This is a genomic window from Paraburkholderia sp. CI2, from assembly GCF_014201055.1.
GTDB lineage: Bacteria > Pseudomonadota > Gammaproteobacteria > Burkholderiales > Burkholderiaceae > Paraburkholderia > Paraburkholderia tuberum.
The window spans coordinates 112225-169895 of sequence record NZ_JACHDL010000015.1 but is presented as its reverse complement, the minus strand read 5'-3'; the positions used below and the strand labels follow the sequence as shown (position 1 = coordinate 169895).

At 62.5% G+C, this 57671-nt stretch carries 52 protein-coding genes and 2 pseudogenes (2 of these 54 only partly in view); 34 read left to right on the top strand and 20 right to left on the bottom strand.

Annotation, left to right across the window (positions count from 1 at the left end):
- The 3 genes from HDG32_RS21245 to HDG32_RS21235 form a co-directional block, all read left to right on the top strand.
- Positions 1–1615, top strand: the 3' portion of a protein-coding gene (locus HDG32_RS21245; protein ID WP_184070463.1) for an MGH1-like glycoside hydrolase domain-containing protein. Its footprint begins 1196 nt before the window's first position; 1615 of the gene's 2811 nt are visible here — the last part of the coding sequence; its start codon lies beyond the left edge, outside the window; it ends in the stop codon at positions 1613–1615.
- A gap of 110 nt (positions 1616–1725) precedes the next feature.
- A complete protein-coding gene (gene zwf, locus HDG32_RS21240) occupies positions 1726–3345 on the top strand; it encodes a glucose-6-phosphate dehydrogenase (RefSeq protein ID WP_184070461.1) in 1620 nt (539 codons plus the stop codon).
- A gap of 63 nt (positions 3346–3408) precedes the next feature.
- Positions 3409–4233: an ROK family protein gene (locus tag HDG32_RS21235; protein ID WP_184057872.1), complete on the top strand. Its 825-nt coding sequence runs from the start codon at positions 3409–3411 to the stop codon at positions 4231–4233.
- Positions 4234–4370: 137 nt separating this feature from the next.
- Here HDG32_RS21235 and HDG32_RS21230 read toward each other — a convergent pair whose 3' ends face one another.
- Positions 4371–4832: a type VI secretion system amidase immunity protein Tai4 gene (locus HDG32_RS21230; protein WP_409340047.1), complete on the bottom strand. Its 462-nt coding sequence runs from the start codon at positions 4830–4832 to the stop codon at positions 4371–4373.
- A 289-nt stretch (positions 4833–5121) separates the two neighbouring features.
- A complete protein-coding gene (locus HDG32_RS21225) occupies positions 5122–5691 on the bottom strand; it encodes a hypothetical protein (RefSeq protein ID WP_184070459.1) in 570 nt (189 codons plus the stop codon).
- A gap of 78 nt (positions 5692–5769) precedes the next feature.
- Here HDG32_RS21225 and HDG32_RS21220 point away from each other — a divergent pair, with 78 nt between their 5' ends.
- Positions 5770–6336 carry a YbhB/YbcL family Raf kinase inhibitor-like protein gene (locus HDG32_RS21220; protein ID WP_184070457.1) on the top strand — a complete coding sequence of 189 codons (567 nt, stop codon included), beginning with the start codon at positions 5770–5772 and terminating at the stop codon, positions 6334–6336.
- A gap of 47 nt (positions 6337–6383) precedes the next feature.
- On the opposite strand, the gene HDG32_RS21215 is transcribed toward HDG32_RS21220, so the two are convergent.
- On the bottom strand, positions 6384–7379 hold the full coding sequence (locus tag HDG32_RS21215) for an aldo/keto reductase (protein ID WP_184070455.1): 996 nt from the start codon (positions 7377–7379) through the stop codon (positions 6384–6386).
- Between the two features lie 277 nt (positions 7380–7656).
- Here HDG32_RS21215 and HDG32_RS21210 point away from each other — a divergent pair, with 277 nt between their 5' ends.
- The 5 genes from HDG32_RS21210 (at position 7657) to HDG32_RS21190 (ending at position 12471) form a co-directional block, all read left to right on the top strand.
- Positions 7657–9837, top strand: a complete 2181-nt coding sequence (locus tag HDG32_RS21210; RefSeq protein WP_184070453.1) for a TonB-dependent siderophore receptor — start codon at positions 7657–7659, stop codon at positions 9835–9837.
- Between the two features lie 80 nt (positions 9838–9917).
- Positions 9918–10601: a Fe2+-dependent dioxygenase gene (locus tag HDG32_RS21205; protein ID WP_184070451.1), complete on the top strand. Its 684-nt coding sequence runs from the start codon at positions 9918–9920 to the stop codon at positions 10599–10601.
- On the top strand, positions 10598–11320 hold the full coding sequence (locus HDG32_RS21200; RefSeq protein ID WP_184070449.1) for a PepSY-associated TM helix domain-containing protein: 723 nt from the start codon (positions 10598–10600) through the stop codon (positions 11318–11320). Before HDG32_RS21205 ends, HDG32_RS21200 begins: the two co-directional genes overlap by 4 nt.
- Positions 11321–11430: 110 nt before the next feature.
- The gene (locus HDG32_RS21195; protein ID WP_184070447.1) at positions 11431–12120 is read left to right on the top strand and encodes a nitroreductase; all 690 of its coding nucleotides are present in this window, start codon (positions 11431–11433) and stop codon (positions 12118–12120) included.
- A 36-nt stretch (positions 12121–12156) separates the two neighbouring features.
- Positions 12157–12471, top strand: coding sequence for a high-potential iron-sulfur protein (locus tag HDG32_RS21190; RefSeq protein WP_090807936.1), 315 nt, complete (start codon positions 12157–12159; stop codon positions 12469–12471).
- 28 nt (positions 12472–12499) lie between these two features.
- Here the strand turns inward: HDG32_RS21190 and HDG32_RS21185 are convergent, their stop codons facing one another.
- Both HDG32_RS21185 and HDG32_RS21180 read right to left on the bottom strand, forming a co-directional pair.
- Complete coding sequence (locus HDG32_RS21185; protein ID WP_184005224.1) at positions 12500–12850, bottom strand: DOPA 4,5-dioxygenase family protein; 351 nt, start codon at positions 12848–12850, stop codon at positions 12500–12502.
- 30 nt (positions 12851–12880) lie between these two features.
- Positions 12881–13384, bottom strand: coding sequence for a GNAT family N-acetyltransferase (locus HDG32_RS21180; protein WP_184070446.1), 504 nt, complete (start codon positions 13382–13384; stop codon positions 12881–12883).
- 292 nt (positions 13385–13676) lie between these two features.
- Here HDG32_RS21180 and HDG32_RS21175 point away from each other — a divergent pair, with 292 nt between their 5' ends.
- The 6 genes from HDG32_RS21175 (at position 13677) to HDG32_RS21155 (ending at position 18296) form a co-directional block, all read left to right on the top strand.
- Complete coding sequence (locus HDG32_RS21175; RefSeq protein ID WP_090807933.1) at positions 13677–13949, top strand: DUF1488 domain-containing protein; 273 nt, start codon at positions 13677–13679, stop codon at positions 13947–13949.
- 885 nt (positions 13950–14834) lie between these two features.
- Positions 14835–15308 (top strand): hypothetical protein, encoded by a 474-nt coding sequence (locus tag HDG32_RS21170; RefSeq protein ID WP_184070444.1) that lies wholly within the window; start codon positions 14835–14837, stop codon positions 15306–15308.
- Positions 15305–15430 carry a hypothetical protein gene (locus HDG32_RS36575; protein ID WP_260336546.1) on the top strand — a complete coding sequence of 42 codons (126 nt, stop codon included), beginning with the start codon at positions 15305–15307 and terminating at the stop codon, positions 15428–15430. Before HDG32_RS21170 ends, HDG32_RS36575 begins: the two co-directional genes overlap by 4 nt.
- Positions 15431–15709: 279 nt before the next feature.
- Positions 15710–16063 (top strand): YciI family protein, encoded by a 354-nt coding sequence (locus tag HDG32_RS21165; RefSeq protein ID WP_090807928.1) that lies wholly within the window; start codon positions 15710–15712, stop codon positions 16061–16063.
- A gap of 467 nt (positions 16064–16530) precedes the next feature.
- Entirely contained in the window at positions 16531–16944 is a 414-nt protein-coding gene (locus HDG32_RS21160; protein WP_018423912.1) for a YciI family protein, read from the top strand.
- 77 nt (positions 16945–17021) lie between these two features.
- Positions 17022–18296: an RNA polymerase sigma factor gene (locus tag HDG32_RS21155; RefSeq protein WP_184070442.1), complete on the top strand. Its 1275-nt coding sequence runs from the start codon at positions 17022–17024 to the stop codon at positions 18294–18296.
- Positions 18297–18363: 67 nt separating this feature from the next.
- On the opposite strand, the gene HDG32_RS21150 is transcribed toward HDG32_RS21155, so the two are convergent.
- The 7 genes from HDG32_RS21150 to HDG32_RS21120 all read right to left on the bottom strand — a co-directional run bounded on the left by HDG32_RS21150 (position 18364) and on the right by HDG32_RS21120 (position 27763).
- Positions 18364–18981, bottom strand: coding sequence for a LysE family translocator (locus tag HDG32_RS21150; protein WP_184070440.1), 618 nt, complete (start codon positions 18979–18981; stop codon positions 18364–18366).
- A gap of 52 nt (positions 18982–19033) precedes the next feature.
- Positions 19034–19621, bottom strand: coding sequence for a DUF4337 domain-containing protein (locus tag HDG32_RS21145; RefSeq protein WP_184030515.1), 588 nt, complete (start codon positions 19619–19621; stop codon positions 19034–19036).
- A gap of 124 nt (positions 19622–19745) precedes the next feature.
- Positions 19746–20714 (bottom strand): zinc-binding alcohol dehydrogenase family protein, encoded by a 969-nt coding sequence (locus HDG32_RS21140; protein WP_184070439.1) that lies wholly within the window; start codon positions 20712–20714, stop codon positions 19746–19748.
- A gap of 140 nt (positions 20715–20854) precedes the next feature.
- Positions 20855–23923, bottom strand: coding sequence for an efflux RND transporter permease subunit (locus tag HDG32_RS21135; protein WP_184070436.1), 3069 nt, complete (start codon positions 23921–23923; stop codon positions 20855–20857).
- A 16-nt stretch (positions 23924–23939) separates the two neighbouring features.
- Positions 23940–25091 carry an efflux RND transporter periplasmic adaptor subunit gene (locus HDG32_RS21130; protein ID WP_184070434.1) on the bottom strand — a complete coding sequence of 384 codons (1152 nt, stop codon included), beginning with the start codon at positions 25089–25091 and terminating at the stop codon, positions 23940–23942.
- Between the two features lie 53 nt (positions 25092–25144).
- A complete protein-coding gene (locus HDG32_RS21125; protein WP_184070432.1) occupies positions 25145–26716 on the bottom strand; it encodes an efflux transporter outer membrane subunit in 1572 nt (523 codons plus the stop codon).
- A 312-nt stretch (positions 26717–27028) separates the two neighbouring features.
- Complete coding sequence (locus HDG32_RS21120; protein ID WP_184070430.1) at positions 27029–27763, bottom strand: GNAT family N-acetyltransferase; 735 nt, start codon at positions 27761–27763, stop codon at positions 27029–27031.
- Positions 27764–27889: 126 nt separating this feature from the next.
- Between HDG32_RS21120 and HDG32_RS21115 the strand changes: the two genes are divergently transcribed.
- From HDG32_RS21115 to HDG32_RS21105, 3 genes are all read left to right on the top strand, one after another.
- The gene (locus HDG32_RS21115) at positions 27890–29500 is read left to right on the top strand and encodes a PLP-dependent aminotransferase family protein (RefSeq protein ID WP_184070429.1); all 1611 of its coding nucleotides are present in this window, start codon (positions 27890–27892) and stop codon (positions 29498–29500) included.
- A gap of 195 nt (positions 29501–29695) precedes the next feature.
- Positions 29696–30028: a hypothetical protein gene (locus HDG32_RS21110; RefSeq protein WP_184070427.1), complete on the top strand. Its 333-nt coding sequence runs from the start codon at positions 29696–29698 to the stop codon at positions 30026–30028.
- 184 nt (positions 30029–30212) lie between these two features.
- Complete coding sequence (locus HDG32_RS21105) at positions 30213–30794, top strand: flavin reductase family protein (RefSeq protein ID WP_018423901.1); 582 nt, start codon at positions 30213–30215, stop codon at positions 30792–30794.
- 6 nt (positions 30795–30800) lie between these two features.
- On the opposite strand, the gene HDG32_RS21100 is transcribed toward HDG32_RS21105, so the two are convergent.
- From HDG32_RS21100 to HDG32_RS21090, 3 genes are all read right to left on the bottom strand, one after another.
- Positions 30801–31298 (bottom strand): GNAT family N-acetyltransferase, encoded by a 498-nt coding sequence (locus tag HDG32_RS21100; RefSeq protein ID WP_184070425.1) that lies wholly within the window; start codon positions 31296–31298, stop codon positions 30801–30803.
- Positions 31299–31436: 138 nt separating this feature from the next.
- Entirely contained in the window at positions 31437–32909 is a 1473-nt protein-coding gene (locus HDG32_RS21095; protein WP_260336545.1) for a PQQ-binding-like beta-propeller repeat protein, read from the bottom strand.
- 508 nt (positions 32910–33417) lie between these two features.
- Positions 33418–33801, bottom strand: coding sequence for a hypothetical protein (locus HDG32_RS21090; RefSeq protein ID WP_184070421.1), 384 nt, complete (start codon positions 33799–33801; stop codon positions 33418–33420).
- A gap of 172 nt (positions 33802–33973) precedes the next feature.
- Between HDG32_RS21090 and HDG32_RS21085 the strand changes: the two are divergent.
- Together HDG32_RS21085 and HDG32_RS21080 are read left to right on the top strand one after the other, a co-directional pair.
- Positions 33974–34630, top strand: a pseudogene (locus HDG32_RS21085) (GyrI-like domain-containing protein); the annotation flags it as partial.
- A gap of 313 nt (positions 34631–34943) precedes the next feature.
- Entirely contained in the window at positions 34944–36308 is a 1365-nt protein-coding gene (locus tag HDG32_RS21080) for an MFS transporter (protein WP_184030420.1), read from the top strand.
- Between the two features lie 61 nt (positions 36309–36369).
- Here HDG32_RS21080 and HDG32_RS21075 read toward each other — a convergent pair whose 3' ends face one another.
- Together HDG32_RS21075 and HDG32_RS21070 are read right to left on the bottom strand one after the other, a co-directional pair.
- A complete protein-coding gene (locus HDG32_RS21075) occupies positions 36370–37203 on the bottom strand; it encodes an AraC family transcriptional regulator (RefSeq protein WP_184070419.1) in 834 nt (277 codons plus the stop codon).
- Between the two features lie 45 nt (positions 37204–37248).
- On the bottom strand, positions 37249–38742 hold the full coding sequence (locus HDG32_RS21070) for a DHA2 family efflux MFS transporter permease subunit (RefSeq protein WP_184030402.1): 1494 nt from the start codon (positions 38740–38742) through the stop codon (positions 37249–37251).
- Between the two features lie 601 nt (positions 38743–39343).
- On the opposite strand from HDG32_RS21070, the gene HDG32_RS21065 reads away from it, so the two are divergent.
- From HDG32_RS21065 to HDG32_RS21050, 4 genes and pseudogenes are all read left to right on the top strand, one after another.
- Positions 39344–40357 carry a DUF6402 family protein gene (locus HDG32_RS21065; protein WP_184070417.1) on the top strand — a complete coding sequence of 338 codons (1014 nt, stop codon included), beginning with the start codon at positions 39344–39346 and terminating at the stop codon, positions 40355–40357.
- On the top strand, positions 40354–40839 hold the full coding sequence (locus HDG32_RS21060) for a hypothetical protein (RefSeq protein ID WP_184070511.1): 486 nt from the start codon (positions 40354–40356) through the stop codon (positions 40837–40839). Before HDG32_RS21065 ends, HDG32_RS21060 begins: the two co-directional genes overlap by 4 nt.
- Positions 40840–41527: 688 nt before the next feature.
- The gene (locus tag HDG32_RS37065; protein ID WP_311540143.1) at positions 41528–43063 is read left to right on the top strand and encodes a methyl-accepting chemotaxis protein; all 1536 of its coding nucleotides are present in this window, start codon (positions 41528–41530) and stop codon (positions 43061–43063) included.
- 37 nt (positions 43064–43100) lie between these two features.
- Positions 43101–43875, top strand: a pseudogene (locus tag HDG32_RS21050) (IS5 family transposase); the annotation flags it as partial.
- A 460-nt stretch (positions 43876–44335) separates the two neighbouring features.
- Here HDG32_RS21050 and HDG32_RS21045 read toward each other — a convergent pair.
- A complete protein-coding gene (locus HDG32_RS21045) occupies positions 44336–44485 on the bottom strand; it encodes a hypothetical protein (RefSeq protein ID WP_184070509.1) in 150 nt (49 codons plus the stop codon).
- An 811-nt stretch (positions 44486–45296) separates the two neighbouring features.
- Between HDG32_RS21045 and HDG32_RS21040 the strand changes: the two genes are divergently transcribed.
- Both HDG32_RS21040 and HDG32_RS21035 read left to right on the top strand, forming a co-directional pair.
- Complete coding sequence (locus HDG32_RS21040) at positions 45297–46220, top strand: sterol desaturase family protein (protein ID WP_184070503.1); 924 nt, start codon at positions 45297–45299, stop codon at positions 46218–46220.
- Between the two features lie 999 nt (positions 46221–47219).
- Positions 47220–47513, top strand: a complete 294-nt coding sequence (locus HDG32_RS21035) for a hypothetical protein (protein ID WP_184070413.1) — start codon at positions 47220–47222, stop codon at positions 47511–47513.
- Positions 47514–48354: 841 nt separating this feature from the next.
- Here the strand turns inward: HDG32_RS21035 and HDG32_RS21030 are convergent.
- Complete coding sequence (locus HDG32_RS21030) at positions 48355–49314, bottom strand: GlxA family transcriptional regulator (RefSeq protein WP_184070500.1); 960 nt, start codon at positions 49312–49314, stop codon at positions 48355–48357.
- A gap of 109 nt (positions 49315–49423) precedes the next feature.
- On the opposite strand from HDG32_RS21030, the gene HDG32_RS21025 reads away from it, so the two are divergent.
- From HDG32_RS21025 to HDG32_RS21015, 3 genes are all read left to right on the top strand, one after another.
- Positions 49424–49729, top strand: coding sequence for a putative quinol monooxygenase (locus HDG32_RS21025; RefSeq protein ID WP_184070411.1), 306 nt, complete (start codon positions 49424–49426; stop codon positions 49727–49729).
- A gap of 89 nt (positions 49730–49818) precedes the next feature.
- Positions 49819–50577 carry an alpha/beta fold hydrolase gene (locus HDG32_RS21020; protein WP_184070408.1) on the top strand — a complete coding sequence of 253 codons (759 nt, stop codon included), beginning with the start codon at positions 49819–49821 and terminating at the stop codon, positions 50575–50577.
- Between the two features lie 171 nt (positions 50578–50748).
- Positions 50749–52473, top strand: coding sequence for a cytochrome c biogenesis protein DipZ (locus HDG32_RS21015; RefSeq protein WP_184070406.1), 1725 nt, complete (start codon positions 50749–50751; stop codon positions 52471–52473).
- A 294-nt stretch (positions 52474–52767) separates the two neighbouring features.
- Here the strand turns inward: HDG32_RS21015 and HDG32_RS21010 are convergent, their stop codons facing one another.
- Positions 52768–53415 carry a hypothetical protein gene (locus HDG32_RS21010; RefSeq protein ID WP_184070404.1) on the bottom strand — a complete coding sequence of 216 codons (648 nt, stop codon included), beginning with the start codon at positions 53413–53415 and terminating at the stop codon, positions 52768–52770.
- 1003 nt (positions 53416–54418) lie between these two features.
- On the opposite strand from HDG32_RS21010, the gene HDG32_RS21005 reads away from it, so the two are divergent.
- The 5 genes from HDG32_RS21005 to HDG32_RS20985 form a co-directional block, all read left to right on the top strand.
- A complete protein-coding gene (locus tag HDG32_RS21005) occupies positions 54419–55384 on the top strand; it encodes a helix-turn-helix domain-containing protein (RefSeq protein WP_221307816.1) in 966 nt (321 codons plus the stop codon).
- A gap of 188 nt (positions 55385–55572) precedes the next feature.
- Positions 55573–56109: a carboxymuconolactone decarboxylase family protein gene (locus HDG32_RS21000; protein ID WP_184070400.1), complete on the top strand. Its 537-nt coding sequence runs from the start codon at positions 55573–55575 to the stop codon at positions 56107–56109.
- A 49-nt stretch (positions 56110–56158) separates the two neighbouring features.
- Positions 56159–56983, top strand: coding sequence for an oxaloacetate decarboxylase (locus tag HDG32_RS20995; RefSeq protein ID WP_184070398.1), 825 nt, complete (start codon positions 56159–56161; stop codon positions 56981–56983).
- A 42-nt stretch (positions 56984–57025) separates the two neighbouring features.
- Positions 57026–57418, top strand: coding sequence for a RidA family protein (locus HDG32_RS20990; RefSeq protein ID WP_184070396.1), 393 nt, complete (start codon positions 57026–57028; stop codon positions 57416–57418).
- A 115-nt stretch (positions 57419–57533) separates the two neighbouring features.
- Positions 57534–57671: the 5' portion of a hypothetical protein gene (locus HDG32_RS20985; RefSeq protein ID WP_184070394.1), read on the top strand. The gene runs 45 nt beyond the window's last position; the window shows 138 of its 183 coding nt (coding positions 1–138); its start codon is at positions 57534–57536; its stop codon lies beyond the right edge, outside the window.

The window sequence follows — 57671 nt, the reverse complement described above, 5'->3', positions numbered from 1 at the left end:
GCAACCGAGCCCGCCCGCCGCGCGCAAGCACGGCCGCAACACCGACTGGCGGCATCTGTGCAACGCGGACATCGTGTCGATGCCGGACAAGTGGGAGTACCCGTGGTACGCGTCGTGGGACCTCGCGTTTCATGCGGCCGCGTTCGCGCTGATCGATCCGGCGTTCGCCAAGAAGCAGTTGCTGCTGCTCGTGAAGGACCGCTATCAGCACCCGAACGGCCAGTTGCCCGCTTACGAATGGGCATTGAGCGACGCGAACCCGCCGGTCCATGCATGGGCCGCGTGGCGCGTGTACGAGATCGACCGCGCGCTGACCGGCAAGGCGGACCGCGATTTTCTGGAGCTCGTGTTTCACAAGCTGCTGCTGAATTTCTCGTGGTGGGTGAATCGCAAGGACGCCGACGGCCACAATATTTTTCAGGGCGGTTTTCTCGGGCTCGACAACGTCGGCATCTTCGACCGCTCGTCGCCGCTGCCCACCGGCGGCCACATCGACCAGGCCGACGGCACCGCGTGGATGGCCGCGTATGCGCTCGACCTGATGCGTATCGCGCTCGAGCTCGCCTACGCGAACCACGTGTTCGTCGATATCGGTGTGAAGTTCTTTGAGCACTTCCTGTATATCGCGGAGGCGGTCAGTTGCGACGACGGCTGCGACACGGGCCTGTGGGACAGCGAGGACGAATTCTTCTACGACAAGCTGCGCCTGCCCGACGGCAGCAACTTGCCGATGCGCGTTCGCTCGATCGTCGGACTGATACCGCTGTTCGCCGTGCACGTGCTCGAGGAGCGTCTGCACGGCGGCTTGCCGGGCTTGCGCGAGCGCCTCGTGTGGTTTCTCGAGCATCGGCCCGATCTCGCGAAGCTGGTGTCGCGCTGGAACGAGCCCGGCAAGGGCAACGCGCTTTTGCTGTCGCTGCTGCGCGGGCATCGGATGAAGGCGTTGTTACGGCGCGCGCTCGACGAAAGTGAATTTCTTTCCGATCACGGCGTGCGGGCGTTGTCGCGTTGCCATCGCGATCATCCGTTCGTGTACCAGCACAACGGCAACAGCTTCTGCGTGAAGTATCTGCCGGCCGAATCCGATACCCGCGTGTTCGGCGGCAATTCGAACTGGCGCGGGCCGGTGTGGATGCCGGTCAACTATCTGCTGATCGAATCGCTGTACGAGTTTCATCGCTATTACGGCGATGATTTCCGCGTCGAGTATCCGACCGGGTCGGGCCAGAAGTTCTCGTTGAGCGAAATCGCCGACGAACTCGCGCGCCGCGCGACCACGCTGTTCCTGAAGGACAAAAACGGCGAGCGGCCGGTGATGGGTGCGTATCCGCTGCTGCAGGCGGACCCGCGTTCGCAGGATCTGATCCTGTTCCATGAGTATTTTCATGGCGATAACGGTCGTGGCGTCGGGGCTTCGCATCAGACCGGCTGGACCGGGCTCGTCGCGTTGCTGTTGCAGCCGCGCGCGATGGCGGCATCGGGCAACGTGCCGCTGGCGGGGGAACCGGCGCCGGCGCCCGCGCCGATTCCGGTGCCGACGGCTTCTGCGTCCGCGGTAACGCCGGCGGTGGCGAAAGAACCGGTACCGTCGCTCCCGGCCACGACGACGAAGTAAGCACGCCGCGCGCTCACGCACGAATGCGATTGAACTGTGCGGCAGCGCCCGTGGTCTTTCATGTATCGCCGCGTTCGTTCTACCGGCTTACCGAGGTCCAAGTGAATCCCATGTCGACCACACCGAACCCTTCCGCTTCTCCCGATCAACCCAACGCAACGCCCGCCCTGAGCTGCAAGCTCAGCGCGAACCGATACGACGCCCTGTCGTCGCCGGCCGGCAAGAAGCCCGCGCCGCCGTGCACGCTCGTGATCTTCGGCGCGGGCGGCGATCTGACCAAACGTCTGTTGATGCCGGCGCTCTACAACCTCGCGGTCGATGGCCTGCTCGACGACAGCATGAAGATCATTGGCGTCAATCACGGCGAGCGCGAAACGCGCGAATGGTGCGACGAACTGCATACCTCGCTGCAGAAGTTCGCCGCCGACAAGGCCAGCACCTTTCACGCCGGCAAGCTCGACGACAACGCATGGAACTGGGTCGCGCAGCGCCTCGAATACATGGCGGGCGAGTTCGAATCCGACGATACGTTCGCGAAGCTGAAGCAGAAGCTCGATCAGTCGAAAGGCGGTAATGCGATCTTCTACCTCGCGGTCGGCGCGCGTTTTTTCAAACCGATCACCGACCGGCTCGGCAAAGCCGGCCTGCTGAAGGAAGGCGACGGCGCGAACGGCGGCTTTCGGCGTCTCGTGATCGAGAAGCCGTTCGGCACCGATCTCGCATCGGCGCGCGATCTGAACGCGCACATCCTGTCGTATGCGCGGGAGTCGCAGGTGTACCGCATCGATCATTTTCTCGGCAAGGACACCGTGCAGAGCATCCTCGCGGTGCGCTTCGCGAATGCGATGTTCGAGCCGATCTGGCGGCGCGAGTACATCGACTGCGTGCAGATCACGGCGGCGGAAACGATCGGCGTCGAGGGGCGCGGCAGGTTCTACGAGCAGACCGGCGCGTTTCGCGACATGGTGCCCAACCACCTGTTCCAGCTGCTCGGCATCGTCGCGATGGAGCCGCCGAATTCGTTCGACGCCGAAGCCGTGCGAAACAGGAAGGCCGAGCTATTCGACGCAATCCAGCCGCTGACGTCCGCCGACGTCGTCTTCGGCCAGTACGAAAAAGGGCCAGCCGGCGTGGGCTATCGCGAGGAGCCCGACGTCGCGCCCGGCAGCACGACGGAAACCTACGCGGCGGCGCGCGTGTTCGTCGAGAACTGGCGCTGGGCCGGCGTGCCGTTCTATCTGCGTACCGGCAAGCGGCTCGCGGTGCGCCGCACCGAGGTTTCGGTGCAGCTGAAGCCGGTGCCGTTCCGCCTGTTCCGCGATACGCCGGTCGACGCATTGACGCCGAACGTGCTGACCATTCGCATCGATCCCGAGCACGGCTCGAGCTTCGATTTCAACGTGAAGGTGCCGGGGCCGGTGATGCAGGTCGGTCCGGTACAGTCGTCGTTCAACTATGGCGACTTCTTTGCGGAAAGCGCGAACGTGGGCTACGAGACGCTGCTGTACGACTGCATGTTTGGCGACGCGACGTTGTTTCAGCGCGCCGACAGCATCGAGACGAGCTGGTGCGCGGTCGACGACGTGCTGCATCCGAGGAGTGGCGGCGCGGTTGCCGTGCGCGGCTATGCGGCCGGCAGCGACGGGCCGGCCGAAGCCGACGCGCTGCTCGCGCGCGACGGCCACGCGTGGCGCCCGTTGCAGCAGAAAGCGCCCGGTGGCAAGTCGTAGCGGCACCTTTGAACCAACCCGCAGACACGCATCACAACCGCCTCAACACAATCGGGAGACATCGTGGCAACACGCAACAAGAACGCAGTGAAACGGAATGCGCCGACAAGCGGCAGCGAGCACATCCTCGCGATCGACGTCGGCGGCACCGGCCTGAAGGCCGCGATCATCGACGCCGACGGGCAGATGAAAACCGAGCGCGTGCGCGTTGCGACGCCGCATCCGTGCACGCCGGATCAGCTGGTGGACGCGCTCGCGCAACTCGTGGCTCCGCTCATCGAGCAGGTGCGGCCCGTCCGTATCTCGATCGGGTTTCCGGGTGTCGTGCGCAACAACCGCATTCTGACCGCGCCGCACTTCGGCATCGAAGGATGGCACGACATTGCGCTCGCGGATTCGCTCGCGCAGCGCCTGGGCGGACTGCCGGTGCGGATGATCAACGACGCCGAAATGCAAGGCTTCGCGGCGATCGAAGGCCACGGCCTCGAGTTCGTGCTGACGCTCGGCACGGGCGCCGGCACCGCGATGTTTCGCGATGGCGAACTGATGCCGCATCTGGAGCTCGCGCATCATCCGGTCAGCAAGAAGGGCGTGGCGTACGACGAATACATCGGCGAGGCCGCGCGCGAGCAGATCGGCAACAAGCGTTGGAGCCGGCGTGTCGAGAAGGTGATCGGCATTCTCGAGTCACTGGTCAATTACGACAAGCTGTGGATCGGCGGCGGCAACGCGGCGCGCATCAAGTTTTCTCTGCCGGCGAACGTGGCGACCGTATCGAACGACGCGGGGATCGAGGGCGGCGCGAAATTGTGGCATCCGCTTTCGGTGCGCGAGACGCGACAGTATCCGGAGGCGACGCAGAAGACGGGGCGGTTCAAGCCGAAGTGAGGGAGTGGATTGCCGCTGCAATCACGTACCCAGCGCCGCGGCTCCACGTCCAAGGGTTCATATCAACCCATCAACGATTGCCAAGGCGATCCGTGCCCGAGCACTGGTCAGCGCTTCGACGCTGGACGTGCTCATAACTACTTCGGCTTTGCTGGCAACGGATTATCTTGCCGGTAAGTGCGCCTGGGGTTAATGACCAAACGCTTGACCTGTGCGTCCAATTCCTTACTGTGATACAGGTCCAGACACTTCAGGAAATCGAAACGGACACCTTCAGTTTTCGATTCAACCAGCGGGTTTTGATAATTTCGCGCCAAATAATTGTCCACCAAGGTTTTGATCGCGTCTGGAGCCTTCTCCAAGTCAAAGTAAGTCCAGTCTCGCAATGCACTGACGCTGCTTCCCGCATCCATGGCAGCATCTTTGTCGTTCTTGTAGGCGGTCGCTATGCAAGCAGCGAAAACCATGTCTTTGTAATTCTGTGCATAAGTACGTGCTCCAGCTTGTGGAGTCGCACGTTGATCGCCTTTCGCATAGCAAGCTGACATACCGAAGATGAGGGCAGAGGCAGTTAGGATGCCAACCCCAACCTTCTTCACGGCAAACTCGAGAAGTTCGCGCGGTCAGTGCGATACTTCGCCTCAGGTTCGTTGAAATAGCAGTGGTCGTAACAGTAGTTTTCGCGCAATTCAGTTGTCCATTCTGATCAAGTAAAGTTTGACACACCTCTCGCCGTAGATGCCCATCCGTCAACGTTCAAGTGGTTCACACGCAAGCGAGTGAACCGAGTCTTGTGTCGAAACCTACTGTCGTTGCATATCTGTGGCTGCCGCAAACTCGGAGGCAGTGCACGGGGTGACGGTCTCGTTCACTGCTTCCGCGGTTTGTCTAACGCCCGACGTTTGTCGTACTCGCGCGCAAGGTAAATGTTTTGCCGTCGAACGCGTAGTAGTAGGTTCCGTGCTCGGCGCTTTCATTGCGGCTTCCATGAGCGATCAGCAGGCAACTGTCTGCGCGATAGGAAAGCGGCTCCGTGATGTCCAGCGGCCAATCGGAAACCGTGAACGGCAGCGAAGTGACGCGGCCCGAGTTCGTATCGATTGCCGCCGCCATCACGCATCCAGCACCGCATCCCCACGTAGCGAGAACGTAGTGGCCCGCGAAGTTGATCGGCTCCTTTGCGGCTTCACGAAGAATGCTGCGGTAATGACGTGCCGTCGCGTCCGTGAATATCATGCGTGGCATCGCAGCGTGCCTGGACTCGACAGTGGCGGGACAATCCTCAAACCTGGGAACCGATTCCGCAAGGGCCAAACCGGATATTGCGCCGAACATCAATGTGGCAATAAGCCAGGACGAAAGACGCATCGTTTTAATACCAGTGGTGTTGTTGCCAGAATCCTCTGGCCATATTGTTTGATTCGCGCAGCCCCGTGCGCAATATGCCGCCTCTTCCATCTCAAAACAACATTCTCGTTATAGTTGCTCTCTGAACTGCAAAGCTCTCAACGGCACGTCCAACCCCGGCGACTCCCAATGACTCGCATCCACCTGAACCTCGCGCGGCGCCTGCTCTCCGTCGGCGCGTGCGCGCTGCTCGCTTACGCGAGCGCGCATGCGTATGCGGCACAGGCCTTCGCGGTGTCGTCGCCGGGACTGGCCGATGGCGGCACGCTGAACGCAAGCCACGCGGCGAGCGCGAACAATTGCGGCGGCGGCAACGTGTCGCCGGCGCTGCAATGGCATAACGCGCCGGCCGGCACGAAAAGTTTCGCGGTGACGATCTTCGACCCCGACGGCGCGAAAGGCCTCGGCATCGTGCACTGGATCGTCTATGGCATCGCGCCTACCACGACCGGACTCGCCGAAGGCGAAGCCGCGCCGGCGGGCAGCGTCGCCGGCACGAATCGCACCGGCGGCCCGGGCTATTACGGCCCGTGTCCGCCCGTCGGCGAGGTACCGCATCACTACGTGGCGCAGGTCTATGCGCTCGATCTGCCGCCCGACGCATTGCCGGCCGGCTTGACGCGCGACGCGTTCCACGCCGCGATCAAGGATCACGTGCTCGCCGCGACGAGCACCGTGCTGCGCTACGGACGATGAAGACGCGCGGCCGAACGCCGGGCCGCGCCTGATCTGCCGGCGTGCGCCTAGCGCGCCGCGTCCCCCCAGCGATACTGCACGCTCGCTTCATCGAGCTGGGTCTTGATCGCGGCGTCGAGCGTGAGCCCGGCCGCCGCGAGCGTATCGCTCAACTGCTCCGCGCGGCTCGCACCAATGATCGCCGACGTAATCAGCGGATTCGCGAGCACCCACGCAAGCGACACCTTCGCCAGCGCTTCGCCGGTCGGCGCGACGATCGCCTTCAGCCTTTCGATCGTGTCGAACTCGCGCTCATGCCAGTAGCGCTCCTGATACATCGCGCCAGCCTTGCCGACGCTTTCGGTGAAGCGCCCTTCGGCGGGCGTCGCGTCGAGCCGGTGCTTGCCGCTCAGCAGTCCGCCCGCGAGCGGGTTATACGGCATCACGGCCAGCTGCTCCTCGGCGGCCAGCGGCAGCAGCTCGCGCTCGATCTGGCGAAACAGCAGGTTGTAGCGCGGCTGGACCGACACGAAGCGCGCGACGCGGAGCACGTCCGCGCGCCCCAGTGCGCGCGCGAGCCGGTAGGCGAGAAAGTTCGACACGCCGATATAGCGCGCCTTGCCCGAGCGCACGATCGCATCGAGCGCTTCGAGCGTTTCGTCGAGCGGGGTCTTCGCGTCGTCGGAATGGAGCTGGTACAGGTCGACGTAGTCGGTGCCGAGGCGCTGCAAGGACGCGTCGATCGCATCGAGCAGGTGCTTGCGCGACGCGCCCTGGTCCCACGCGGCGGGCCCCATCTTGCCGACCGCCTTGGTCGCAACGATGAAGCGCTCGCGTTTGCCCTTCAGCCAGCGTCCGACGATTTCCTCGGTGCGTCCGGCCAGATTTTCGTCGCCGCCGAGCGGATAGACGTTCGCGGTATCGATGAAATTGACACCGGCGTCCGCGGCCGTGTCGAGGATGCGGTGCGATGCGGCTTCTTCGGTTTGCAGCCCGAAGGTCATGGTGCCGAGACACAGGCGAGAAACGGTCAGGCCGGTGCGGCCGAATTGGCGATATTGCATAAAGTCGACTCCAGAGGGAAGCAAAGCGCTGCCGAAGCGATGAAACTACATCGTTGTAAAAAGGATAAACCGAGTCGCGATTCGGTGTGCCTGACGCACGCCGGGATTGCTGACTTCCAGTAGATATGAAATGATATCGATTCTCATTTAAACCTAGCCAGCCATCCCGTCATCTCCATCTCACACTACGGAGAGCGGCAGCCAGCCATTTGCGGCTTTGTCATGAATTCGACGTCAGTGATGCGAATCTGACAAACGCATTTCTGACGGGATTTCCATGCTCAATCACACGCCGCTCGCGACAGCGCTAGCGCTCGCTTTTGCCATTCCTTTGGCGACCCCGGCGCTCGCGCAAAGCGCGCCGCAGAACGCACAAACCAGCGCACGGAACGACACACCCGCCGCCGCGCAGACGCTGCCGACCATCGGCGTGCAGGCTCAGGCCGTTCAGCAGGACTTCCAGGCCGACCGGGCGACCGTCGGCGCCAAGACGCCGACCGCGCTTCGCGACATTCCGCAGACCGTCACCGTGATCAATCGCGACCTGCTCGCCTCGCAGGGCGCGACGTCGTTTACGGACGCGCTGCGAAACGCGCCCGGCGTGACGATCGGCGCGGCCGAAGGCGGCCAGATCGGCAACAACATCAATCTGCGCGGCTTTACCGCGCAGAACGACATCTATCTGGACGGCTTTCGGGACCGCAACCAGTACTACCGCGATACGTTCGACCTCGAGTCGCTCGAGGTGCTGTACGGTCCGTCGTCGATGCTGTTCGGCCGCGGCTCGACCGGCGGCGTGATCAACCAGGTCAGCAAGAAGGCGAACCTGACGGACTCGGCGGAAGTCTCCGGCATGATCGGCACCGACGACCGCTACCGCTCCACCGTCGACGTGAATCACAAGCTCACCGACACCTCGGCGATCCGCCTCAATGCATTCGGCCAGAGCCTCGGCTCGACGCGCGACGTGATGAAGAACAAGGACTTCGGCGTCGCGCCGGAACTGCGCTTCGGCATCGGCACGCCGACCGAGATCACGCTATCCGCGCTGATCCAGCACAACCACGACATGCCCGACTACGGCATCCAGGCGCTGAACGGCCGCCCGTCGCCGGTACCGAAGAACACGTTCTACGGTTTGACCAGCGACCGCACGATCCAGGACGTGCAGATCTTTACCGCGGCGATCAAGCACAAGTTCTCCGAGGACCTGACGCTGACGAACCAGACGCAGATCTCGCACTCCGTGACCGACGCGCGCGAAACCGCGCCGCAAGCGGTGCTGACCGGACCGCTGTCGTCCAGCACAGCGTTGACCAACGGCAACTTCACGACGCTGTCGCCGTCGCAACTGTTCATCAAGCTGCAGAGTCATGACCGCGTGATCCAGAATCATGCGATCTACAACGACACGATGCTCGAATACAAATTCGACACCGGACCGATCAGGCACGACCTGATCGCCGGTGTCGAAGTGGGCCACGACAGCTATACGAACCAGGCGTACACGCGCAACAACCTGCCGATCGTGCCGATGCTCAATCCGCCGATCATGGGCACGCCGTCGAACGTGACGACGACGGTCGGCAACTACGCCGATTCGAGCGCGAACGAAATCGCCGCTTACCTGAACGACACGATTACACTGACGCCGCACTGGAAGCTGATCGGCGGTGTGCGCTGGGATCGTTTCTCGGCGGGAATCCGCAATACGATCAGCGCGCCGGCTTATGCGAGCCAGACCAACTACTTCACGAGCGTGCGCGCGGGCGTCATCTATCAGCCGACCGACTGGCAGTCGTACTACGTGTCGTACGGCACGTCGTTCAACCCGTCGCTCGAAAACCTGACGGTCACGAACCTCACTCAGAACCTCGCGCCGGAATCGACGAAGTCGTATGAAATCGGCGGCAAGTGGGATCTGTTCGGCGGCAACATATCGGTGACCTCGGCGATCTTCCGCGAGGAAAAGGACAACGCGCGCACGCAGGTGTCACCGACCGAGTACCAGCTGGCCGGCAACGTTCGCGTCGACGGCTTCCAGGCGGGCGTGACGGGACACATCACCGACAAGTGGCAGATTTTCGGCGGCTACACGTACATGGACGCGACGATCCTGAAAGCGGCCGACGGCACGCAGGGCCACACGCCGGCCAACACGCCGCGCAACACGCTGACGTTCTGGACCACGTACGCGATCACGCCGCATTGGGAAATCGGCGGCGGTCCGATCTACATGTCGCCACGTTATGCGTCGAATACGAACTACGTGAAAGTGCCGGGCTACACGCGTTGGGACGCGACCGCGGCCTATCACGCGAAGAAGTACGACGTGCGCCTGAACCTGCTGAACCTGACCAACAAGTACTACTACGACGCGTTGATTCCGTCGGACGGCGGACGTTCGGTGCCGGGCATCGGCCGCACGCTGCTCGCGACGTTCAACTACCGCTTTTGATACGCGCTTTTGATACGCACTGAGCGCATGCGCACGGCTTGCCGCTTCTGCAAACGGCAAGCCGACGCGAAGGACACACTATGTTGCTGCACATTCAGAAGGTACTGGACGCCGGGCAGTTGCGCTTCATGCGCGAGCGGCTCGATCGAGCCGGCGACGCGTGGGTCGATGGCCGCGCGACCGCGGGCTATCAGGGCGCGCCGGTCAAGCGCAATCAGCAGATTGCCGAGCACTCGACGCTCGCGCGCGAACTCGGCGATGTGATTCTCGCGGCGATCGAACGCAATCCGCTGTTCATCAGCGCGGTGCTGCCCAACCAGGTCTATCCGCCGCTCTTCAACCGCTACGAGGGCGGCATGCAGTTCGGCAGCCACGTCGATGGCGCGGTGCGCGTGCTGCCGAACGGCGTGAAGCTGCGCACCGACGTGTCGGTGACGCTGTTTCTCAGCGCGCCCGACGAATACGACGGCGGCGAACTCGTGATCGAGGACACCTACGGCGTGCAGCAGGTGAAACTGCCGGCCGGCGACATGATCGTCTATCCGGCGACGAGTCTGCACCAGGTGACGCCGGTCACGCGCGGCGCGCGGGTGGCGAGCTTCTTCTGGGTGCAGAGCCTCGTGCGCAGCGACACGCATCGCGCGCTGCTGTTCGACATGGACACCGCGATTCAACGGCTCAATGCCACCCATGCCGACGAAGCTGCGCGACGCAGCCTCGTCGGTTGTTATCACAATCTGCTGCGCACCTGGAGTGAAACGTGAGCGTCTCGGACACCCTCGACATTCAACCGCCCGCGGCCGGCGAACATGACGCGCAGGAGCCGCGTCGGCTCGATGACCATGAACTGAAATCGCGCCAGCAGCGCTCGCGTCGCGCGACCTTCATCAAGTGGCTGCGCAAGGTGCATGGGTGGGTTGGACTGTGGGGCGCCGCGCTCGGTCTGCTGTTCGGCACGACGGGCTTCTTTCTGAATCATCGCGGCGGCCCGCTGCGCGTCTCGACCGGCGAGCCGCAGGTCTCGGTGATGCAGGTGCCGCTGCCGCAACCGGCGCCGCAAACGCCGCGTGAGCTCGCGAAGTGGCTCAAGCAGGAGCTGAAGATCGCCGGCAATCCGGGGCGCGTGCAGAAGGAGACCGAGCATCCGGTGGCGTGGGGCGATCGCAGCGTCGTGCAGCCCGAGCACTGGCAACTGAATTTCGCGTCGCCGAAGGAAAACACGTCGGCCGAATACTGGGTCGGTAACCACACCGTGACGATCAAGCGCAGCGCGAACACCTTTCTCGCGATGCTGACGAACCTGCACAAGGGTGTGGGCTTGAGCGTCGGTTGGGTGCTGCTGATCGATACGCTCGCGGGCAGCCTGATCCTGCTGTCGTTGACGGGCGTGCTGTTGTGGACCGAGTTGAACAAGCGCAAGACGGTGGGGCTCGCGCTCGTGGTCGGATCGATTGCGGCGGCGGTGGTGTTGGGGACGATGTAAGGGCGCAGCGCAACGCTTCGGGCGACGCCTGCGCGCTGGCGGGCAGGCTTTGAGCGGTCCGCGCTAGAATCGTCGCAGACCTACTCCGCAGGCTCTGCCGCCATCCGCCGATGACCTCTTCCGCGAACCCCGTCGACACCGCGCTGACCACGCGGCGCTCGGTGCGCGCCTTTCTGCCGACACCGGTGCAGCGCGCCGACATCGAAGCGATTCTCGAAGCCGCCAGCCACGCACCGTCGGGCACCAACACGCAGCCGTGGAAGGTGTACGTGCTGACGGGCGAATCGCTCGCGCGTCTGTCGCGCGATCTGCTCGCGGCCTACGACGATCCGCAGCGCGACGAGCTGTACCAGGAGGAGTACGCGTACTATCCGCGCCAGTGGCAGTCGCCGTTCATCGACCGGCGTCGCAAGATCGGCTGGGACATGTATAGCCTGCTCGGCATCGAGAAGGGCGACAAGGCGCGCATGCACGAACAGCACTCGCGCAACTTCCGTTTCTTCGACGCACCCGTCGGCCTGCTGTTCACGATCGATCGCAGCCTCGAGCGCGGCAGTTGGCTCGACTACGGCATGTTCCTGCAGGCGATCATGACAGCCGCGCGCGGCCGCGGACTCGACACCTGTCCACAGGCCGCGTTCATGCAGTTTCATCGACTGATTGCCGGACATCTCGGCTTGCCCGAAAACGAGCAACTTGTGTGCGGCATGTCGCTCGGTTTCGGCGACCCCAACGCGCCGGTCAATACGCTGCGCCCCGAGCGCGAACCGGTCGAGCGCTTCGCGCGCTTTCTCGATTGAACGCATCCCTCAGTCCCCACCCAGAGGCAAACGACAATGAAAACATCGCGGCGCCATTTCCTGTTGGTCAGCGCGGGCGTCGGCTCGTCGCTCGCGCTGTCTCGGGTCGCGTTCGCCGCGACCGTTCCCAATGCGCTCAGCGAGAGCGATCCGCAGGCGCAGGCGGTCGGCTATACCGAAGATGCGTCGAAGGTCGACAAAGCCAGATTTCCGAACTTCGCGGCCGGGCAATCGTGCGCGAACTGCTCGCTGTTCCAGGGCAAGGCATCGGACGCATACGGCGGCTGCACGCTATTCGGCACTAAACAGGTCGCGTCGCGCGGCTGGTGCAGCGCGTACACGAATATGTGAGCACGCCGCCGTAGCGTTCGCAGCGCTGCTATAGCAGTGCCTTCAGCACGAGTTCGTGCGAGTGCCCGATCCACACGGCGGCGTCGCGATGATCGCGCAGCGCGTCGCCGGTGTTCGGATGCAGAAAGACATCGAGCGCGCCGTGATTGAGCGTGAGCCAGCCGACCACGTCGGCGAACTGCGTGTGCGCGAAGGCGAGCTGATACGACCACATCGGATGCGGCCCGACCGGCCGTTCGTGGAAGCGCCCGATCTGCAGTTTGTCGCCCCAATGCGCGTCGATCTGCTCGCGAAACGCCCAGGCGGCATCGCGGCTCGCCGGGTCGAAGTAGATGTGCGCGTGCCAGCTTTGTATCGCTGAAGCATCGCGAAAAGTCATATCAGAGTTCATTGCCAGGCTCGTTCCGTATCAGTCTTTATCCGACATTCGTTCTGCTTCGCTTTCCGCCGGCGCGCGCGCTGCAAGTCGCATGTGAAACTGTGTCTGATCCTCGCCGACGATCTCGAAGCCAAGACGATCGTACAGCCGTTTGGCGGGATTGCCCTTGAGCACCTGCAAGCTGACCGGCAACGCTTCGGCCGCGGCGGCGCGCAGGATCGTGCGCAGCGCTTGCTCGCCGATGCCGCGACCCTGCAGCGCGGGCGCGATCTGCAACTGCACGACGAACCATTCGTCGTCGTTGCGATGCGCCTTCAACAAGCCCGCGGGCGCGCCGTCGATACAGACCACCTGCGCCGCGTTGTAGCGATGCAACAGGCGCGCGCGATGGACGTCGTCGTCGGTCGGCTCGCCGGCGCGCGCCAGGTGTTCGGTCATCGTCGTCTTGCGCAGTTCGAGCAGGAAGGCTTCGTCGTCGGGTTGCGCGGGGCGCAAGGTCAACCCGGATCGTTGGTCGGGCAGTTGGGCGGACATGTCGGGAAGGTGGTGGCGCGCGATGATCGTGCGAAGCGCGAGTAAGAATTGTCGTCGATTGTCGCGCCGGCTGCGCTTTTTTACCACGCGGCTATGTTGCAGTCTTCTCACTTTGCGATGCAGGGCGAACGCTCGATGCGGCGAGGCGCCGCCTGCTGCGTTGTGTGGCATGCGCTTTGCTCAAGGTTGATTCGCTTTTCGCGGGCACGGTCGTCGACCCATCGCGGCCGCGCTTATCCGGGGACGTTCGCGTTATGCGGCGAACGTCGTAATCAACGTTGCGAGGTGGGCTATGACGATGATCGAGGTGGTACCCAGCGTCTCGGCAGATGGACGCGCGGTGATTTTCCAGCTTTCGTCGCAGGGACGAGACCTTGAATGCGCGGTCACGCGCGAGGCGCTCGAGCAGCACTTCTGGCTGCAACGCGGCGCGGGTGAGGCGCGCGTTCTGAAGACGTTCGCGGATGGGCGCAAACGTATTACGGCGATCGCCGAACGAAAAATGCTTGCGCGTCCCGGTGAGAAGGTCTTGCTGACGATCGACGATTTCTCCACACGCGGTTGACGTGCGTGGCGTGGCGCGCGTCATCGCTCGAAGCTGCACACGCGATGACGCCGGCGCGACAGCACCGGCTCCGCTCGGCCTGAATGCGGCCGGCTTCGCACTTCGCGTTTTTTCTCTCAGGCTTTCGCAGCACCGTTTCGGTGCAATCGCTGATTTCACATCGAGCGCTCCGTGGGGCCGCTGTTACATCGATTCGCCAAATTAACCCACCAAAGCGCTTCGGTTCGCTGAATTGCTTTCGCGCGTGCGCGCATACACTCTTTTCCATGGAGCGAGGAATCACCGACCTCCATCGATGCGATCTTCCCCTCGTGTCGGATTTGAACCGTACCATTGAGAGTAGTCTGCAGTTCGCAGTTCGCAGTGCGTATCTGGCAGTTTGCAGTCTGCAGTTGACGCAATACAAGCGCGCAATGCCTCGAGCACGAGCGCGAAGCAACAGGGGTAGCGGCCAGAAGTAGCAGATAGCGAGGACCGGCCCACATGCAGTCGCAATTGAAGTGGTAGTTTGAATCGGCAGTTTGAAGCTTCCTGTCGAGCGGTAGAAATTGCCGGTGCAGTACACGTAAGCAATAGCTTTGCAGGTTAGGTGGTTATAGGTTGGCAGGCATCCACGCGCCTGCTCGGCCGTTCCATCCTGTCAGCCCTGTTCCTCGCGGAACAGGGCTTTTTTTCGTCGCAACGAAGCGGGATTTTTGTTTCTGGCGGCTTCGAACCGATATGCGGACATTGCGTTCTTCGATACGTTCGAAGAACGGGCGCGTCGCATGGCGTGCGCATGGGGTGAACTGTTGGGCGCGAAATACGTCGGACGTTTGAGCGCGGCGTTTGCCGCCGTCGCGTGCCGAAGTCCGGGCGCGCTGCCGAAAGAAGGAGGTTGAATCGATGTCCAGCAAGTCGCGAGTTCACAAGCCCGGCCGCACGGCCATGTCCCCGTTGTTGCGTTCTCTGACCCAGAGCCGCACCGCGCACGCGCCGGTCACGCAGACCACGCTGTTGCAGGCCTACGCCGCGCTCGATGCATTCCGCCGCGGCCACGGCGCGCGCATTCTGCACACGACGCTGAGCCGGCATTTGCTGGTGTCGCAGGAACTTGTGCATGCCGGACGGGGCGCCGCCGCACGCGCCGACATCGAAAGCGCGCATGCGGCGATGGTGCGGCTCGATGTGCGCGAGCGCCAGACTGGCCGCTGGTCGCTCGAAGACGACGACTACGCAAGTCTGTGCGCGGCGCTAGCGATTTTCGACGGACAGTTGTCGGCGGCGTCGCTGAGCGAGCTGGCGAGCGCGGAAGCGAAAATGATCGAAGGTTTGATGCGTTCCGCGCGACTGCGGGCGCTGGCGGAAGCGGCGGTTTGAGCGGCACGCATCTGGCGGCGCGCATTTCGAAAGCGTCGCGGGTCACCGGCGCTGCGCTCAACGCGCTATCGGCGAGCCCGAGCGAGTGGCTGCCCGCTGCGCTGCGTTCGTCGAACGGCTGATACGACCGTTTCAGCGCGGACGTAAATGGATTCCGGACACATTGAAAGCGGCTTCGACGTGTCGCGCGAGGCCGGCCGGTGCGCGTGGCGCGGCTCGTTACGAGTGTCCGTAGAAGTCCCGCCGGGCGCGTTTGCCGCTGCGATTCCCGCTTGCTAGACTGGCTGCGCCTGCTTGCCGCCTACCTGCTTGCGTACCTCCTGCATACCGCCGAGGCGAGGCGTCGCTGGCGTCGTTGCGATGCCGACTCGCGCATACAACCGAGCCCTATCGGAGACATGATGTCCTACATGCTGCTGATCGTCGAACCCACGGACCAACGCGAGGAGCGCGCCGAAGCCGCGGGCCGCGACCTCTACGACCAGATGGTGCGTTTCTCCGAGAACCTGAAAGCGCGCGGCAAGCTGCTCGCGGTCGAGTCACTGACTTCGCAGAAGGACGCCGTGCGCGTGCAGGTCCGCCATGGCCAATCGAAGCTCGTCGACGGGCCGTTCGCCGAGGCGAAGGAGATGATCGGCGGCTTCTTTCTGTTGAACTGCGACAGCCGTGAAGAGGCCGTGGCGATCGCGCAAACCTGCCCGGCGGCGTCGTGGTGCACGGTCGAGGTGCGCAAGCTCGGACCGTGCTTCATCTAGGGCCTGTTCACGCTAATAACGGGCTTGCGAACGTGCCTTTCCGCGCGTAGTGCAAGGAGAGAGGAGCGCCGTTTGGCCGAGCCAAACAAGCGACGACCGACGCCGCAATACGGGCGGAAAGGCACGTTCCCCTGTTTTAAAAAAACCTTCAAGGGGCTGGCCGCCAGAAGGGCCGATCGCCGCGTCATGCTCCTTGCGAATACGTCGAGTATTCGCTGCGTCGCAATCCTTGCGCTCGGCCCTTCTGGCGGCCAGCGCAAGCCCGTTATTAGCGTGAACAGGCCCTAGGCACGCGTGACTCCTACTTCACCAGCTTCGGTGTTTTCCCTGGGATGTCGGGACCGCCGCGCGTGTCGATCGGACCGTGCATCGCGCGTCGTGTGAGTAAGGGGCGAGCCGGCGTGGCCCCGCCAGGCGATTCACAAGAATCCACTCACGACGAACCACTAACAACAAGGAGCAACGACATGCGATTCATGATCATCGTCAAAGCCACGGCCGCGAGCGAAGCCGGCGAGATGCCCGAACCGTCGCTGATCGCCGCCATGGGCGCCTACCACGAAGAACTCGCGAAGGCCGGCGTGCTGCTCGACGCGACGGGCCTGCAGCCGAGCTCGAAAGGCTGGCGCGTGCGCTATAGCGGCGGCAAACGGAGCATCGTGGACGGGCCGTTCGTGGAGACCAAGGAGCTGATCGCGGGCTACACGTTGATCCAGGTGCGCTCGCGCGACGAGGCGATGGAATGGGCGCGGCGTTTTCCGGCGCCGTTCGGTGAGCACGCCGATGGCGAAATCGAAGTGCGGCAGCTGTTCGAACTCGACGACTTCGAGCCGGGGCCGGAAGTCGAGCGCTTTCACAAGCTCGAAGAAGATCGCCGCTGATTTGATGGACTACGTCTGGGAGCCCGCGTACATGGTCCTGAACGCGCAACCGCCGGCAGCAGGTGAAGGCTGACGCCGTGACGATACAGGCCACCCATCGTGCGATCGACGCTGTCTGGCGGATCGAATCCGCGAAGGTCATCGCTCACGTCGCGCGGATCGTGCGTGACGTGGGACTCGCCGAGGAACTCGCGCAGGACGCGCTGGTGGCCGCGCTCGAGCATTGGCCGGACGCGGGCGTGCCCGACAACCCCGGAGCGTGGCTGATGACCGCCGCGAAGAACCGCGCGCTCGATCGCCTGCGCCAGGAAGCGCTGCATGCGCGCAAGCGCGAGGAGCTCGGCCACGATCTCGACGCGATCGAAGCGCACGTGGTGCCCGATTTCGTCGATGCGCTCGACGCCGCGCGCGCCGACGACATCGGCGACGATCTGCTGCGGCTCATCTTCACCGCGTGCCATCCGCTGCTGTCAACCGATGCGCGCGTCGCGCTGACGCTGCGCCTGCTCGGCGGCCTCACCACCGACGAAATCGCGCGCGCGTTTCTCGTGCCGGAGCGAACCATCGCGCAGCGGATCGTGCGCGCCAAACGCACGCTGTCGGCGGCGCGCGTGCCGTTCGAGGTGCCGCAGGCGGACGCGCGCGCGGCGCGGCTCGCGTCGGTGCTGCAGGTGATCTACCTGATTTTCAACGAAGGTTATTCGGCCACGGCCGGCGACGACTGGATGCGCCCGACGCTATGCGAGGAGGCGTTGCGGCTTGGGCGCGTGTTGAGCGGACTCGCAGCCGACGAGAGCGAGGTCCACGGTCTCGTCGCGCTGATGGAGATTCAGGCGTCGCGTACGCACGCGCGCACCGACGCCCAGGGGCGTCCGGTACTGCTGCTCGATCAGGATCGCAGCCGCTGGGACCCGCTGCTGATTCGCCGCGGCTTCGCGGCGCTGGACAACGCGCATGCGCTCGGCGGCGAGAGCGGGCCGTATGCGTTGCAGGCGGCGCTCGCCGCGTGCCATGCGCGAGCGCGCCGCGCCGAGGACACCGACTGGGCGCAGATCGTCGCGCTCTACGATGCGCTGGCGCAGGTCGCGCCGTCGCCGGTAGTGGAGTTGAATCGCGCGGTCGCGGTGGGGATGGCGTTCGGGCCGGCGGCCGGACTCGAGATCGTCGATGCGCTCGCCGCCGGTTCGGCGCTCGCGAATTATCACTGGCTGCCGAGCGTGCGCGGCGATCTGCTGGTCAAGCTTGGACGCGTCGATGAAGCCCGCGTGGAGTTCGAGCGCGCCGCGGCGATGACGCGCAATACGCGCGAGCGCGAGTTGTTGCTGGAGCGTGCGCGCGGGCTCGCGGATTGAGGCTGGCACATTCGTGCTGGCACATTGGTGCTGGCACATTGGTGCTCACGCACACGTCAGTGCCGCCTCAACGAATCAGCTGCCGCACCCCCAACGCAACGATCAAGCCGCCGCACACACGATCCACCCACATCTTGCCGCGCCGATAAGCCGACGCGATGCGCTGATGCGACAGCGCCAGCGCGACGAACCCATACCAACTGCTCGCGACGACGAACACCATGCCGAGCATCGCGGTGAACGTGCCGGTACTCACATGCGCTGGCGCCGCCGACGAAAACACCGCGGCAAAAAACGCCATCGACTTCGGATTCGCGATGTTGGTCGCGAAGCCCTGCGCGAACGCCTGCCTGAAGCCGCCCGCCGGTGCCTTGACGAGCACCGCTTGCCGCGCCGCCGAGGCATTGAAGATCAGCCGCCCGCCGAACCACAGCAGGTAACACGCGCCCACGATCCTGACCACGAGCGCGAGCCACGGGAACGCGGCGAACACGATGCCGACGCCAAGAATCGCGCAGCTGGCCCAGAACAGATTGACGAGCACGATGCCGGCGACCATCGCGAGCGCTTCGATGCGCGTCGCCGAAGCCGCCTTGTGCGCGACCGCGACGAAGTTCGGGCCCGGACTCACCACGCCCGCGACATACACGGAAAACACGCCGACCACGGCGGACCCATCGATCACGACCCACTCCCGATTGCAAAGCTCTGGGTGAAAGGTAACGCGAGCATCCCGCTCATAGCCCGAAAAACGCCGCGCCCGCGGTCAAGACGCCCACTCCCGCGACGAGGTACGACAGATTGCGCAGCCAGTTCTTGCGCGTGAGCAGCGTGATCGCGCACAGCGCAATCGCGACCTGAATCAGCAGCGTCGCCTGAGCCCAGCGATGATGGCCGTGCAACAGCGTTTCGCTGCGCGTATCGGCGGCGACGACCTGTTTTTCGATCGCTTCTGCGTTCGCGCGGATCGGCTCCTTCTGCTGCTTGTATTTCTCGACGTCGGCGACGAACTTCGCGTGCGCGTCGCTATTGGGCGCCGACAGCGCCGCGCCGAGTTCCGCGAGGTTTTCCTTTTCGCCCTTCGCCTGGTAGTAGCTCCACTGGTTCGACGCTTCGGTCTTCTTGATCGCGGCTTCGTTCTTGAAGAACAGCGCGAGGTTTTCGGCGTTGCCGCTCTGGTACGCGCACAGCGCGCCGATCGTCGCGAGGATCGCGGTCATCACGGCCATGCGGCTCGCGAACGGATCGGCGTCGTGATGCGCGGCGTGGCCGGCGTGTTCGACGGCATGGTCGTGCGGACCGTGCACTTCATATTCTTCAGACATCAGATTCTCCGAGGCAATGCTTTTGTCGTTCTCGCCGGACGGGGCGGGCGCCCGGCGGCCTCAATCTTAGCGTGTCGCCGACGCCCGGAGGCCGCAGCTTCAATGCACTGTGTCAGAGGGACGGTTATTGCATGCGAATCACGACGCGCCCGCGCGTGCCGGCGGCGACCGCCTCGTAGGCTTCGCGCGCGCGGGCGAGCGGGAATTCCTGCGCGATCGCCGGGCCGCTCAGCTTGCCGTTGTCGAAGCCCTCGACGAGCGCCGTCATCAGCGGCGCCGATTCCGCGACGCCGAGCTTCGCGCTGTCGACGCCGAGCAATTGCGTCTCGTTGTGATAGAAGTCGATCAGGTCGAACTCGACGCGGCGCTTGCCGGTCCCGCTGATTTCGAGCACGCGGCCGCGCCGCTTCGCGAGACTCAGCGCGGTCTCGAACGCGACACCGCCTACCGTGTCGTACACGACTTCCGCGCCCGCGCCGCCGGTCAGCTCGCGCACGCGTGCGGCCGCGTGTTCGTCGAACGCCACGTAGGCGTCGATCAGGCGGCCCGCGGGCGTGGCGGGATCGAGCGGCCGGCGGTCGACGGCGATCACGCGCGCGCCGCGTGCTTTCGCGATCTGCACGACCGCGCCACCGACACCGCCGCTCGCGCCAAGCACGGCAATGGTCTCGCCGGCCTGCAGCTTTGCGTATTCGACGGTGCCGAGCCACGCGACCACGAAGTTCACGCCGATCGCCGCCGCCTCGACGTGGCTCAACGCCACGGGCTTGCGCGACAGCGCCGCGACCGGAATGCTGAGGTACTCGGCGTGCGTGCCGTTGCGCGTGAAGCCGATGTCGCCGCCGGTCCCCCACACCTCGGCGTCGAGCCACGCGGCCGGGCCGTCCACCACCACGCCGCTGAAGTCGCGCCCCGGCGTGCGCGGCAGCACCGTGTGTTCGAAATGGCCGGACACGTTCTTCACGTCGCTCGGATTGACCGAGGCCGCCATGACCCGCACGACCGCATGCTCCGCGTCGGCCTGCGGCGTCGGCAGATCGACGTATTCGAGCACTTCGGGGTTGCCAAAAGATTTGAACTGGATCGCTTTCATCGTGCGTGGCTCCGGTTGGTCTTGCGCCGCGTTGCGCAGCGAATGCACCGTAGTCTAAGTGATGCGAGTAAAGGCATCAGGACGACGGCTTTCAGATTTCGGACAACAACCCGCGCGCCGGGTACGCGATCACCCAGGCTCTAACCCGCCTGACCCGCCTCGTCGGCCTTCGGCGCCTGAGCATGCCGCTGGTGTTCGGCGGCCAGAAACATGTACATCGCCGGCACGACGAACAACGTGAACAGCGTGCCGATCGACATCCCGGTGAAGATCACGAGCCCCATCGCGTTGCGGCCCGCCGCACCCGCGCCCGACGCGATCACGAGCGGCACCACACCGAGCACCATCGCCGCGGTCGTCATCAGGATCGGGCGCAGCCGCACGCCCGCCGCTTCCTCGACCGCTTCGCGCTTCGCGCGACCTGCGCGCTGCAGTTCGTTGGCGAACTGCACGATCAGAATGCCGTGCTTGCTGACGAGCCCCATCAGCGTGACGAGGCCGACCTGCGTGTAGATGTTCAGCGTCGTCAGGCCGATGTTGATGAAGATCAGCGCGCCGAACAGCGCCATCGGCACAGAGATCAGGATGACGATCGGATCGCGGAAACTTTCAAATTGCGCCGCGAGCGCGAGGAACACGATGATCGTCGCGAGCAGCAGCGTGATGACGAAGCCGCCCGACTCCTGCACGAACTGGCGCGACTCTCCCGAGTAATCGGCTGAATAGCCGGCCGGCGCGACCTGCGCGGTCGCCTTGCGCAGAAAGTCGAGCACCTGGCCTTGCGACACGCCCGGCACGATCACGCCGGAGATCGTCGCCGAGTTCAACTGCTGGAAGTGGTTGATCGATTCGGGCACGACGCTGTGCCGCAGATGCGCGATCGTCGACGCCGGAATCACGTTGCCGTCCGGGGTGCGCAGATAGTAGTCGAGCACTTGCGACGGATTGAGCCGGTCGATCTGCAACACCTGCGGAATCACCTTGTACGAGCGTCCCGCAATCGAGAAGTAGTTGACGTAGCCGCCGCCCAGCGCCGACCCGAGCGCCTGTCCGACGTCGCTCTGCGACAGCCCGAGCGAGGCCACCTTGTCGCGATCGACGACGAGCGTCACTTCCGGCTTGTCGATTTTCAGGTCGTTATCGACGAAGAAGAACATGCCGCTCGCGCGCGCTTTTTCCAGCACTGCTTGCGACACCTCGTTGAGGTTTTCGAACGGCTCGGTCGTGCTGATCACGAACTGCACCGGCAAGCCCTGCGCGCCCGGCAGCGGCGGAAACTGGAACGCCGCGACGCGCGCGCCCGCGATCTGATTCCACTTCTGCTGCAACTCCTGCTGCAGCACGGTCGCGTTCTTGCCGCGCTGATCCCAGGTCTTGAACAGCACGCCGCCGATGCCCCGGTTGACAGTCGGGGAGCCCGTGAGCTGGAACATCTGCGAATATTCGGGCAGTGTCTTCGAAGCATCGAACACCTGGTCCGCGTAGGTCTGCATCTGCTGGATCGTCGCGTTGGGCGGCCCGATGATCTGCGAGAGCACGATGCCCTGGTCTTCCTGCGGCGCGAGTTCCGACTTCGAGGTCATGAACAGATACACCGTGCCGCACAGCAGTAGCGCGCCCATGATCACGAACACGGGCCAGGTGTCGAGCGTCGCATGCAACAGGCGGCCGTAGCCGCGATGCACGCGCTCGAACTGGCGGTCGACGAAACGCGCGAAACGGCCCGACTCCTGCGCGGCGCGGAAGAAGCGCGAGCACATCATCGGCGACAACGTGAGCGCGATTACGCCCGACACCGTCACCGCGCCCGCGAGCGTGAACGCGAACTCGGTGAAGAGCGCGCCCGTCAGCCCGCCCTGGAAGCCGATCGGCGCGTACACGGCGATCAGCACGACGGTCATCGCGACGATCGGGCCGCCCAGTTCGCGAGCGGCGATCAGCGCGGCGTCGAACGGTGTCCTGCCTTCGTGCTTCATGTGCCGATCGACGTTCTCGACGACGATGATCGCGTCGTCCACGACGAGCCCGATCGCGAGCACGAGTGCGAGCAGCGTGAGCAGATTGATCGAATAGCCGAGCACCTGCATCACGAAGAACGTGCCGATCAGCGACAGCGGCATCGCGATCAACGGCACGATCACCGCGCGCAAGCTGCCGAGAAACAGGAAGATCACGACGGTCACGATCACGAGCGCTTCGACGAGCGTTTTGATCACTTCCCTGATCGCGGTGTTGACGAAGTCGGTCGCGTCATAAACGATGTCGCCCGTCATGCCGGTCGGAAACTGCTTCTGCAGATCGGGAAACACGGTTTTCACGCGCTTGGCTACGTCGAGAATGTTCGCGTCCGGCGCGACCTTGATGCCGATGAACACCGAACGCTTGCCGCTGAACGCGACGTTGAAGTCGTAGCTGTCGGCGCCGAGCACGACGTTCGCGACATCCTCGAGGCGCACGATCGAGCCGTTCTTCTGCTTGACGACGAGCTGCTTGAAGTCGTCGACGGTATGCAGGTCCGTGCCCGCTTCCAGGTCGACGCTGACCATTTGCCCCTTCGTCGTGCCGAGCGTGGCGAGATAGTTGTTGTTGCCGAGCGCGGTGTACACGTCACTCGCGCTCACGCCGTGCGCGGCGAGCCGCGCCGAGTCGAGCCACGCGCGCATCGCGAACTGCCGCCCGCCCAGCACTTCGGCGGTCTGCACGCCCTGGATCGAATCGAGCTTGGGCTTGACCACGCGCAGCAGGTAATCGGTGACGTTGTTGCTTGGCAGCACGCTGCTGTAGAAGCCCATGTACATCGCGTCGGTGGTCTGCCCGGTCTGCACCGTCAGCACCGGCTGCTGCGCCTGCGGCGGCAACTGGTTGCGCACCGAGCCGATCTGCGTGTTGATCTCGGTCAGCGCGCGGTTCGCATCGTAGTTCAGACGCAGCGTCGCGATGATCGTCGACACGCCCGTGATACTCGTCGACGACATGTAGTCGATGCCCTGCGCCTGCGCGATCGCCGCTTCGAGCGGCTGCGTGATGAAGCCGGCGATGGTGTCCGAGTTCGCGCCATAGTAGGCCGTCGTGATCGTGACGACCGCGTTCTCGGTCTGCGGATACTGGCTGACCTTCAGCACCGCGAGCGCGCGCAACCCGAGCACGAGGATCAGCAGGCTCACGACCGAAGCGAGTACCGGCCGGCGAATGAAGATGTCCGTGAACATGGTCGGGCGGCCTCGCTTATTGTTCCTGCGGCGTCGGATTCGGACTGTCCGACGGCTGCACGCGGTTGTCGATGATCAGCGGCGTGCCGTTCTTGAGCTTGATCTGGCCGCTCGTCACGACCTGCGTGCCGTCGTCGATGCCCTTCAGAATCGCCACCTGGTCGCCGCGCGTCGGCCCCGGCGTTACGAACACCTGCTGCGCGACGGGCAGCGTCTTGCCCTGCGCGTTGGGCTGCGTGCCGGGCTTCACGATGAACACGGTCGCGCCGTACGGGTTGTAGGTGATCGCCGTTTGCGGCAGGGTCAGGTAGCGCTGTTCGGCGCCCGAGTCGATCTTCACGTTCGCGTACATGCCGGGCAGCAGCTTGCGCTCGCGATTGTCGACGCTCGCCTCGATCTGCACGTTGCGCGTCGCGCTGTCGACTTTCGGGCTCACCGACTGGATCTTGCCGGTGAAGGTTTTCCCGCTGTACGCGTTGGTGTCGACGCTGACGGTCGCGCCGATCGCGAGCTGGCCGAGCTGTTGTTGCGGTACCGAGAAGTCGGCGTAGATCGGATCGATGGCTTGCAGCGTGACGATCGCGTCGCCGGGATTCAGGTATTGCCCCGGATTGATCGTCGTGATGCCGAGGCGCCCCGCGAACGGCGCACGAATCGTCTTCTTGTCGACGAGCGCCTGCTGTTGCGCGACCTGCGCCTTCTTGCCCTTGAGGTCGGCCGCATCGGCGTCGAGCTGCGCCTTCGCGATCGCCTTGATGTCGTACTGCGCGCGGTCGCGCTCGTAGACCGTCTGCGCGAGTTGGGCCGCGGCCTGCAACGATTGCAGCAGCGCGACGTCGCTGTCGGCGTTGAGTCGCACGAGGATCTGTCCGGCTTTCGCTTCCTGCCCCGACACGAACGCGACCTCGCGCACGAGGCCGGCGACTTCGGTCGTCACGTCTACGCCGCGCACCGCGCGCAGGCTGCCGACCGCCGCGAGCTGCGGCTGCCACGACTGATAGTGGACCACCACCGCCGAGACCGTGGCGGGCGGCGCGGTGTTGGCCGCCATGAACTTCGCGAACATGTGCGCGCGGAGCAGGTTGAAGCCGACCAGCGCGGCGAGCAGCAGGCCGACGCTGATCAACATGATCACCATCCGCTTTGTCATCGGTTTTCTTTCGGCCATCGTGATGTCCTTGCTCGGCTTGGGGCGAGGGCTGGGGTTGCGTCAGGGCACGGTCAATGTGGCGTTGCGGCGGTTGCCGTCGTTGCCGATGGCGACGACGTGTTCGACGCGCTCGCCGCCGCGGCGGCCGGCGCGGCCGCGGACTCGGGCGCGCCGGCATTCCACCAGCCGCCGCCGAGCGCCTGGAACAGCGCCGCCGTGTCGGCGTAACGCGCGGCCTGCGCCTGCGCGAGACTCACGACCGTTTGCTGATACTGGCGTTGCGCGTCGAGCAGCGCGAGGTAGCTGACACCGCCGACGCGATACTGTCCGCGCGTCAATTCGAGCGAATCGCTCGCGGCGCGCGACGCGTCGGTCTGCGCCTTGAGGCCGGTTGCGTCGTGTTCGAGCGCGCGCAGCGTGTCCGCAACGTTCTGGAACGCGAGCAGCACCGTCTCGCGGTATTGCGCGCCGGCCTGCTCGTAGGCGGCCTCGGCCGCGCGCTTCTGCGCGCTCAGCTGGCCGCCGTGAAAGACCGGTTGCAGCAAGCCCGCGCCGATGCTCCAGAGCGTGCTGCCGGCCCTGAGCACCTGCGCGGGCGTCAACGCTTCGGCGCCGTAGCTCGCCGACAGCGTGATCTGCGGATACATCGCCGCGGTCGCGACGCCGACCTGCGCGCTCGCCTGATGCAGCGTGGCGTCGGCGGCAAGGATGTCGGGGCGCTGGTGCACCAGCGACGACGGCAGGCTCACGGGCAGCGTGTCGGGCAGCGAGAACATGTCGAGCGTGAAGCCGGGCACCGAGGTATCGCTCGGCAGCTTGCCGGCGAGTACCGCAAGCTGATGGCGCGCCTGATCGAGCTGCTGTTGCAGCGGCGGCAGCGTCGCGCGGGTCTGCGCGAGCAGCGTTTCCTGCGCGAGCACGGCCGTGCGGCTCACGCCGCCGAGTGAGAATTGCTGGTCGAGCACGTTCAGCTGCTGCTCTTCCTCGGTAGCGATCCGCTCGGTCGCGTCGATCTGCGCGCGCACCGACGCTTCCTTGACCGCCGCGGTCACGATGTTGGCCGATATCGTGAGATAGGCGGCCTGCAGCTGGAAGCGCTGATAGTCGATCTGCGCATGCAGCGCTTCGAGTTCGCGCCGCGCGCCGCCGAACACGTCCAGCTTGTACGAGACGTTGACCGACGCGTTGTAGAGATTGAATTCCTCGACGAGGCCGGGCTCGCCGAACGCGATGCCGTTGATCTTTTCGCGCGTGGCGCTCAGTTGCGCGTCGACGCTCGGCAGCAAGGTGCCGCCGGCTTGCGCGATGTAATTCTCGCGAGCCTGTCGCAACGCCGCCTGCGCGGCGGCCATGTTCGGACTGTTGGCGATCGCCTCGCGGATCAGTGCGTCGAGCGGCTCGCAATGAAACAGCGTCCACCATGCGGCGGGAATGTCCTGGGCCGGCGCGAAACGCTGCGGCAGGCCTGCGGGGCCGGGCGCGGAGGCGGTCTGGTCGGGCAGCGGCGTGGTGGTGAAGGTGTCGGTGGCCGGCGCGGGCGGCGCGTGGTAGTCGGGGCCGACCATGCAGCCGGCCAGCGCGACGCAGCTGCACAGCGCAACGTAGAGGCGCCGCCAGACAATACGCTGACTCACGTCGATCATCGATCTACCTTGTATCGCCAGTGGCGGGTGGACCGGACGAAGATGTTCAGGTCACCCGAACGTTCCTGGAGTTGTCTTGCCGACGCTGGAATTTACCATGCACGGCGCGAACCGCGCTTGGCCTCGCGTTCGCTGGCCGACGAGGGTGGATACGAGATCGCGTAGGAGGGCGGTGATGGCAGGCGGTGCTACCGCTGTCTGCCACGCCCGGAGCGGCATTCACGACAATTTCACGGATTCGGGCACGCGGTTGGCTCGGCATCGCGCTTGGCGAACTGGTCGAGCTGTTGCCTGGTTATCGATCGTCTGGTTTTACCGGGCCTCGTCCGCCTCTAGGCGCTGCGCGATCAGATCGGCGAGCCGCTCGACCTGCTGCCCTTGCGCATCGAAATTGCCCGCGTCGAGCCACCGCTCATAGCAAGAGCGCAATGCCGGCCACTCGCTGTCGATGATCGAAAACCACGCCGTGTCGCGATTGCGCTCGCGATAGACGATCGCCTGCCGGAAGATCCCCTCGAACGTAAATCCATAGCGCAACGCGGCCTTGCGCGACGGCTCGTTGAGCGAATCGCATTTCCATTCGAAGCGCCGATAACCGAGCTTGTCGAACACTTCGCCTAGCAGCAGGTACATCGCATCGGTCGCGATGCGCGTGCGCTTGAGCCGCGGCGAATACGTGACGTGGCCGACTTCGATCACGCCGTTGGCCGGATCGATCCGCATCAGCGAGAGCGTGCCGACCGGCTTGCCCGTCGCCAGGTCGATGACCGCGTAGTGCAGCGGATCTTTCGATGCCGCCATCTGCGTCAGACGCTCACGATAGGCCGCGAGACTGTCGAACGGGCCGACCGCCAGATAGGTCCAGTCGCGGCCGTCGGTGGCCGAGCCGTACGCATCGAAGAGGTCGGCCGCGTGGCGCTCGACGTCGACCGCTTCGAGCCGGCAATAGCGGCCGCCGAGCGGCTCGCGGCCCGGCGGCTGCGCGCCGTGCCAGCCGGGCAGGGGCGCGCCGATTGGCTGGCCGTAGGCGTTACGTGTGGGTTCCATGTCTGTTTTCCTGTCGATGAATGGGCGATGCCGGAGGATGCCGATGCGTGTCGATGCAGGAACGATACGGCAAACGTGGTATGTTCAAAAGATCCACGACGTGCTTATTCGATAGGTCCAGCCACCATGATCGAGATCATCGGACCGCTCGTCCATGCGGACGACGCGTTCGCCGCGTTCGCCGCGAGCGGCGCCAGCGGCGCCAGCGGGGCCAAGCGGCCCGCGCCGCTGCAAAAGCAGCTGATCGAACGTCTGCAGCAGGCGATTCTCGCCGGTCGTCTGCCGGCCGGGTCGCTGCTGCCGTCGTCGCGGCTGCTCGCCGCCGAGATGGGCGTGTCGCGCAACACGGCCGTGATCGCTTACGAGCATCTCGCCGCGGTCGGCTACGTAATCGCCGATCGCCAGGGCACGCGCGTGAGCCCGCTGTCGAGCCCCGCCGCGCGCGGCGAGCGGGCGGCGGCGTCGGCCGCGCCGGAGGTCGTATACGCGGCGCGCCTCGAGCAGTTCGCGGCGTCGCACAATCACGCCGACAACGCGTACGCGCTGACCCCCGGCACGCCCGCGCTGGACCGTTTCCCGCTTGCCACGTGGCGGCGCGCGCTCGAACGTGCGATGGAGCGTGCATTACCACGCGCGCTCGGCTACGGCATGCCGGCCGGCGAGCCCGCGCTGCGCGACGCGATCGCCGCGCATCTGCGGATGGCGCGCGGCGTGCGCTGCGATGGCTCGCAGGTCGTGATCACCGAGGGCGCGCAGGAGGCGCTGAACCTGTGCGTGCGACTGCTGACCAATCCCGGCGATATCGCATGGATCGAGGACCCCGGCTATCGCGGCGCGAAGGCCGCTTTCAACGCGGGCGACTTGCGCACGCTGCCGATTCCCGTCGACGCCGAAGGCATGTCCGTGCCGGCCGACGCGTGGCACACGCATCCGCCGAAACTGATCTACACGTCTCCCGCGCATCAGTATCCGACCGGCGCGGTGCTGTCGGTGGCGCGGCGGCTTGCGCTGATTGCCGAGGCGCGGCGCTGCGGCGCGTGGCTGATCGAGGACGATTACGACGGCGAGGTGCGTCACACCGGCGAGCCGATCGCGAGCATGCAGGGCCTCGTCGACGCGGCGCCCGTGCTGTACGTCGGCTCGTTCAGCAAGACGATGTTTCCGGCGCTGCGCATCGGCTTCGTCGTGCTGCCTCGCGCGATCGCGGCGCACGCCGCTGTTGCGCTGCAAGAGATGCTGCGCGGCGGGCATCGGCTGGAGCAGCTGGCGCTCGCGCATTTCATCGAAAGCGGCGAATTCGGGCGGCATCTCGGGCGGATGCGGCGGCTGTACCGCGAGCGGCAGCAGGCGCTGCGCGACGCGCTGGCCGAGCATTTTCCGGCGGCGACGATTCTTGGCGGCGATTGCGGCATGCATCTGACGCTGCGGCTGCCGGCGTCGCTCGACGATCGCGCGCTCACTGCGCGGGCGCAGGCGCTGGGGTTGAGTCCGCGCGCGCTGTCGGGGTTTTCGATCGGGGCGTCGGAGCAGACGAACGGGCTCGTGATCGGGTATGGCAATACGGAGGCGGAGCGCTTGGGGCCCGCGGTGAAAGCGCTGGCGGAGGTAGTGCGGGAGATGCAGGGCGAGGCGCGACCGGCTGCGAAGCACGCGACAAAACAGGGCGGAAAACCCGTCGTCCGGCCCCGCAAAAAAACCGCCCCGCCACGCCGCACGCCCGCCACTCCGGGCATGTAAGTTTTACGTTTGTCCGCCTGGCCCATGTCGCGCTATCGTGTCGTATGCGCGGCGACTTCGCAGTTCCGATGTGCTGGTTTGCCCGCATGTGCCGCGGTTGCCCGTCCCGTCGCGCGGCGGGTGCGGCGCCGGCGATGGGCACGAACAATGCGTTCAGTGTGGTTATCGATGACGATCTATCCGACCGGAGACGACATGAAGGAAATCGAACCGACCCCGTGGTTTGACCTTGCCATCCATACGCCCGTACGCGAAGGCTGGTACGAAGTGCAGTTGGCGAGCGGGGACACGGCGTTTGCGAAATTTGGCGACGGCGTGTGGACCGAAAAGCCGTTGCTCGTATTCACGCACTGGCGCGGCCTGTCCGCCGATCCCTCGAAAGCCGCGGACGGCGCGGCCGAGTCGGTCGGCGCCGAAGCCACCGCGGCGCAAGGCGTGCGCGCCGCCTGGAACGCGTTCTTCCCGGGACTCGGCGACGAGCAGCACAAGCCGCTCAATGCGGTGCCGAACGGCAAGGTGCCGCATTGAGGGTCCCTTGAAATTCGCTTGAAGTCCGGTCGGGCGACGGCTTGTGGGCCGCCGCCCGGCAGTTCGATTCGGCCGCCATCCGCGCGTGGTTCGAATCGCTCTCGTATCGCTCGGGCCTGCGCCGCGTCGCATTTCTTCCGCCCCGCTACAATCAGCGTCATCCTTTCGACGCCATCACGATGCCATGAACGCCACCCGAGAAACCGTGGAATTGTCGCGCGCGACTCAACTGCTCAATCACGGACCCGTCACGCTGATCACGAGCGCACACGATGGTCGTTCGAACGTGATGGCCGCGTCATGGGCGATGCCGCTCGACTTCAATCCGCCGAAGGTGGTGGTGGTCGTGGATAGCCGCACACTGACGCGTCGCCTGATCGAAGCGAGCGGCGTGTTCGGGCTGCAGTTGCCGAGCCGCGGTTTCGCCGCGCAAACGCTCGCGGTCGGCACGCACGCGGGCGTCGAACTCGACAAGTTCTCCGCGTTCGATCTCGAGACCTTCCGCGCGCAAAAAATCGACGTGCCGATGCTGGCCGGCTGCATCACCTGGATGGAATGCAAGGTGATTCCGGACGACAGCCAACGGCACGATCTGATCATCGGCGAGGTGGTCGCCGCGTATGCGGATAGCCGCGTGTATTCGCGCAACCGCTGGCATTTCGGCGACGATCCCGACCTGCGCACATGCCATTACGTGGCCGGCGGTACCTTCTTCGCGACGGGCGATGCATTCGAGGTGGCGCCCGTCGCGGCCTCCGCGCAGTGACCGGGCTTAGGTGCTCCGTTCGGTTTCGCCTTCGGCGAATGCTTTGAGCGCGTCGCCGGCGAGACGATAACGTACCCATTCGCTTTGCGGATTCGCGCCGATCGACTTGTAGAAGCCGATGGCCGGCTCGTTCCAGTCGAGCACGCTCCATTCGAATCGACCGCAGCCCGTTTCGCAGGCGATTTGCGCGAGATGGCGCAGCATCTGTTTGCCCGCGCCGCTGCCACGCGATGCGGGCGATACGTACAGGTCTTCCAGATAAAGCCCCTGCTTGCCGAGCCACGTCGAATACGAAAAGAAGTACACGCAAAAACCGACTGGCTCGCCGTTCATTTCGCAGATCAGCGCTTTCGCGGGCGCGCCCTCGGAAAACAGGCTCTTCTCGATGTCTTCGGCGCCGGCGACGACTTCGTGCTCGGCTTTTTCGTAGATCGCGAGTTCGGTGATGAAGCGCAGGATCAGGGGGGCGTCGGAAGCGGTGGCGGGGCGAATGTGGATCGTCAAGGTCTAGTGCTCGGTGAGTTCGGTGATGACTGCCGGCCGGCGGGCGGTACGCGCCAAATGCGCCGGCTTCGGAACAGACTCACATCGTAGCAAAGAGCCAAAGGCCCCGCCGCGAACGGACCGGGCCTTGGGCGTTTCCTACAGACCGAAGGCGAACAATTTCAGCGGCCCCGGTCCACTCGTCGAGCCAGAGCCCCAGAACACCACGCCGTCCGCAATGGCCGGCCCGGCATTGCATGCACCCCCGCTATTGAATGACCACAGGACTTTTCCGTTGGAAGAATCGAGCGCGTACATCGTGCCATTCGTGTAGTCGAGATTGCATCCGAAGACCACGCCATTGGCGACACTGACGGCTGCCTCCGCGCGGCTTGCGAGCGGGTCCGGCGTGGTCCACTTCACTGCGCCGGAATTCGCATTGAGCGACGCCCAACCGCCAGACGTGGTGGTGCCACCGCCGTTCGCCAATTGCCATACGCCTGGTGTCGTTCCCGCTCCGGTCATTCCGCTATTCGATACCGCAACATAAATGAACTGGCCATCGTTGGCCGATCCCCACTGAAGACCGCCTGTGAGTCCACCAGGGGCGACCTGCGTGGACCAACGCAGAGCGCCCGTGTCTTCATCGAAGGCCCAGAACATCCCGCTCTTCTGCCCCGCGCCGACCAGTCTGCCAGCATTGCCGTTGCCACCGAAGAGCATCGGTCCTTGCGCGAAGTCCCAGTCCGGACCTTTCGGATTGGGACAGTTGGCGTTCGGCGGAAGGGTGAAGACGCCTGGGACGTTGAGGCCGCAGCCGACATTCCACGTGTCGTACGGCAGACCACGCGCGGACCATTTGACTGCGCCCGTGGTCATGTCCAGCGCAAGGATCGAATCGAAGTGATCGTTCGGATCGATGCACGAGGTCGGCGTGCCGCCACTGTTCATGCAGTCGAGTACGGCCTGAGGCACTGCCCAGTTGTTGCCGGAACCCATGAACACCGTATTGCGATCGACGTCGACGGCGCCCGTGCTACCCCAGACGGAGCCGCCGAAATAACCCTTCGGTATCGTGTATGTCTGCCATTTGATTGCGCCGGTCGCGACATCGAGTGCGACGACGCTGCCGCGGAAACTCCACTGCCAGGCAGGCGGAGGGACATAGGCGGCCATCAGTTCTTCGTTCGATGTGGTTCCTACGAAAGCCGTGCCGTTCGCGATGACGGCAGACTGCGTGACCATTGAATAAGTGGTTGAATCGACTTGCGTGTGCCAAAGCCGCAGGCCAGTGTTCTTGTCGACGGCAAAGACCTGGGCCGGTTGCGGACTCGACAGTTTGCCGCTTTGATTGCCGAGTATCAGTACGTTTCCGGAGATGGCGGGCGTTGCGCGCGCGTAGTCGTTGGGGATGTTCGTATAGGACGATACAAGGTTCTTCCAGATCAGCTTGCCGGTCTTCCTGTCGACCTTGTACAGATAGCCCGCGGAATCCGGGAAATAGGCATAGCGGTCATCGAGGGCAGGGGTCGCCGTCACGTTTCCGCTTGTGTCGGCTGCCCAGAGTTTGTGAAGGGAACCTGCTGTCTTCGGACTAATCGCCGATTCATTCGCCTGATTTCGGGAGTTCATCAAGCCGTTACCCGAAGTCGTCCAATCGGTCGCATAGGCAATGCTGCTCGTTGTTAAACCAAATAGCAGCGCCCACGCTGAACACAACGTATCAGTTCTCATGTCGTCTCCTCCGGAATTATTTGGAAAAGCTGCGTTTGCGTTTTTGCGAAGCAGGAATACGGATAGTTAGAAGACCAGGTAAACAATTTCTAGCGGTGGGGTGGGGCAATCGAAAATATAGTGAACGTCCGATCGCGGCGCATTGGCGGAATGTGCGAAATCGCACAGAGCACGTCATGTCAGGCACAGTGCTTCATCGCTGCTTTCTACATTGCGAAGTTATTTCGAGGAATTCATGCTATTTGCATGAAACGAGTTCACGCTATGGTTGTGAATCGAAGTAATAACGCGCGATTCGACGAGGAGAGAATCTTATTTCCGGTCTTTAAGCCCGACCGCAATTCGCGTAGTCACCAATGAAAGCGCATTCGGACAGGAAGAGAGACCGAAACGGCACTGCCGCGCTTCAACCCTCCGGCAACACTGACTTACCGCGCCGCTTTTTCGGCTTAGGCTCGACACCCACTCGCGGGTCCCGCTCCAGCACGAGTGCCGTCAACTGCTCGACAGTGTCTTCAAACGCAGGATCCTCCTGCGGCACGTAAAGCCATTTCCCAAGCACCGGGTGAGGCTGCAACGCAGGCATATCGGTAATCAGAGCAGCATGGCGTTCCCGCGACGTACAGACGAGCAGCCCATTCCACGGCTTATCGCGATCGGCGGCAACCAGGCACAACAGCCCATCGATGTACGCAGCGTCGCTACCAAACATGCGCCGACGCATATACGTCGGATCGCGTTCAAACGCGTCGAAGATCCACAGGAGCGAATTGCTGATCGAAGAGGGCATCGGCGGACAATCTCAGGAAGCGCGGGTGAACGAAGATAAGTTTACGTAAATTCTCCAGGCTCGGCAGCAAGCCAATTGAAGATCGAGCAAGTCCGGCTAGGTAGGATGTGTCCAACCTCGGCGACCATATCGACACTCGTACGATCCAGACCATGTTAGCTCACACAGACGCCGCCTCGCGTCGCAGGCGTCGTGCCCGGTTCTCGATGCCGCGCTCGACGCCGGTTTCGACAGTCCCGAAGCCTTCAGCCGTGCGTTCAAGCGTGCGTTCGGCATGGCGCCGAGCGCGTTTCGACGACATCCAACATGGCAATTCTGGAGTGCGAGTTTTGTTGTTCCCTATGTTTCGAGGAAACTGACCATGCAAGTGAAAATCGTCGATTTTGCGGAGACCCGCGTTGCCGCGCTCGAACATTGTGGTTCGCCCGGACTCGTCAACGAGAGTGCGCGCAAGTTCATCGATTGGCGTATCCAAAGCGGACAATCACCGGTGGCGTCGAGCCGGACCTTCGGCGTCGCGCACGGCAATCCAGACACGGTGCCAGCGGATGAATTCCGTTTCGATATCTGCGGAGAGATCGACGAGCCGGTCGCGCCGAATCTCTATGGCGTGCGCGAGCTCGTGATGCAGGGTGGACGGTGCGCGGTGGTGCGGCACGCAGGATCGACCGACCACATCGGCGAGACGATCTACCCGGTCTATCGCGACTGGTTGCCTTCGAGTGGGGAAGAGTTGCGGGACCATCCGCTGTTTTTCCACTACCTGAGCGTCTATCCTGAGACGCCGCTGGATCAGTGGCAGACGGATATCTACATTCCGTTGGTGTGATTGGGATGGGTGTGATGAGCATGCGAGATGCCTGCTAGTGCGGAGCAAGTTGCTCCATCGGTATCAATTGCATTGAGCGAGCATTGCCGATTCCTAATTCGGCAAAAAATGCAATTTCGAAATGTCTCTCTGAATAAAGCCCCGGTCTCTGCGAATAGTGGTTCGGAGCCGGTTTTTCTCGACCCGGCCGCCCAGCCATAACAGTAGCCGCAAAGCCGGTTTTCGCTGCACGTACCTCGCGTCCTCACTGGAACCACGCAATACCTCAAATGTCAAAAAATGATGTCACCCGTCCATTTTGGGGAGATATCAAATGGCTGCCACGCAATCAGGGGCGGTGCCCCTCTCGGATGAGGAGGCTCGGCGCCAGTTGCGCCGCGCTGTCATCGCCAGCACGATTGGTACCACAATCGAATGGTATGACTTCTTCCTGTACAGCATTGTCACGGGTCTTGTATTCGCGAAACTGTTCTTTCCTGAATCGGACCCGCTCGTCGGCACACTGCAAGCTTTTCTGATTTACGCTGTCGGCTTTATCGCGCGGCCGGTGGGCGCGGCGATTTTCGGCCACTATGGCGATCGCATCGGACGTAAAGCCACGTTAATCGTGACGCTGTTGCTGATGGGACTCGCGACGTTTGCCGTGGGCTTTGTTCCAACCTACGCGACGATCGGTATCTGGGGGGCAATCCTGCTCACGGCGCTGCGCTTCATTCAAGGTGTGGGCGTTGGAGGCGAGTGGGGCGGTTCGGTGTTGATGTCGATGGAGTGGGCACGTACCAACAAGCATCGCGGTTTCATCGCGTCCTGGCCGCAGTTCGGCGTACCGGCGGGATTGTTCGTCGCGAATCTGGTGGTGCTCGCCGTCAGCCAGATCTCCGGCAGCGCATTTCTCACCTGGGGCTGGCGGGTGCCGTTTTTCCTCAGTATCGTGCTGGTCGCGATCGGCCTTTATATCCGCTTGAGTATCCTCGAGACGCCTATCTTCGCGAAGCTGCTCGCTGAGCGCAGGATCGAAAAGGCGCCGATGCGTGAAGTATTGCGCCGGCAGCCGAAAGACATTCTTCTGTCGGCTCTTGCGCGTATGGCGGAACAGGCGCCGTTCTATATTTTTACGGCCTTTATATTCACCTATGGTGTGATGAGTCTGGGCGTCACACGCGATCTGCTGCTCACGGCAGTGCTGGCCGCTTCGGTGCTGGAATTCTTCACGATTCCGCTGTTTGGTCACGTGTCTGATCTGATCGGACGTCGACGCATGTATGTGATCGGTGCCGCTGCTGTCGGGCTATTCGGCTTCCTCTACTTTTTCATGGTCGGAACCCATAACCCGATATGGATCTTCGCGGCCATCGTTCTTTCGCTGGTGCCGCATGCGATGATGTATGGTCCCCAAGCCGCGTTGATCGCCGAATCGTTCACGGGGCGCTTGCGCTACAGCGGTGCGTCGATGGGCTATCAGTTGGCTTCCGTCATCGCTGGCGGTCCGGCACCGTTGATTGCGACGGCGCTTTATGCTTACTTCCATTCGGGATTTGCGGTGGCGTGGTATGTCTTCGCGTGCGCGGTGATTAGCGTGGCCGCCGCCATGCGATTGGGCGATTACACGAATAAGGACATTTCGCGGGAATACGACGACGTGCATGCATTGCATGACAGCAGACATGCCACTCCGTGAACGATCAGGCGGATGGCCGGTCACAACGGCCATCCGCAACGGCCATCCGCCGAATCGACCATCAACTTTTCAGCGGCAACCAGACTTCGACTCCACCCATCCCCGTCACCGGGTCGAACTGCTCGCCATACCGTTCGAAATGCGGTGCATCGGCAGGCACGTGCCCTGACGCGGGCAACCACTGATTCCAGATCGTATTCATCGTGCGACGAATGCCTGAGATGTGTTCGCGATGAGCGAACACCGCATACCGTTGCGCGGCGATGCGCACACGACTCAACTCTGGCGGCAATGCGGAAAAATCGCTGACTTCGACGCCGCACATGTAGTCGAAGTTACCCAGTTCATCGGCGTTATAGCCAACGCCATAAGCCACCTTGCCGACCTGTCCCGGCACCCTGCCGTACCAGGCGCCAAAGCGCTGCCATTGGGATGGGATCGCCTTGCTGCTTTCGCACGTATAGCGCTCGCTCAGTCCAGCGACGAGAAACGCTCGCGCGTCTTCGAAGCGCGGCGGGTCCAGATGGGTGAGAAGGGTTTCGTCCATTTTGATCGGCTCCACGATGGTCAGGTTGTCGAGATGACCCCGCGCGCGCAGCGCGTCGGGCGTGAGCCCGAACTGTTCGCGAAACGCGCGCGTGAATGCTTCGTGAGAGCCGTAGCCGGCGTCGAGAGCGACCGCGAGGATGTCGGGCGCACCATCGGCCAGACGTCGTGCGGCCTCGCCCAAACGCCGTGCGCGAACGTAGCGCATCACCGGCATCCCGGTGGCCGCTTCGAACGCGCGCGCGAGGTGAAAGCGCGATACGCAGCCACCGCGGGCGATGTCGTCGAGCGTCAACTCGCCGGCGAAGTGGCTTTCGATATACCAGAGCGCTTTTCCAACCGGGTTCATCTCGGCTCTCATGTCAGCATGAAGCCAGCATAGTCAGCGGCGAACTCACGCATTTGATCGCGCTTGCGGTTTCGCGGTCGCGGCGGAGGGCCGAGACGATTCCGCCGCGTCACCATGCACGCCCGCGGCGCCACCCGCCTGCCCCGGCCTCAGCAACAGCCCACCCAGCACGCCGGCCGCCGCCGCAAAAACCGCCCCAAACAGAAACGCGACGTGATACCCGCTGTTCAGCGCAGCCGCCGCACTCGACGACGCCTGCATCGCCTCGCTACGCGCCGCGGCAAGACTCGCGAGCACCGCAAGCCCGAGCGCCCCGCCCATCATGAACGATGTATTGACGATGCCCGACGCGAGGCCCGAATCGGCGGGATCGACGTCGCTCATCGCGGCGAGCAGCAACGGATTGAACGCGATGCCCGCCCCAAAGCCGAGCAGCAACATGCCGGGCAACACGTCGGGTACGAAACTGCCGTCGACGGGCGCACGCGCGAACAGCGCAAGCCCGCATGCCGCGATCAGCAGGCCGGCCGCGAGCGGACGACGCAGCCCGAAGCGCATCACCACGCGCGCCGACAATCCCAGCGAAAAGAGTCCCATGATCAGGTTCGCGGGCAGAAACGCGAGCCCCACCTGCAATGGCCGATAGCCGAGCACGCGCTGCAGATACAGCGCCGAAATAAAGAACCACGCGAACATCGCCGCCGCCCACAACACGCCGACCAGGTTCGCGGTCGCGACATTGCGCAAACGCAGCAGAGCGAGTGGCATCAACGGGTGTTCGATTCTCGCCTCGATTGCGAGGAACACGGCAAGCAGCGCGAGCCCGACGAACAGCAGGCCGAGCGTTTGCGCCGAAGTCCAGCCCGCTTCGTTGCCGTTGACGATCGCATAGACCGCCAGCATCAGCGATGCAGTCACGCTGAGCGCCCCGGCCACGTCGAGCCGTTCGCCGTGCGCGTGGCCGCGCGCGGCGGGCAGTAGCGCGAGGCACAGCGCGTACACTGCAATGCCGATCGGCAGATTGACCAGGAAGATCCAGTGCCAGCTCAGCAGGTTGGTGAGCAGTCCGCCGAGCAGCACGCCGATGCTGCCGCCGCCCGCGCAGACAAAGCCATACACGCCCATCGCCTTCGCGCGTTCACCGGCTTCGGTGAACAGATTCATGATCAGCGACAACGATACCGCCGAGACGATCGCACCGCCCAGGCCCTGCACGGCGCGCGCGGCGACCAGCAGCACCTGCGAATTCGCGAGGCCGCAGGCGAGCGAAGCGAGCGTGAAGAGCGTAATGCCGCTGAGAAACAGCTTGCGGTGTCCGTACAGATCGCCAAGCCGTCCGCCGAGCAGCAGGCAGCCGCCGAACGTCAGCATGTAGGCGTTGACGACCCACACGAGCGAAGTTTCGCTAAAGCCGAGATCGGCTGCGATGGACGGCAGCGCGACGTTCACGATGGTCGTGTCGAGCACGATCATCAGGACGCCGAGGCAGAGCACGATTAGCGCGAGCCAGCGTTGCTTGCCGTGGAGGGAATGGGTCATGCGGACGCCCCTTTGTGCAGATTCGGTCGATCACCGACGATGGGTTTTCGAGTCTAGCACCCGCGCATTTAGCGTCCAACTACGAAATCCTGTGCGGCGGCGTTGCGCGAAGCCGCGTGCGGTTCCGCTTCAATCACCGCCGAGGATTTCGTATTTGCCGCCGTCAAAGCGCTGGGATTGTTTTCGTGGTGAAGAAGACGTCGAACTTCGACGTCTTGATCGGCAACGGTTATCTGAATGAAATATCTTTGACGGCTCGGTGGTCTGTTCCGAGCCGTTTTCGGCATTTTCTGATTGCGATCAACTGACTTGACCGTCAAAAATCCAAAGGAGCAAGAGATAACTCCGTCCCGGGGTGCCGCGCATCCGGGCCCGAAGAAATTGAATAAGACGATCAGGTTATGAGCGACGGTGACAAAATTCCCTATTTCAAGGTGAACAAGCTTCTATGGAGGTGGACGCTATACGAAGGTGCCGAAGGTTGCACCGTTGTCCGCGAAGCGCGGCTCTCGATGGATAAAGGGCCGCTATCCCTGCCAAAGCCACCGGAACCGAAACTGACACGAGCAGGTCTACCCCTAAACCACGCCCACCAGAACCGTTGGTCAAATTTCTCGACGACATCGAGAAGATGTCCGGCGGCTTTTCGCGTTTCAAGTCTTGGCTGAACACGCGCGAGCCGCCGAAGGAACTCCAACCGGTACCGCGTCCCAAACAGAAGATAGAGCAGATAGTCCCGCCGTTCGACATTCAGGAGATTCCCGGCGCTATGCGCAAGGAATTTATGCCAGTGTCGGCAAAGCTAATGGAGCGGTGGTTTGCCGGCGAACTCAACTACGGTCCTACCGACAAAGACGTTGCCGCCGAAATCAATCAGAAGGGGGAGCACTATCCTCCAGATATGTACGACACCACAACGATCAAGCTCGACTGGGTATTGAAATATCGACGAGCCAAAGATCAATACGACGAGTTGATAACGACGCAGATCCGCACGTCACGCGCAAGACAAGCTCTTAAGGAGATTCTCCTGCCATATGCCGGAAGACCATGTCTTGATGCGAGGACCGAGTGCGGAGAGAATCTCTCGAAGCTTCACCGGCGATTCCAGTTTCAGTATGTAAAGGTCGGAAGCTCGCTATCTCAGAAGATCGGAGAGCTCCTCTACGCAGATTTCCACAACAACGGCGTCCCGGACGATCTGACCGGCGCGTTGGGATCATTCGGCATATACGCTGCCATGGGGTACGCCGACTTTTACAGGGAAGGCCGTACCAGGGTTGCAGAAATCTCAGGTATCTACGTTTATATTAAGGATAGTTACGACTTCACCGACAAGCCTGGCGAGGCGTCGCAATATCTTGGCCATTGGAGCAAAAACGGGGTGATCGTTCTGGCGTACAACGGCGCGATGTCATATCTGAACGAACCGCGATTGTATTTTTCCCATCCCGTTGCACTGGGGAATCCGAAAATCAGGGGCAACGTGTACTACCCGGTTCACAATAAGGAATTTAGAGAGTGGGCAATAAAACACCAGCGAGGAGGTGACTTCGTGATCTATTCGGATCGAAAGCTTGTTCGAATCGACCCACCGATCAAGGTGTATTTATGAAACCCGGGCGATCGATCGGATGGGGCGCTGTAGTGCTCACAGTCGCGTTTGCCGTGCTTCTCGTCGCGACGCACACCGATCACAGGAATGCGAGCGAATGCATCAAAAGCACGTCAAAAAACGGCCGCTACACTGCAGAGCGATGCCTGCTCCAATGGAGAGGCGGCAACGACCCGGCTTATCTCGGTCAGGTCTACGACGCTGCGTCAGGCAAACTGCTAGTGCGCAGAACCTTCAGCACACCGGTTCCTGAATTGATTTGGGTGGACGACGAAGGCGTTTCATTTTCCCGCGGCGGCGACGACGCGTCGTTTATAAAGCTGCCGCCGTCATTCTATGACCGCATGATCGCCAGATTTTCGTCGATTGGATGCAGGCTGCTCGCCATTAAGGATCAGTATGATCCCGATGGTTTGTTCTTCGTTCATCACGGCGTAGGGAGCGAACGCTGGAGCGCCGACGGTTTCACGAGATTCTTATGAACGACTCGACCTTCGAACTCGCACACATGGTTCAGCAGAAATCACATTTCGAAATCTCGTATTGAGGCTTCCCAGCACAAGCCGGCCATGACCGGCCGCGAACGTGAATGTTGAAAGGCTATATCCGGCCGACTCCCGCCGACCGCATCGGGCAGGACCCGACCAACTGCGGCCGCTCGCTCGGGCTTTCACACAAACCTTCGAACGTCGCCTCCACCTCGGCACCGGACCTTCGTGTGCAGATCATGTCACTCGAGCCGTCGGTCTTATGGAAAGAATTGCACAGGCCGATCATGCCGAGGCAGGGCCTTGCTACCGGGATGAGATCCTGGACCCGATGCCGGGTGAGCAAACGTCATAGCGATTGATCCGTTGATGCCGGTGTGGGGCGGATTTCAACGATGTCGGCGGTGACTGCGCTCTTACGTTTATACACTGTCTGGTCGCTTGGCGCACCGGGCGAAATCTTTATTTGCTCAAGTTCCGCTGGCGTTTGCCGTAATCGTGTCATTGCGAACGGTGAGCGCGAAACCACGACCGGCCCGACGGGGAAACGGATCTGGCATGCGACCCGACGCTCGAGTGATGAGCCGATCTGCCAGGCAGGCAATCACGTTGCCGCCAGTGGCAGGTTTGAGTGAACTGACGTACCCCATCTGTGAGACTGGCATAAATGAAGCGTTTGACCTTGAACCAGAAGCTCTGGAGCATCCTGGCTCTTCTCTGGTTTGGCCTTGGTGTGCTCGTCGTCACGAGCGCGTGGATGAGCCGATCCGATATGCTCGAACAGCGCAAGAGCATGCTGTCGCAGCAGATAGATACCGCGCTGGGCGTGATTTCCTATTACCAGAAGAAGGTCGCCGACAATACTTTGTCGCTCGCCGAAGCGAAACATCAGGCGCTTGAGAACCTGCGCGGACTTCGCTATGGCGCGCACCGTAGCGGCTATTTTGGCATCTACGACTCGAATGTCACGGCACTCCTCTTGCCGTCCAAGCCACAACTTGAAAGCAAGTCCCTGGCAGACCTGGTTGATTCAAACGGTACCCACATTGCGGTCGAGATCGTCAAAAGCTCATCGCCCGGCGGCAACCACTTCAGCGAATATGTGTGGCCAAAGCCTGGCAGTGACACGCCAGTTCGCAAGATCACCTGCAGTGACTTTGTCGCCGACTGGGACTGGCACGTGTATACGGGTGTCTACGTGGACGATATCGACCATCTGTTCTATGTGACGCTCCTGCGCGATCTGTTGCTCGCAGCGATAGTGACCGCAGTTCTGACAGTCGGAATGCTATTACTGGCGCGCAGTATCCGGACGAGCCTGGGTGGCGAACCTGACTACGCGGCGGGGCTATGCAAGCGGATTGCCAACGGCGATCTCGGTGTGAACGTCGACCTTCGGCCCGGCGACACAAGCAGTCTGATGGCTTCTCTGCGGGCGATGCGTGACAGTCTGTCACGAGTCGTTCTGGAAGTGCGGGAGAACGCCGAAGGGGTGGCCACCGCAAGTGGACAGATTGCGCAGGGCAATCTCGATCTGTCGAGGCGCACCGAAGAGCAGGCAGCGTCGCTCGAGGAAACAGCTTCCAGCATGGAAGAACTGACGGCCACGGTCCGTCACAATACGGACAACGCCCGGCAGGCAGCGACGCTGGCCGGCACGGCCTCTGGCGTTGCGCGGCGCGGCGGCGAGGTGGTAGGGCGCGTGGTCGAGACGATGCAGGAGATCTCCGGCAGTTCGGCCAAAATGTCCGAGATCATCACTGTGATTGAAGGCATTGCATTCCAGACAAACATTCTTGCGCTCAACGCAGCGGTCGAGGCGGCCCGCGCTGGCGAGCAGGGCCGTGGGTTTGCTGTCGTGGCCGGCGAGGTCCGTACGCTCGCGCAGCGTAGCGCCACCGCTGCCAGGGAGATCAAGGATCTGATCGGCGACTCGGTAAGTCGTGTGGACGCCGGCTCGAAGCTCGTAGGGGAAGCGGGCCGCACCATCAATGAGATCGTCGAGTCGGTCAATCGGGTGGCCGACATCGTTGGTGAAATCTCGTCGGCTTCGGTAGAGCAGAGCACTGGCATCGAGCAGGTGAGTCAGGCGGTCAGCCAGATGGACCAGGTGACCCAGCAAAACGCCGCGCTGGTGGAAGAAGCCTCGGCGGCGGCGCAGTCGATGGCTCAACAGGCACAGGCTTTGCGTGAAACGGTGGCCTTTTTTAAGGTTTGACGATGCGAGGCCGTCCGCGTCACACATCCGTTTCTTTACCATGCAGCAATGGTTCGGTCTGTCAGACCCTGCCATGGAAGAGGCACTCTATGACGTTCCGCTGTATCGCGAGTTCGCGGGTCTCGACGGCGGGATGGTTCGCTTGCCGGATGAAAGCACGATTCTCCGGTTCCGTCATCTGCTGGAAACGCACGGACTGGCGGTGCAAATGCTGGCGCTGGTCAATGAAATCCTGACGGAGAAAGGCCTGATGCTCAAGGCTGGATCGGCAGTCGACGCCACTCTGATTGCCGCGCCCAGTTCGACAAAAGAATGGCTCCGGCACGCGTAATCCGGAAATGCAATCAACGCAGAAAGGTGGCAACTGGTACTTCGGGATGAAGATGCATATCGGCGTGGACGCCGACTCGGGCCTGGTCCATACGGTCATCGGAACGGCGGCCAATGTTCACGACATCAACGTAGCCCAGGCATTGCTGCATGGTAAAGAAACGGATGTGTACGCGGACGCCGGATATCAGGGTATCGAAAAGCGTTGTGAGGCTGACGCGGTTCGTTGGCATGTTGCAATGCGACCGGCAAAGCGCAGGAAACTGGATCTGAGTGATTCGGTGGACGCGATATACGATCAGATCGAACGCCTGAAGGCGGGTATTCGAGCCAAGGTCGAACACCCGTTTCGCATCCTCAAGCGGCAGTTCGGTTACATGAAGACCCGCTATCGTGGTTTGATGAAGAACACCGCCCAGATCACTACGCTGTTTGCTTTGGGCAATTTATGGATGGCGCGTAGAGCGTTGCGCAAAGCTTGAAACACCGAGCCGATAAAGTCCGTATGTCTGGTTGAAGCGCTCCGGCGCGCGAAAAAAGCCCCGGCGATTGACTCGCCAGCAAAGATCTGAACGCAGAGGCCGCGCTGGATGTGAAAGATAACGCTTGCAAAGAGGGTTGTGCAGACCTTCCTTAACCCTTTTGTCGCAAGATCTCTGCGCGAATCGGGTTTAGTCGTGTTTTGTGTCAAACCTATTTCATCGGGACGTGATTACAGCATCGCCACGTATCCGATTTTTATTGGTGCGTTGTCAGTCTCTAGTTTTCGTTCACTTGAGTAAGTAGCAAGGAATTCCTTGCTGTGCACTAGGGGACCGGAGGTAGCCGCATGCGACGCCGTGCCCGACGAACCGTAAGCAGGCATTCGCTGACTGCGCGACGCGATCGGCGGGAATTGCCGCTCCGGTCCACTTTGACCATTCGGGCTGCCAGGCCACGTTGTTAAGGAACCGATCCGGCACGGCTGACGGAATGGAACGCGCCATAACGGCAGATTGCAATCGCTTCAGCGTCGGACTGTGAAGCGGCCTGTGCGAAGGCAACTGACCACCGGCCGCAGACGTCGCGATAGCGGATCGAATAGATAAACATGGCAATCTCCTGTGGCATGGAGGGATCAACGAGGCCTTTGCGCCCTGTCCGGTCGGCCGCACGATAGACCGTCGAGCGATTCGGATTTCGTCAGCGTTCTTCTTGGGTACCGCGTCGAAGACGCTGGTCGCTACCGCCGACATTGATCGTCTCGACGCAACTGGACCAAATCTCCTTGCGCTCGTATTCATCGTGACCCTCACCGGATACAGACGCGAAATGAACCTCGAACTCCATGGAATCAAGATAGACGGACGACGAAAAGAAAACCATTGTACGAACGGTCGCTGCAGTCGCCCGTGGGCATAACGTGCTCATACTTTCGGATGCCTCGAGGTGTCCCCGGGGCGCCCGGTAAGGCCGTCATGCGCGGGTATGAGACAGCCATTTCTAATGGTTGATGAGTGGAGCGGCGGCGAGGTACTTCAGCGCCGTGAGCGCCGAGCACTTGCCGTGCGACGAGACCGCGCACATGGCCGTTGTACCCTTCAAAGCTGCCGTTGACTTCGCGCCGGCTTCGAGGTCCGAAGTGGGTCGTCAGCGTCTATTCGATTTTTCTGTGATCGGTCATTCAAGTTCGGCGAACCATTTGCGTGGCTCGAAAGGCCGGATCAGCCGATCAGCCGACCGACGAACCAGCCGCCAGCGCCCGGTGCCGTCCGGCCGCCATCGCGGCCGGAACTTCATGACATTCGGCGACATAGTTTCCGCATGGTCTTTAGCTAGGCAGCCCACTACATTAGCTTCACCTGACGCGATAGCGGCGTTTTCCCGCAGGCGACGCGTCCCATCAACCCGTTACCCGTCCATCATGTTCACCACTGGAAAAATCGCGCTTTGTGTAACTCTGTTCGTCGTTGGCGTCTCGCTGATCGAGGCGTGCGTGCTCACCCGCAGACAGCGCGATAGCGCCACGCCCTTCGACTGGCATGAAGTGTGGATATCGCTGGCCGATCTGGCCGGCCGCAAGCTGTTCGCGCTGCTGCCGCTTTCGCTTGCGACGCCCATTTTTGCGCTCGCCTGGGATCACCGGATCTTTACCGTCACGCTCAACAGCGCGCTGATGGTGTTCCTGCTCTTTATCGGCCAGGAGTTCTGCTATTACTGGTATCACCGCGCATCGCACCGCATCCGTTTTTTCTGGGCGACGCATGCGGTTCACCACTCGCCGAACCAGCTGACGCTATCGTCTGCTTACCGGCTCGGCCTGACCGGCAAGCTAACCGGCTCGGCAATGTTTTTCGCGCCTCTCGTGTGGCTTGGCGTGCGTCCGGAAATCGTGCTGGCGACGCTGAGTTTCAATTTGCTTTATCAGTTCTGGCTGCATAACACGTGGACGCCGAAACTCGGCTGGCTCGAATACGTGTTCAATACGCCATCCGCGCATCGCGTGCACCACGCCTCGAACGTCGATTATCTCGATGCGAACTATGGTGGTGTACTCGTCGTATTCGACCGCTTGTTCGGCACGTATGTCGAAGAACGCGCTGATGAGCCGTGCCGCTACGGTCTCACGACACCGACGCGCTCTCACAATCCGCTCGTTGTCGAATTCGAGCACTGGGTCAGCCTCGCCCGTGATATCGCATCGGCGGGCGGCGTGTGGACTGCGATCAGCTTCGTGATCCTGCCGCCGGGCTGGCGCGCGGACGGTTCCGGTGAAACAACCGAGGCGCTGCGTCAGCGGAATCCGGCCGCACGTCGTACGGTTCCAGTCGGTACGCCGGGACGGTGAACGGATTTTGTATCAGTCGAGTGCAAAGGTCGAACGCTCTGATTCGCGCCAGCGGACGCCTTCGTTCTGGGACCGCTTATCGGCGGAGGGTTCGTCATTGCTGCTAGCTTATATCGGTGTGACGGCGAATGGCCGATCTCGTTTGGAGGATTGGTCTAAACGCGCCGCAAGGTTAGTCCACATTGCGGATCCTCCTGATCGAAAGCACGTCCCCTGTCTTCCAACCGAGTCGGTCGACTAATGCAGGCGCTCTTGCGACGGGCGACCATAGCCTGGCTCTGCCAGGTAACAGGTTGCGAGCAGTTGAAAGCGAGAATTCGGCGAAAGCATAAACTGCACGGACTCTGGTTATGCAAAAGGTGTAGCAACTGTAAAGTCGCTCAAAGGAGCGTTGGCGTGAGCGTTGAATCACGAGGAAGGAGCGCTATTAAACTCGTTGTCCGCATTCGACGCTTAAGCTTAGGTCGGGTTGTTCGCACTTTCCCAACCAATGATATGAAGCCAAATCTATGCGCCTAGCACTCTATAACCTTCTTGATTTTGACTTCGATTTCGGGTTAGCTAAAGATTTTCTACGTAGTGCTTGCCTTTCTTTCTTTCTTTCTTGATCAATCTATAAAGACTCTGCATCGTCGATGTCCGAGAGGAGAGAAAGCGATGCGACCGTTCGAGGTCTTCTCCGTGCGAGCGGAGGTTAGCGGTCAAATTCGAGCAGGTTGTATTTTCGCTTGAGGTCTTCTCCGCGTATGCGGAGGTTGAAGGTAAGCAGAGGTAGTGAAGATTCGCGAGTCCGTGGAATCCGAGGTCGGAAAGAATCGTTGTGTTCGACAAAAATCCAGGCTCGCGATTCGAGCTGCGAAAGCGAAGTGTCGAGGCCGGCTCCCGGGGAACGGGGGCCGGTTTTTCGTGTGTACAGACTCTGCTCTGCATATCTCGTTCGTTGAATGCAGAACCGGAACTGATTCGAGTAGACAGTCGGCCGGCAGGAGCATGTATCGAGTGACTGGCGATGTGTTCAACGTGCCCGGTGTCAACGATGTTCAATACGAGCAAATCGAAGAATTCTTTCGTGGTCAAGCTAACTCATGGCACGGAGGGGACAGAGTCGCGAGGTATTTGAGCGAACTTTTTGCAAATCCAGCCTCGCACCCCTCGGCACAGCTTCGGCGTTTGCACCCGCGAGCGGCCGATACAACACTGCAAATCAAGCTTGAGTCGTTGCAGTTGGGTAATCCGATGGTTAGCGGGTTGGCGGCCCGCAGCGCGGAGTTGCTAATTTTAATTTTCTCGTAGCTCGCTTGCGTTGTTTAAGGTTTTTGATCCTTCATCTGACGTTCGGGCACGAATGGATCCTCGGGTCACCAAAGGCGTTGCGTAGTGTCGATAGCGTTACGTAAGGAAGCGTGTTCCGTCCCTTACAACGAGGTTGGTTCGAACGTTTGATTTAGTGCTTGCCGACGAGGAGGACGTTCAACGAGAAGAGAATGCGTATACGAATTTTTTGCAACGCTCGTTCAGGCGTTGGAGAGAGCGTGGATTTTGCCCCCCGCGCGAACCCGTGGTACGCAGCTGTCACGACTTTACGTGTAAGACTTCTTGCGAAAAGACCGGCGCATCCTCATTTGTTTGCGACTTCTGATTTGCGCGCGTGGGGACCGATCGCGCGAAAACGTTGTTCTATATAGGTTTGTCGTCACGACTCAAATGTGTAGTGACAAACGTGATCCAAAGTAATAGAGAATGGCATCGAGACTTTCGGCTGACGACGGCGCGTCTTGTTCGCATCACGCCTGATGTCGTGTTCTTGGCCGACGCGTTCCCGCGCGTTGACGCCACTCAACGGGAGGCGCGCTCGTGCATGCTCGCCGTTGATCCCGACGAACGTGCTATCGACTTGCGACAGATCGATTTGCGGGGCAGTGATCCTGATCACGCACCAGCACCAACGTAAAAACGCTTTTTGCAGACTTTCGGGGAAGGTCGCCGATCGACCCGAAGCGGTCTTACCTGCTTACTCTGAATGACGGCCGTTTCCAGGGCGAAGCCGTCATTCGACCCCTCGCTTCAGCTGGCAAATCCTCCCGGTGGGATCGGTCGAGCACGACCACCGGCATACTCCATTGGTCGATAAGACTCATGACGCCCGCAACTCACGGACCCCCTTACCTATGCGCCGCCGCAGCAGCGTGCGCAAGGTGACGCCGTCGGCGTAGCCGACCTGCTCGGCGATGCGATCCACGCTGACCTTGCTCGTTTTCAGCAGATGAACGGCGCGCTCGACCCGCAGATCCTGGATGTACTCGATGGGCGTTTTACCGAGCACTTCATTCAGACGTCGCGTCAATGTCCGCTTGCTCGTCGCCAATGCGTCCGCGACGTCGTCGAGTGCGATTGCCGTGGCGAGGTGTTCGCGCACCCAGCGGTCGAAACGCTCGACGAGCGGGTCCGAATGGGACAGGTGATCGGAGATCGCATAGGCAGACTGCGACAGCCGCGAATCGAATACGAGGTAACTGGCCACGAGCGCCGCAAGCTCAGGGCTGTTGTTGCGGATCAGCCAGAGCGCAAGGTCGAGATGGCTCAGAGCGGCCCCTGCCGTCACCGTGCTGCCGCTGGGAACGATAATGCGATGCGCATCCAGGTGCACTTCAGGGTAACGCTGCCGGAACATCGGCGAGAGCCACCAGGTGGTGGTGGCTTCACGCCCATTGAGCAAGCCGCTTTCGGCCAGCACGAAGGTACCCGTACAGGCGGCTCCGATATGTGCGCCGGCACTGTGCCACGCGCGCAATGCACCAAGCGCATCGATCACGTCGGCCCGGCCGAGCGAAGGCACGAGCAGGTCCGTCGTCGTCCTGTTGAGAGCCGGTACAACAACCCAATCCGGGGCGGGTCCGTCTGTCGTGTCGCGGACGGGAACCTGCAGCCCGAGCGCGGTGCGCACCTCTGGCCGCATCCCCGCAACGGTGATTTCGAAGCCCGGTGTGGCCATCCCGGTCGCGCGCGCAAGTTCGTTGGCCGTCGTCAAGGCATCGAGCACGGTGGAGAGGCCGGTGTCGAACACCCCCTCCAGCGCAAGGACAAAAATCCGCATGGCAGGATCGATACCAAAATTGTCGATTGAGACAGTATCTCCAAGGGCGCTCTGTTTGTAAAGTCTGGACCAACGCGCGAACTCGTCGCGCGCAAACTGGAGAGCAAAGATGATCAAGAAAGCACTATTCGTACGACTTGAAGCGAGGCCGGGAAAGGAGCAGGCGGTAGCAGACTTCCTCGACGCCGGCCTGGAGATGACGAATCGGGAGGCGACCACACCGATCTGGTTCGCCCTGAAGCTCTCGGCGACGACGTTCGGCGTCTTCGACGCCTTCGCGAGCGAAGAGGATCGCCAGGCACACCTTGCCGGCGACATGGCCAACTCGCTGATGACGCGAGTCGAGGAGATGCTCGCAAGTCCACCGTCGGTCGAGCTGATCGACGTTCTGGCGATGAAGAACGAGCTGGCCTGATTCCCGGTTATCTATCACCGATCAATCCTCGCCCGTCAAGTGTGATTGCGCGAAACGACGGGCAACTACAGACAATCCTGGAGAGTAAAATGTTTGCACTGCGAAAGAACCTGGCGATTGCCGCCCTGATTGCCCTGGGCGCCACGATGGCTCACGCCGAGGCAAAGGCGGCTGCGAAAGATGTTGTCATTGTTCACGGCGCACTGGTGGATGGCTCCGGCTGGCGGGCCGTCCACGACATCCTGGTCAAGGATGGTTACCATGTGGCGATCGTGCAGGAGCCGCTCACGGGCCTTGCAGAAGACGTCGATGCCGCCAGGCGCGTCATTGATCAGCAGCAGGGCCCGGTTGTGCTGGTCGGCCATAGCTATGGCGGCTCCGTGATCACGGAGGCAGGTGCGGACCCGAAGGTCAGCTCGCTCGTCTATGTGGCCGCACTGCAACCCGACGCCGGCGAAGCCAGCGGTCAGCTGTTGCAGAAGTTCGCCGCGCCCAACGATGCGATGCGAGCGACGCCGGACAAGTATTTCTTCCTCCCGCCGGCGAAATTCCGTGAGAACTTTGCAGCGGACGTCTCGCCATCGGACGCGCAATTCCTGGCGGACTCGCAGGATCAACTCGCCGAGAAAGCGTTGGGCGCACCGGTCTCTGTGGCGGCATGGCGAACCAAGCCCAGCTACGCCATCCTGACTACCCAGGATCATATGGTGAGCCCCCAGCTTCAGCGCTGGATGTATCAACGCTCGGGTGCCAAGGTGACCGAAGTGAGCGCAAGCCACGCTGTCTTTATCTCTCAGCCGGCCGCGGTCGCGCGAGTGATTGAGGTTGCCGCGAAGTCGACGAACTGACCGGTAATCGTCTCGATGGGGCACCTGTCGGCTTGGTGCCGACGGCCGACACCGTCGCCAGTCGGCCCGCCCCCATCGCAGATACCCACGTGGGTTGTCAAATCGCGGCAATCGCGGGTGGATGTCGCTCAGCTCGGTACATACCCCTAACCCTTCACGGATGTCGCCACCATGCTCTTACTGATCCTTGCCTACCTCGGCGGTGCACTGACCATCCTCAGTCCGTGCATCCTGCCGGTGCTGCCTTTCGTATTTTCGCGAGCAGACCGCCCGTTCGCGCGCAATGGACTGCCGATGCTGGTGGGCATGGCGCTGACTTTCGCCGTGGTCGCCACGCTGGCCGCTGTTGGCGGCGGCTGGGCCGTCCGCGCCAACCAGTACGGCCGCTTCGTCGCCTTGGCGGTGCTTGCCGTGCTTGGCCTGACGTTGCTCTCGGAGCGCGTCGCGGAATGGATCACCCGTCCGTTCGTGGCGCTCGGCAACAAGCTCACCGAGCACACCGGGAGCCAGGACGATTCGGTGCTCTCGGCGGCCGGGCTGGGCGTGGCCACAGGGCTGCTGTGGGCGCCCTGCGCCGGCCCGGTCCTGGGCCTGCTACTCACGGGCGCCGCTCTCAAGGGCGCCAGCGTCCAGACGACGCTGTTGCTGCTCACCTACGCGGCGGGCGCGGCGACCTCGCTCGCGCTGGCGCTGCTGATTGGCGGACGCGTCTTCGCCTTGATGAAGCGCTCGCTGGGCGCTGGCGAATGGGTGCGCCGCGCCTTGGGCGTGCTGGTGCTGGCAGGTGTGGCCGCCATCGCGCTGGGGCTGGATACCGGGCTGCTGACACGCGTGTCGCTGGCCAGCACGGGCGGCATCGAACAGAAGCTGATCGACGCGGTGCGTCCTCCGCCTCTCGTGCAGATCGCTGTGAAGGCCGGCGACACGCTGCCGGTGGAAGGCGATCTGCCCACGCTCGATGGCGCCACCCAGTGGCTCAACAGCCCGCCGCTCACGGCGCAGTCGCTGCGGGGCAAGGTGGTGCTGGTCGATTTCTGGACCTACTCCTGCATCAACTGCATCCGCGCGCTGCCCTACGTGCGGGGCTGGGCTGACAAGTACAAGGATTACGGCCTGGTGGTGATCGGCGTGCACGCACCCGAGTTCGCGTTCGAGAAGGATCCGGTCAACGTCATCCACGCCGTGAGGGACCTGGGCGTGGACTACCCGGTCGCAATCGACAACGGTTACGCCATCTGGAAGGCCTTCGGCAACGAGTACTGGCCCGCGCATTACTTCATCGACCCGCAGGGGCATATTCGTCACCACCACTTTGGCGAAGGCGACTACCAGCAAAGCGAGGACGTGATCCGCCGGCTGCTCACCGAGGGCGGCCAGAAGGACCTGCCGGGTGGCTACGTGCAACCGAACGCGCAGGGCGCACAGGCCGCCGCCGGCTCAGGCGATGCCAGTCGCTCGCCGGAAACCTACGTCGGCTACGCACGCGCGCAGAACTTCGCCGGTGGCCCGGTGGCGCAGGACGAGACTGCCACGTATCACGCGCCCTCGACCCTGACGGCCAACCAGTGGGGGCTCGACGGGCGCTGGTTGGTTAGCGACGAAAGTGCCCGGCTTGACAGCCCTAACGGACGCATTGTTTATCGCTTCCGTGGCCGTGACCTGCATCTGGTGCTGGGGCCCGGCCGCGACGGCCAGCCCGTGCGCTTTCGCGTGCTGATCGACAACGAGGCGCCGGGCGCCGACCGCGGCGCGGACATCGATGCGTATGGCAACGGCACGGTCACCGGGCAGCGCCTCTACCAGCTCGTGCGGCAGGCCAACGGCAGCGGCGAACGCACCTTCGAGATCACCTTCCTGGCGTCTGGCGTGTTGGCTTACGCGTTCACGTTCGGCTGAGTCCCACCGTTGCCCAATGCCCGTCTCTATGCACCAACGCCGTCACGCATGCGACTGCAGGCCGAATGGCCGTATTCTGAGTCGAGCCGATGATTGATCGTCCGGGCCAACCCGCCAGCCCGTGACCGTTCATGGCCGCACACGGTCCGATCCTGAACCGACGACGGCGGCTGTCAATCGGCCCGACCGCACTCGACAGAAGACGACCGATCCCGGGGTTCCGGCTAGAAGCGCACGGTGCATCGCGCGACAGGATGTAGGGCATTAGGCCGATTGAGCGCACCTGCTGCTTTGTCACAATCCTTTGGAATTTCTCTGAATCTCAGCGTTGCAGCGCCTGGCGTAGACGAATGTCAGATCCGAAGTGTCTCGATCCAGGGCTTCGAAAGTACCCCAATCCTCGCTTGGTTCACTGAGGCGGTCACATAACAGTTCGATAACTGCATCCGGAGCGGGTGCACAGTTCATGTGCGGCTTGTGCGACATCAGAAACGTCTGCATCGTCTCGGGTTGTTCCAGGTTGAGCGGAACGTGCCACGGTAGCCGGCCAGATGTTCCATCAAACTGGACATACAAGACCGGCGGAGCTTTGAAGTGCGTGTGGAACAGCCCATGGACATGGATCGCGAAACGCTCGAAATAGTCCTCTACGCGCGACTGCAAGCTTGCGTGGGTATAAAGGAGGGTCGCGCTAGTGGTGGCTTCCAGACGAAATGTAACGAACCTCGCTTCCCCTTCTTGCGAAACCACCCCAACTCCGTACTGCCCTATCGCCTGAAACGTGGTCGCGCGAGGCGGAGTATAAAAGTATCGATCGACATAAGAGACGGGTTCCCAATCGTCATCATCATCGCGGAAATTGCCCGCGCGAGAACTCGCGTACGCTGGATTGTTGGGATTCAATTGATTGGATCTGTTGTCCCTATCGCTTTTGCTCGACATAGTGTGCCTCCGCATCCGGTTCTGGGAGAAACAGCATATACGTCCAACCCGGCGAGCTCAGTCTTGCGTCTGGCTTGCGAAAATCACCCTTTCGGATCCTTACGCATCAGGGAGTTGTGCAGTCCGTGAGTCGTCCGTCTCCAGGCATCGTCGGCCATTTGCTGAGCCGATTTCACGGTATGTTCGATCCGATGCTTACTCTTCGGCGCTTGCGCAATCGCTGAAGTCAGACCGGAAAGTGTCCGTCGGACAGTCCTGGTGACCATAACTCACTCCGCGTTCTTGTCCACGTGTTAAGTCTAGGCCGTTAGGTGAAGCGCGCGCTACTGTACGTTTGAACAGTACCTTGGTGAGCCCATCATGGACATCCGGAAGCGCCACAGGCGACACGTCAAGAGCATCATTCGTCGTCTTCATCGTCTCGTTTCATCGGAGTAATGAGCCCCTGGCCTGTATCGATCCCGAGCCGTTCCAGCGCCTTGGCAAGGTCGTCAATTTCGCTGGCGAAATCCATCTGCCACTCCTCGCCTTCACTGCGCACAGTCAGCGAGTGATGCGCAACAAACGCGTAACGCGCGCGGTGGATCCGCCTGCACGACGACCGAGGTGTTCCTCAACTGTTTCATGAAGTGATCTGCGCCCGTATGTCCGCACCGAGCCCAACAACTCCTTGGCAGTGTAGGTGGGCTAGCCGAGGTTACATGTTGGCGATCGTGGCACCTGTCCGGACGAGCGCTCATGACCGACTACTGCCCGATGCCGAAGGCCGTGATCGACCCACTGCGGCCGGTCGCCCGTGCTTCAACCGTACGGCCGTTGTCTGTGCAAAAGCGACGGAGAGTGATGAGTATGTGCTGCTACAGCTAGTTCTCTCCGTCTTCCCTAGGGAGGTCGCCGACACGCGACCTGGCCTGCCGTGGCAAGTCCGCAGCCCGCTGCAGTCGTGCGACAATCCGTCATCGCGTTCCAGCTTTGGCCGGCATTGCCGCGTTCTTTCGAACGAATGTCCATCTCAACGCCCTTGTCGTCGTTTGCGCGCATCTCCGCAGCACACCTCGATGAACTCATCGCGCTGCTCGAGATCCGCGTCCTAGGCCTGTCCGAGTGTCTCGTCAGCGAGGGGTTCGTGCTCGAACTCGACGGCAACGACGCGCCCGGCATCCACTACATTCTTTCCGGCAGCGGGCTTCTACACATCGGAGGCGCCGATTCGGTACCCCTTACACCGCACACGCTGCTGATCGTCCCACCGCGACATCCGCTGAAGCTCGAGGTGCCCGCAAACCAGGCGGGCATCGCACCGGTCGTCGTATCCGGCCGCGAGCATAAGCGTGTCGTCGATTCCATCAACCGGTTCCGCGCCGGATCGACTGAGCCCATGACCGTGATGATCTGCGGTTACTTCACCGCAGCTTTCGGCGCCTCGATTAATCTCTTCGAAATGCTCTCGATGCCGATCGTCGAGCAATTCGATCCGTCCGACCGGCTCGACGTCTATCTGCGCACTGCCTTCGAGGAGCTGATGGCACAGGAAATCGGCGCCGGTGCGATGTCGGGCGCGCTGCTCAAGCAGGTGATCGTTGCGCTCGTGCGCCGCTCGCTTAAAACCAGCGCGCTGTGGATGGAACGTTTCGCACTGCTCGGTGACCCCCAGATCGCGCGCGCGTTCGCCGACATGACCGCGAGGCCTTCCGCGCCGCACACTGTCGAAAGTCTTGCCCAGATCGCCTGTCTGAGCCGCTCCGCGTTCATGGCGCGCTTCTCGGCGGCCTTCGGCCAGGCGCCGATGCAGGTGCTTCGCGACATCCGAATGCGCCAGGCCGCCGCCCAGTTGCGCGCCGGGGATCTCGCGCTCGACCAGGTGGCGCACAACGCCGGCTACGCGAGCCGCGGAGCTTTCATACGCGCCTTCCGCGAAATTTATGGCGCGGCGCCCGCCGAGTATCGAGCAACACCATCCTCATCCTGATCCGCACCGCGCGGATTGACTCGCCCGCTCGACGCCCGAAGCGCCGAGTGGCGACCCACGAGCCGGACTTTTGCGCACATTTGCCGGATCCTGTGCGCGGTGATCGCTCCTAGACTGCTTCTCAATGCAGGAACACCTGTTCCCGCAGCCATCATCCGCAGTTCGAACCGAACCCAAGGAGCAGTACTATGAGCCGCATCGCTATTCCGCAGAATATTCCCGCCGAGTCCAAGGCCGTCGTCGACGCCGTGTCGCGGCAACTCAAGCTCACGCCGAACCTGTTCCGCATCATGGCACAAAGCCCCCAGGCGCTGAACGGGTGGGCCGGCCTGCAGAGCGCTCTCTCCAAAACACTCGACATCAAGACGCGCGACGGCATTGCACTGGCCGTGTCGCAGGTCAACGGCTGCCAGTACTGCCTCAGCGCCCACACCTACGCAGCCACCCAGTTTGCCGGCCTTTCCAGCGATGAGATTCGCCGCAACAGACTCGGGGACTCGGACGTGCCCCGCGTGGCGGCCGCGGTGGCGTTCGCGCGCAAGCTGATGCAAACGCGCGGCAAAGTAGCGACGGGGGACCTCGACGTGATGCGAGCCGCCGGGTACAGCGATGCCAATATCGTCGAGATCATCGCGCTGAGTGCGCAGTTCATGCTGACGAATTTCGTCAATAATGTGTTCGACACGGAGATCGACTTCCCGGTGGTCGAAACGGAAATCGCCTGAACGCGTTCGGAAGCCCGCAAGGGCTTCCCCCTCTTCTGGGAGTTCTGCCATGCCACGCACCACTGCCGAAAAGCGCGCCACATTCCGGGCGCTACACGAATCCGGTTGTTTCACGCTGCCGAACCCTTGGGACGCCGGCAGCGCACGTTATCTCGCGAGCCTCGGCTTCCAGGCTATCGCGACCACGAGTTCCGGCTATGCGTGGTCGACCGGCCGCGCCGACAACCAGGCGAGCCGCGATGAGATCCTCGCGCACCTGCGAACGATGGTCGAGGCCACCGATCTGCCGGTCAATGCAGATTTCGAAAGCGGCTTTGCCGACGATGCGGCCGGCGTTGCCGAGAGCGTGAAACTCGCGGTCGCCACCGGCGTGGCTGGCCTGTCGATCGAAGATGCGACCGGCGATGCCGCCGCGCCTCTGTTGCCGATAGAGATCGCCGTGGCGCGGCTCGCAGCGGCGCGGCAAGCGATCGACGATAGCGGTGGCGATACGCTGCTGATCGGCCGCGCGGAGAATTTTTTCGTTGGTGTGCCCGACCTGAACGACACGCTCGAGCGTCTGAAGGCTTACGCAGCGGCCGGCGCGGACTGCCTGTACGCGCCGGGTATCCGGACGCGCGAAGAGATCGAGGCCGTCGTCGCGGCGGTCTCGCCCAAACCGGTGAACGTACTGATTGGCGCGAACCCGGTCCTGACATTGCCAGAACTGGCAGCGCTGGGCGTGCGGCGCGTCAGCGTGGGCGGCGCACTCGCGCGGAGCGCCTGGGGCGGCCTCATGCGCTCCGCCCAGGCGCTTTCGGACGGACGCTTCGACGGCTTCGCAGATGCCCCACCGGCTTCGGATCTCAATGCACTGTTCGCTGGCGACGCTTGACGCGCGCCATTAACATCGATCCCGTCACTCAAGGAGAAACACATGGCTCGCGAAATCATCCGTGTCGAACCATTGTCCAACTGGCTCGAGCGTTGGAAGGCACCCACCTCCATTGCCACGCGTCACGGCGACACGCTTTACGTGTCGGGCTTGCCGCCATTCGATCCGCAGACCGGCGAAGTGCTGGATGCGCCGATTGATCAGCAAACTCAACGCGTGCTGGAGCAACTGAAACTCTGCGTGGAAACCGGCGGATCGTCGCTCGACCAGGTGCTCAAGTGCAACGTCTACTGCACATCCGTCGAGATGTTCCCAATCGTCAATGAGATCTATGCGCGATTCTTTAGCCCCCAGCCACCGGCACGGATCTTCGTGAACGTGCCCGCATGGCCCGGACGTTTCGATATCGAGATAGATTGCATTGCAGCGGTTTGAGCCGTGTTGCGCACGACCATGGCACGCTCGACCGACGCACAGATCGAAGCGGCACTCACCGATAACACAGGGCCTCACCGCGATCGCGCCCGCGACGGGCGAGATCGCGTCGCCGATGTGCTTCGCTTCATCGACATCGGGCCAGGCGATCTTTCTGCCGTATCGCGGATATTTCACTCGCTTGTTCGCGTCACTGGCCGGAGACCACGGACGCGTATTCGCCGCGATTCCCGCCGAGCTGACAAAGATCGAG

Coding starts and splice junctions, on each gene's coding strand:
- zwf (WP_184070461.1), top strand. CDS start 1,726: ATGTCGACCACACCGAACCCTTCCGCTTCTCCCGATCAACCCAACGCA.
- HDG32_RS21225 (WP_184070459.1), bottom strand. CDS start 5,691: ATGGAAGAGGCGGCATATTGCGCACGGGGCTGCGCGAATCAAACAATA.
- HDG32_RS21220 (WP_184070457.1), top strand. CDS start 5,770: ATGACTCGCATCCACCTGAACCTCGCGCGGCGCCTGCTCTCCGTCGGC.
- HDG32_RS21215 (WP_184070455.1), bottom strand. CDS start 7,379: ATGCAATATCGCCAATTCGGCCGCACCGGCCTGACCGTTTCTCGCCTG.
- HDG32_RS21210 (WP_184070453.1), top strand. CDS start 7,657: ATGCTCAATCACACGCCGCTCGCGACAGCGCTAGCGCTCGCTTTTGCC.
- HDG32_RS21205 (WP_184070451.1), top strand. CDS start 9,918: ATGTTGCTGCACATTCAGAAGGTACTGGACGCCGGGCAGTTGCGCTTC.
- HDG32_RS21195 (WP_184070447.1), top strand. CDS start 11,431: ATGACCTCTTCCGCGAACCCCGTCGACACCGCGCTGACCACGCGGCGC.
- HDG32_RS21190 (WP_090807936.1), top strand. CDS start 12,157: ATGAAAACATCGCGGCGCCATTTCCTGTTGGTCAGCGCGGGCGTCGGC.
- HDG32_RS21185 (WP_184005224.1), bottom strand. CDS start 12,850: ATGACTTTTCGCGATGCTTCAGCGATACAAAGCTGGCACGCGCACATC.
- HDG32_RS21180 (WP_184070446.1), bottom strand. CDS start 13,384: ATGTCCGCCCAACTGCCCGACCAACGATCCGGGTTGACCTTGCGCCCC.
- HDG32_RS21175 (WP_090807933.1), top strand. CDS start 13,677: ATGACGATGATCGAGGTGGTACCCAGCGTCTCGGCAGATGGACGCGCG.
- HDG32_RS21170 (WP_184070444.1), top strand. CDS start 14,835: ATGTCCAGCAAGTCGCGAGTTCACAAGCCCGGCCGCACGGCCATGTCC.
- HDG32_RS21165 (WP_090807928.1), top strand. CDS start 15,710: ATGTCCTACATGCTGCTGATCGTCGAACCCACGGACCAACGCGAGGAG.
- HDG32_RS21160 (WP_018423912.1), top strand. CDS start 16,531: ATGCGATTCATGATCATCGTCAAAGCCACGGCCGCGAGCGAAGCCGGC.
- HDG32_RS21145 (WP_184030515.1), bottom strand. CDS start 19,621: ATGTCTGAAGAATATGAAGTGCACGGTCCGCACGACCATGCCGTCGAA.
- HDG32_RS21140 (WP_184070439.1), bottom strand. CDS start 20,714: ATGAAAGCGATCCAGTTCAAATCTTTTGGCAACCCCGAAGTGCTCGAA.
- HDG32_RS21135 (WP_184070436.1), bottom strand. CDS start 23,923: ATGTTCACGGACATCTTCATTCGCCGGCCGGTACTCGCTTCGGTCGTG.
- HDG32_RS21130 (WP_184070434.1), bottom strand. CDS start 25,091: ATGGCCGAAAGAAAACCGATGACAAAGCGGATGGTGATCATGTTGATC.
- HDG32_RS21125 (WP_184070432.1), bottom strand. CDS start 26,716: ATGATCGACGTGAGTCAGCGTATTGTCTGGCGGCGCCTCTACGTTGCG.
- HDG32_RS21120 (WP_184070430.1), bottom strand. CDS start 27,763: ATGGAACCCACACGTAACGCCTACGGCCAGCCAATCGGCGCGCCCCTG.
- HDG32_RS21115 (WP_184070429.1), top strand. CDS start 27,890: ATGATCGAGATCATCGGACCGCTCGTCCATGCGGACGACGCGTTCGCC.
- HDG32_RS21110 (WP_184070427.1), top strand. CDS start 29,696: ATGAAGGAAATCGAACCGACCCCGTGGTTTGACCTTGCCATCCATACG.
- HDG32_RS21105 (WP_018423901.1), top strand. CDS start 30,213: ATGAACGCCACCCGAGAAACCGTGGAATTGTCGCGCGCGACTCAACTG.
- HDG32_RS21095 (WP_260336545.1), bottom strand. CDS start 32,909: ATGAACTCCCGAAATCAGGCGAATGAATCGGCGATTAGTCCGAAGACA.
- HDG32_RS21090 (WP_184070421.1), bottom strand. CDS start 33,801: ATGCCCTCTTCGATCAGCAATTCGCTCCTGTGGATCTTCGACGCGTTT.
- HDG32_RS21080 (WP_184030420.1), top strand. CDS start 34,944: ATGGCTGCCACGCAATCAGGGGCGGTGCCCCTCTCGGATGAGGAGGCT.
- HDG32_RS21075 (WP_184070419.1), bottom strand. CDS start 37,203: ATGAACCCGGTTGGAAAAGCGCTCTGGTATATCGAAAGCCACTTCGCC.
- HDG32_RS21070 (WP_184030402.1), bottom strand. CDS start 38,742: ATGACCCATTCCCTCCACGGCAAGCAACGCTGGCTCGCGCTAATCGTG.
- HDG32_RS21060 (WP_184070511.1), top strand. CDS start 40,354: ATGAAACCCGGGCGATCGATCGGATGGGGCGCTGTAGTGCTCACAGTC.
- HDG32_RS21045 (WP_184070509.1), bottom strand. CDS start 44,485: ATGTTTATCTATTCGATCCGCTATCGCGACGTCTGCGGCCGGTGGTCA.
- HDG32_RS21040 (WP_184070503.1), top strand. CDS start 45,297: ATGTTCACCACTGGAAAAATCGCGCTTTGTGTAACTCTGTTCGTCGTT.
- HDG32_RS21030 (WP_184070500.1), bottom strand. CDS start 49,314: ATGCGGATTTTTGTCCTTGCGCTGGAGGGGGTGTTCGACACCGGCCTC.
- HDG32_RS21025 (WP_184070411.1), top strand. CDS start 49,424: ATGATCAAGAAAGCACTATTCGTACGACTTGAAGCGAGGCCGGGAAAG.
- HDG32_RS21020 (WP_184070408.1), top strand. CDS start 49,819: ATGTTTGCACTGCGAAAGAACCTGGCGATTGCCGCCCTGATTGCCCTG.
- HDG32_RS21015 (WP_184070406.1), top strand. CDS start 50,749: ATGCTCTTACTGATCCTTGCCTACCTCGGCGGTGCACTGACCATCCTC.
- HDG32_RS21010 (WP_184070404.1), bottom strand. CDS start 53,415: ATGTCGAGCAAAAGCGATAGGGACAACAGATCCAATCAATTGAATCCC.
- HDG32_RS21005 (WP_221307816.1), top strand. CDS start 54,419: ATGTCCATCTCAACGCCCTTGTCGTCGTTTGCGCGCATCTCCGCAGCA.
- HDG32_RS21000 (WP_184070400.1), top strand. CDS start 55,573: ATGAGCCGCATCGCTATTCCGCAGAATATTCCCGCCGAGTCCAAGGCC.
- HDG32_RS20995 (WP_184070398.1), top strand. CDS start 56,159: ATGCCACGCACCACTGCCGAAAAGCGCGCCACATTCCGGGCGCTACAC.
- HDG32_RS20990 (WP_184070396.1), top strand. CDS start 57,026: ATGGCTCGCGAAATCATCCGTGTCGAACCATTGTCCAACTGGCTCGAG.